Raw genomic sequence first — 55622 nt, 5'->3', positions numbered from 1 at the left:
CACGGCTTCTGAGCAGGGGGATGGCTGTCGTCGGTTGCCGTCATCTGTCGCCGTTGGGCGTCCTCGGACGGCCCAGCCCGCCGGGGGCCAGGGAGCGTGTGGCTTGGCGTGCGGCGCATCTGATCCGTGGGCGGGTGCGCCCTTGTGGCGCCTGCCTCAACCGCCGGGGTGCGCCAATGACAGACCTCTGTCCATTCATGGCACAGGACGTGCCTGGCGACGTGACCCGGGCGCATCAACGGCTGCGGTTTCACGAGTGGCTCGTACCTCAGAGACTCCCGAATACCCCAGGCCTAGTGAGCAGCCCGCCATTGTGTACCGAGGAGTGCCCGCGACGTATGACGACCCCATAAACCATCTGTCGAACGCTCGTGCGGACCCGCGAGGAACCAATCGCCCAGCGGGGCGCGCCACGGTACCCAAACGATTAGGGCGACGCAACTTGGGCACCCTATGGGCCATTCAAATATTGACAAGCAAACTACAGCACCCATGAAATGCGTGTGCACCATTGGGGTGTGATAATGAACTATGGGTCGCTTCAGGTATAAGCGTACTGGCTCTGAGCGCCAGTATCTCGCATTGGCCTCACGCCTCCGCCTGCGAGAGCAGCTTCATCACACTCGATTGGACCTATCCAAGGAGCAGGCGAAGATCGAAAGGGCCAAGTGGGCCAGGATAGGAGCTTGGGCGCAATGGGTAGTTACGCTTGCGACAGCTCTTGCACTGATTTTTACTCTTCGACACGGGTCGGAACAGTTGGCCGCTACGCGCGAGCATCAGGTGACAAATCGGTTTGCAGCAGCGGTCAATCAGGTGGGATCCAAGACAACTGAGGTTCGAGTGGGCGGGGTGTATGCGCTTGGCCGACTAATGAAGGATTCTCCGACAGATCAAGGAACTATCGTAGATGTTCTTGCAGCCTTCGTGAGAGATAGGCAACACCCTCAAATAAACACCTCTCCGCCTCCCGACAGTTATTACGGTGAACTTCGCATCGACATTGAAGGTGCTATCGTCACGCTTCAGCGTTGGTGTCAAAGGAATGGAAGTTGCGTGAGGCTTGAAGGGGATGAGCCCCTTGCGCTAGACCTGAGCGGAGTCAAATTCGGTAGCATTGATTGGGAGTACAACCTCCCCGGCGCCGATTTCTTTGAATCCAACTTTTCGGATGCGTTTATCTTGGGCGCCGACCTTTCCGGCGGGACCTTCATTGGCGCAAATATGAGAGACAGTTTCATAAGTGAGGTTGATTTGCAAGAAGCGTCATTCTTTGACGCCGACCTTTCAGGCGTCGAAATAGAATCTACAGACCTCACCAAGGCGGATCTTGAGCGTGCCGATCTTCAGGATTCCTCACTCCGCGACGCAAATCTCTCAGGCGCGAACCTAGACGATGCGAACCTAAGGGGTGCTGACCTATCCAAAGCCCGGGTGTCTTGCGGTCAACTAGCTAAAGCGGACATGGACGAGACAACCACGGTGCCAGACTCGTGTTCCGGTACCCGGTCTTAAGCGGATATTGCATGGCCTGTCTGTTTGTAGATCGGGCTGCCCTTTCAGGACGGGTAAGGAAGGGTCACGAACGAGCGGTGCCCAATGCTGCGATCACGGTCGCAGGATTACCGTCATACGCGAGGTGCGGTTCGCCCGACTCGGGAGGTACGAAGCGAGTGCGATAGCGCCGAAGGTCACCCATGCCGCTCCCGCCCGCGTTCTCTCCTGCTTCAGCAACTCGGTCGAGCGCTGGCCCACGTGATCGATGGAGTGACTTTGGGTTGGAGCTGCTTTGGGGGGAGTGATCATGGCCCCGTAAGCTTCCGGCGCGTCGGGCAGTCTGTGGACCTGCCCGTTGAAGCACGACGTTGGGGCCATGATCTTCGAGGCCCCCCCCCGAGGCCCGCACGGTCCAACAGAGCCTCAGCCGTCGCGCACCTGCTTTTGGATCAAAGCGTCTGTTGGGTCCGTGGCGGATGATGCGATGCGGGCCTGTGGGCAATGCCGTCTTCCCCCAGGTCGGGCCTGGCGGTGGGGCAAGGCTGGGGAATCAGGCTCGGTCCGGTGCATCGGCCCTCGGCGGGCCAGAGCGTGAAACGTGGATAACCCTGTGGCGACTTGGGCGGCGCGGGGCCGGGGCCGGGGGCCGGCGCCTGCCGAAGGCGTGGGCGCTGGCCCCCGAGCCACGCGCCCGCGCGGGCCCGCTGTGCGGGCCTGTGGGGGCGTCATCCACGTAGCGACGGCCGGGAAGCCATCGGGATGGCGCGACCGGATGCCGAAGGCAAGAGCTCCCGGCCGCGGACTCATGACGCCGTGGGCTGGTGACCGTCGGGGATGGAGACTGTAGCCCTGGGGGACGTGAAGCAAAGGGGAGCTGTCGAGTCCTGTTCTCCCAAGTGCGCGACGGCTGAGGCTCTGTTGGACCGTGCGGGCCTTGGTGGGTGGGATCGCCTCCCCCGCCCGGAAGGGCGGGGCTTGATCGATGCAGAGAAACTTGCAATTACGACGCGCTGAGATCCGCCTGACGGCCCAGGGACGGCCCAGGGCTGGCGAAAGTGAGTGGGGCTGCCGGTCTGTGACCGTCAGCCCCACTCACACAAAGGACAGGTACCGCCCCCTGACCTGCCTTTACAGCGCCGGAAGATTCTTCCGCAGCTCGAACGCCGTCACCTCGGACCGGTACTCCTCCCACTCCTGCCGCTTGTTGCGCAGGAAGAAGTCGAAGACGTGCTCGCCGAGGGTCTCGGCGACCAGGTCGCTGCGTTCCATCAGGGTCAGGGCCTCGCCCAGGTTCTGCGGGAGCGGCTCGATGCCCATGGCGCGGCGCTCCGCGTCGGAGAGGGCCCAGACGTCGTCCTCGGCGCCCGGCGGCAGCTCGTAGCCCTCCTCGATGCCCTTGAGGCCGGCGGCCAGCAGCAGCGCGTAGGCGAGGTACGGGTTGGCGCCGGAGTCGAGGGAGCGGACCTCGACCCGGGCCGAGCCCGTCTTGCCGGGCTTGTACATGGGGACGCGGACCAGCGCCGAGCGGTTGTTGTGGCCCCAGCAGATGTACGAGGGGGCCTCGCCGCCCGCGCCCGCGGTGCGCTCCGCGCCGCCCCAGATGCGCTTGTAGGAGTTGACCCACTGGTTGGTGACCGCGGAGATCTCCGCGGCGTGCCGCAGCAGGCCCGCGATGAAGGAGCGGCCCACCTTGGAGAGCTGGTACTCGGAGCCGGACTCGTAGAAGGCGTTGCGGTCGCCCTCGAAGAGCGACAGGTGCGTGTGCATGCCGCTGCCCGGGTGCTCGGAGAAGGGCTTCGGCATGAACGTGGCGTGCACGCCCTGCTCCAGCGCCACCTGCTTCATGACGAGGCGGAACGTCATGACGTTGTCGGCGGTGGACAGCGCGTCGGCGTAGCGGAGGTCGATCTCCTGCTGGCCCGGCGCGCCCTCGTGGTGGGAGAACTCCACCGAGATGCCCATCGACTCCAGCATGGTGATGGCCTGGCGGCGGAAGTCCATGCCGACGTTGGTCGGGGTGTGGTCGAAGTAGCCGGAGTTGTCGGCCGGGGTGGGGCGTGAGCCGTCCAGCGGGCGGTCCTTCAGCAGGAAGAACTCGATCTCCGGGTGGGTGTAGAAGGTGAAGCCCAGGTCGGAGGTGCGGGCGAGGGCGCGCTTGAGCACGTAGCGCGGGTCGGCGAAGGACGGGGAGCCGTCCGGCATGAGGATGTCGCAGAACATCCGGGCCGTGCCCGGGGCCTCCGCGCGCCACGGCAGGATCTGGAAGGTCGACGGGTCCGGCTTGGCGATCATGTCGGACTCGTAGACCCGGGCGAAGCCCTCGATCGCGGAGCCGTCGAAGCCGATGCCCTCGTCGAAGGCCTGCTCCAGCTCGGCCGGGGCCACGGCGACGGACTTGAGGAAGCCCAGCACGTCCGTGAACCACAGGCGTACGAACCGGATGTCGCGCTCCTCCAACGTCCGGAGCACGAACTCCTGCTGCTTGTCCATCTTCCGCTTCCCCATCCTTGCTGGTCAGGCCGCCTTCTCTTCCGTACCACGGGAGGCGGTCGGGCACCTGAGCATCCCACCACACCACCATTTCGTACGCGTTGCGGACCATGATCGCCCGGCTGATCCGGGGTCGAACGCGTCACGTACGGCAGGTGAACTGCTCTTCCGCCCATAGTGCCTGCTCGCACCCACATCCGTAACGGCCGGTTCCCTTCGTCGCTCCATCCGCTTAATTTGCATCTCATATGCAACTTTAAATAGCGTGCGCTCAGCCGAGCCCTGAGGAGCCCTCATGCTGTCCGAGCAGTCCGCCGCCACCGTCCGTGCCACGCTCCCCGCCGTCGGGACCGCCCTCGGCACGATCACCGAGCGCTTCTACGCCCGGTTGTTCGCGGCCCACCCGGAGCTGCTGCGGGACCTGTTCAACCGGGGCAACCAGGCCGCCGGCACCCAGCGGCAGGCACTCGCCGGGTCCATCGCCGCGTTCGCGGCCCACCTGCTGGACCACCCCGGGCAGCGTCCCGACGCGATGCTGCAGCGCATCGCCCACAAGCACGCCTCGCTCGGTGTCACGCCCGAGCAGTACGACGTCGTCCACGAGCACCTGTTCGCCGCCATCGCCGAGGTGCTCGGCGACGCCGTCACGCCCGAGGTCGCCGCCGCCTGGGACGAGGTCTACTGGCTGATGGCGAACGCTCTGGTCGCCGTGGAGCAGCGGCTGCGCGAGGAGCGCGGCGGACACACCTGGCGGACCTGGGAGGTCGTCGAACGGGTCGCCGAGACCGACGACGTCGCCACGTTCCGGTCGCGGCCGGCCGACGGCGGTCCGGTGCGGGACTTCCTCGCGGGCCAGTACGTCTCCGTCCGCGTCGCCCTCGCGGACGGCGCCCGGCAGATACGGCAGTACAGCCTCTCCGGGGCGCCGGGCCCCGGCCTGCGGCAGATCAGCGTCAAGCGCGTGCGGGAGACCGGCGCCCCCGACGGCGAGGTCTCGAACCACCTGCACGCCCGCGTGCGGGTGGGTGACCTCCTGGAGCTGTCCGAGCCCTACGGCGACCTGGTCCTGGACGGCGGTCCCGACACGCCGCTGCTGCTGGCCTCGGCGGGCATCGGCGTGACCCCGATGGCCGCGATGCTGGCGCACCTCGCCGACTCGGGGCACCGCGCCCCGGTCACCGTCGTGCACGCCGACCGCTCCCCCGCCACGCACGCGCTGCGCACCGACCACGAGGCCTACGCCGCCAAGCTGCCCGACGTGGCCGTCCACCTCTGGTACGAGCAGGACGGCCCTTCGGGCACACACTCCGGGCTGGTCGACCTCACCGGCGTCGCGCTCGCCCCGGGCACGCGCGCGTACCTGTGCGGCCCGCTCCCGTTCATGCGGGCGGTGCGCACCCAGCTGATCGCCAAGGGCGTGGCCCCCGCCCGCATCCACTACGAGGTGTTCGGCCCGGACCTGTGGCTGGCGGGGCAGGACTAGGAGATACAGGGATCGGCGCCTCCCGCGGCCGACGGACCGGGACTAGAGGGCACCGGGACCGGCGCCTCCGCGGCCGACGGACCGGGCCTAGAGGGCACCGGGATCGGCGCCCCGCGAGATCCCCAGCAGCAGCGCCCCGGTCGGCTCCGCCACGATGTCCTCCACCGTCACCGGGTCCAGTGAGGTGAAGAACGCCTCCTGGGCCCGGCGCAGGGCGCCTCGCAGGCGGCAGGCGGAGTTGAGGGGGCAAGGCGTCGGGCCCTCGCAGTCGACCACGTCACCGCCGCCCTCGAAGGCCCGGACCACAACGCCCACCGAGGCCGTGCGGCCCTGCTCGGTGAGGGTGAGGCCGCCGCCCCGGCCACGGCGGGCCTGAAGCAGGCCCATGTGCTGGAGCTCGGCGACGACCTTCGCCAGGTGGGTGTACGGCACGTCCATGCCGTCCGCGACGCCCCGGGTGGTCGGACTCGACCCGCCCGCGACGGCGAGCCGCATCAGCACCCGCAGGGCGAGGTCGGTGGAGCGCAGCAGCCGCATGCTGGCAGCCTAGGTAATGGGAATCTGTGGTTCAAATTATCGGGAATCGGCGAGCAGGCCATGGGGCGGGACACCGGGACACGGACCGGCGAAGCTGTCGGAGGGCTGTCGGTGCCGTATCGATTCGGCCCATTCCCGCGGCTGCCCTACGGGGCGCCCCGCCTCCCGCACTACGATCACTCCACCCGACCGTCACTTTTCCCACGAAGGACACCTCATGGGCTCCGCCAACAAGAGCAGCACGGACCGCAAGGCGCGAATAGAGGAGATGCGGCGCGCCGAGCAGGCCCGGGAGCGCCGCAACCGGGTCCTCACCATCGCGGCCAGTGTGGTGGTCGTGGCCGGGCTCGTGGTCGGCGGCGTCGTGCTGGTGCGCTCCCAGGACGACAAGGGCAGTGACACCGCGGCGACGAGCGACTCCTCGGGCAAGGGCAAGTTCGTGACGGGCAAGGACGGCGTGCGGACGTGGGAGGGCAAGCTGTCCCGCAACCACGTCACCAAGCCCGTGAAGTACGCCTCCGAACCGCCGGTCGGCGGCGATCACAACCCGGTCTGGATGAACTGCAACGGCGACGTCTACACCGAGCCGCTGAAGAACACCAACGCCGTGCACTCCCTGGAGCACGGCGCGGTGTGGGTGACGTACAACGCCGACGCGAAGAAGGCCGACGTCGACGCGCTCGCGGCGAAGGTGAAGAAGACGCCGTACACGCTGATGAGCCCGATGGACGACCAGAAGGACCCGATCATGCTCTCGGCGTGGGGTCACCAGCGCACGGTGACGGGTGCGAAGGACCCGAACGTGGACGCGTTCTTCGAGAAGTTCGTCCAGGGCGAGCAGACCCCCGAGCCGGGCGCCGCCTGCACCAACGGGCTGTCCAAGTGAGGCATGCCGGCCTGATCGCCGGGGCCGCGACGGCGGCGCTCGTCGCCGCCGGTGCGATCACCTACGCCGTCGCCGGGGACGACGGCGGCGGCAGGACGCCGTCCGCCGAGTCCGCGGACGCCGGGTTCGCGCGGGACATGGCGGTGCACCACCAGCAGGCCGTGGAGATGTCGTACATCGTGCGCGACCGCACCAAGGACGAGGAGGTCCGGCGTCTCGCGTACGACATCGCGCAGACGCAGGCCAACCAGCGCGGCATGATGCTCGGCTGGCTGGATCTGTGGGGTCTGCCCAAGGTGTCCTCCGAACCGCCGATGACCTGGATGGACATGGGCGGCATGGCCTCCGGCAAGGACGGCGCGCTGATGCCGGGCATGGCGACCAACTCCGAGATGAAGAAGCTCGGCGAGCTCAGCGGGAAGCAGGCGGAGGTCTTCTACCTCCAGCTCATGACGGACCATCACAAGGGCGGCGTCCACATGGCCGAGGGGTGTGTGGAGCGGTGCGCGGTCGGCGTGGAGAAGCGGCTCGCCCAGGGCATGGTGGACGCGCAGCAGTCGGAGATCGCGCTGATGGCCGACATGCTCAAGGAGCGGGGCGCGGCGCCGCGGCCGTAGGGACACGGGGGGCGTAAGCCTCACATCGCCCTCCCCGGCGGCCTCTTGGGCTCTTCTTGGCCTCCGTAGAGCGGTTCTTGGGCTGCGCCATTCCCTGGCATGAACGGTTCATCGCGAGAGTGGCGAGCGTCGAGTGATCCACTCACGACGAACCGCAGGGGGTTCCATGAGATCCAACCGCGCCACGGTGCGCGCCGGGGTGAGTCTGGCAGCGACACTGCCGATGCTCGCCGGTGCGCTGGCGCTCGGCATACCCACGGCCCAGGCCGCCGACCACCCGCTCCGCGACCTGCTGGCCGGGACCCGGCCCGCGTGGGCCACCGCCAGGGCGGACAAGGGCGCCACCTCCGACGCCACCCGCGTCTCGGCCCGGGTCTACCTCACCGGCAGGGACGCCGCCGGCCTCGCCGCCTACGCCAAGGCCGTCTCCGACCCGCGTTCGGCCTCGTACGGCAAATACCTGACGGCCGAGCAGGCACAGGCACGCTTCGGTGCGACCCCGGCCCAGGTGGCGGCCGTGAAGTCCTGGCTGACGGCCGCCGGCCTGAAGGTCACCGGCGTCACGCGGCACTACGTCTCCGTCAGCGGTGACGTGGCCGCCGCCGAGAAGGCGTTCGGCACCCAGCTGCACAACTTCGCCAAGGGCTCCAGGACCTACCGCGCCCCGGCGAGCACCGCCTCCGTGCCGCAGGGCCTGGCCGGCGCCGTCCTGACCGTGACCGGGCTGGACAACGCGCCGCACATGGCCACGCACGACGATCAGCTGCCGCCGCCGGACACCGTGTTCCGCAACGCCGGGCCGTTCTCCTCGTACTACGGCTCCACCACCGCGAGTACGCTCCCGGACGCCTACGGCAAGAAGATCCCCTACGCCGTCAAGGGCTACACGGGCAAGCAGCTGCGGGCCGCCTACGGCGCGGGCACGCGCACCGGCAAGGGTGTCCGGGTCGCCATCACGGACGCGTACGCCTCCCCGACGATCGCCTACGACGCCGGCACCTACGCCAAGCGCAACGGCGACGCGGCGTGGAAGACGGGCCAGCTGCACCAGGCCCTGCCCAAGAAGTACACGGACACCAAGGACTGCTCGGCCTCCGGCTGGTACGGCGAGGAGACCCTGGACGTCGAGGCCGTGCACGCGGTCGCGCCCGCCGCGGACGTCACGTACGTCGGCGCCGCCTCCTGCAACGACGACGACCTGCTCGACGCGCTCGGCAAGGTCGTCGACAAGCACCTGGCCGACATCGTCTCCAACTCCTGGGGCGAGGTCGAGGCCGCGCAGACCCCCGACCTCGCGGCCGCCTACGACCAGGTCTTCCAGCTGGGCGCGGTCGAGGGCATCGGCTTCTACTTCTCCTCCGGCGACGACGGCGACGAGGTCGCGAGTTCCGGGACGAAGCAGGTCGACTCCCCGGCCAACTCGGCGTGGGTCACCGCCGTCGGCGGCACCTCGCTGGCCGTCGGCAAGGACGACACGTACCTCTGGGAGACCGGCTGGGGCACCGACAAGGCGGCCCTGTCGGACGACGGCAAGAGCTGGACCGACTTCCCCGGCGCGTTCACCTCGGGCGCGGGCGGCGGCACCAGCAAAACCGTCGCCGAGCCCGCCTACCAGCAGGGCGTCGTGCCGGACGCGCTGGCGAAGGCCAACAGCGCGGCCGGCAACCGGGTCGTCCCGGACATCGCGGCGATCGCCGACCCGAACACCGGCTTCCTGGTGGGACAGACGCAGACGCTCCCCGACGGGAAGACGCAGGCCTACAGCGAGTACCGCATCGGCGGCACCTCGCTCGCCGCGCCGACCATCGCGGCCGTCCAGGCCCTCGCCCAGGAGGCCCGCGGCAAGGCGATCGGCTTCGCCAACCCGGTGATCTACGCGAAGTACGGCTCGAAGGTCTACCACGACGTCACCGACAACCCGACGGGCTCCGGCCTCGCCGTGGCCCGGGTCGACTTCGTGAACGGCTACGACGCCACCGGCGGCCTGTCCACGTCCGTGCGCAGCCTCGGCAAGGACAGCTCGCTCGCGGCCGTGAAGGGCTACGACGACGTCACCGGCGTGGGCTCACCCGCGAACGGCTATGTCGAGTCGTACCGGCGCCGCTGACTTCGCCGGCTTCCGCTGACCTCCGCAAGGGGACATGGGGTTTGTGGGGTGACCCACACCACCCCATTGTGTCGCTCTGACGATTACACTGGACGGCGTGCCTCAACTACGTCTCGCCCTGAACCAGATCGACGCCGGCGTGGGCGACCTCGCCGGTAACACCGAGTCGATCGTCCGCTGGACCCGGCACTCCGCCGAACAGGGAGCGCATCTGGTCGCGTTCCCGGAGATGGTGCTGACCGGGTATCCCGTCGAGGACCTGGCGCTCAGGTCGTCCTTCGTCGAGGCCTCCCGCGCGGCGCTGCGCGCTCTCGCCGCGCGCCTGGCCGAGGAGGGCTTCGGAGAGCTGCCGGTGATCGTCGGCTACCTCGACCGCAGCGCGACCGCCCAGCCGAAGTACGGCCAGCCGGCCGGCGCGCCGCAGAACGCCGGGGCGGTGCTCCACCGCGGCGAGGTGGTCCTGAACTTCGCCAAGCACCACCTGCCGAACTACGGCGTCTTCGACGAGTTCCGCTACTTCGTGCCCGGCGACAGCATGCCGGTGCTGCGGGTGCACGGCGTGGACGTCGCCCTGGCCATCTGTGAGGACCTCTGGCAGGACGGCGGCCGCGTCCCCGCCGCCCGTTCGGCGCAGGCGGGCCTGCTGGTGTCCATCAACGCCTCCCCGTACGAGCGCAACAAGGACGACACGCGCCTGGAGCTGGTCCGCAAGCGGGCCCAGGAGGCCGGCTGCACCACGGCGTACCTGGCCATGATCGGCGGCCAGGACGAGCTGGTGTTCGACGGCGACTCGATCGTGGTCGACCGGGACGGCGAGGTCGTGGCGCGTGCCCCGCAGTTCTCCGAGGGCTGCGTGGTCCTGGACCTGGACCTGCCGGCGGCGTCGCCGGACGCGCCCACGGGCGTGGTCGACGACGGTCTGCGCATCGACCGCGTGGTGCTCTCCGAGGAGCCGCTGCCCGCGTACGAGCCCGAGCTCACGGGCGGTTACGCGGACCGCCTGGACGACGACGAGGAGGTCTACTCGGCGCTGGTCGTGGGCCTGCGGGCGTACGTCGCGAAGAACGGCTTCTCCTCGGTCCTGATCGGCCTGTCCGGCGGCATCGACTCGGCGCTGGTCGCGGCGATCGCGTGCGACGCGGTGGGCGCGCAGAACGTGTACGGCGTGTCGATGCCGTCGAAGTACTCCTCGGACCATTCCAAGGACGACGCGGCCGAACTGGCCCGCCGAACGGGCCTGAACTACCGGACCGTGGCCATCGAGCCGATGTTCGACGCGTACATGGGCGCGCTGGGTTTGACGGGCCTGGCGGAGGAGAACCTCCAGTCGCGCCTGCGCGGCACGCTGCTCATGGCGATCTCCAACCAGGAGGGCCACATCGTCCTGGCCCCGGGCAACAAGTCGGAGCTGGCGGTCGGCTATTCGACGCTCTACGGCGACTCCGTCGGGGCGTACGGCCCGATCAAGGACGTGTACAAGACGTCGGTCTTCCGGCTGGCCGAGTGGCGCAACCGGGCCGCCCGGGAGCGCGGCCAGACCCCGCCGATCCCGGAGAACTCCATCACCAAACCCCCGAGCGCGGAACTGCGCCCGGGCCAGGTCGACACGGACTCGCTGCCCGACTACCCGGTGCTGGACGCGCTTTTGGAGCTGTACGTCGACCGGGACCGGGGCGCGGACGAGATCGTGGCGGCCGGCTTCGACGCGGAGCTGGTCGCGAAGACGCTGCGCATGGTCGACACGGCCGAGTACAAGCGGCGCCAGTACCCGCCGGGCACGAAGATCTCCCCGAAGGGCTTCGGCAAGGACCGCCGGCTGCCGATCACGAACGGGTGGCGGGAGTCGCTCTGACGGGCCAGGGTCGGGAGGGACGGCCACCGGCCCGCCCCTCCCGGGCCTGGCGGTCTCCCGCGCCTCACGGTGCGGGAGACCGCCGGGCCCGCCGAGACCCGCGTTCCACGACCCGACCACGGGAGCCCGCCATGAGGATCCATCTGACCAGCGTCTTCGTCGACGACCAGGCCAAGGCCCTCCGCTTCTACACCGACATCCTCGGCTTCGTGAAGAAGTACGACGTCCCGGTCGGCGAGACGGACCGGTGGCTGACCGTCGTCTCCCCCGAGAACCCCGGCGGCACGGAGCTGCTCCTGGAGCCCGCCGGCCACCCGGCCGTCAAGCCCTACCGCGACGCGCTCGCCGCCGACGGCATCCCCGTCGCCCAGTTCGCCGTGGACGACGTCCGCGCGGAGTACGAGCGCCTGAGCCGCCTGGGCGTCCGCTTCACCCAGGAGCCCGTGGACATGGGCCCCGTCACCACGGCCGTCCTCGACGACACCTGCGGCAACCTGATCCAGATCGCGACCCAGCCGCGGGAGTAGGGCGGCGGTGCCGGGCGGTTTCGCCGAACTCGATCAACGCACCGACGTTCTGACAGGCGGTCAGATAACGTCGGGCCCACCGTGAAGTGGGGGTGGGTCATGAGTGAGCGGATTGTTCCGGCGCGGGTTCTGGCCGCCGAACGCATCGCCGTCGAGGCGGGGTTCACCAAGAGCTACATCCGGGAGGTCGGCAGACTTCTGAGGACGGCCGCCGCTGCCAAGCCCGGCGGGGTCGTCGCCGAGAGCGGCACCGGGTCGGGTGTGGGGACGGCCTGGCTGCACAGCGGCCTCGGGGAGGGTGCGCTGCTCGTCACCGTGGAACGGGACGAGGATCTCGCCCGTCGCGCGGCCGGGGTGTTCGCCGACGACAGCCGCGTCAGCGTGCTGACCGGTGACTGGCGACTGCTCGAACGACACGCCCCGTTCGACGTGTTCTTCTGCGACGGCGGCGGCAAGCGGGACGACCCCCGCGGGGTCGTCGAGCTGCTCGCCCCTGGGGGGATGCTCGTCCTGGACGACTTCACTCCCTCGGCCGAGTGGCCGCCCCGGTTCGAGGGCGAGGTGGACGAGCTGCGCCTGTTCTACCTCACCCATCCGGACCTGGACGCGGCCGAGGTCCTCACCACTCCCACCAGTTCGGCGGTCGTCGCGGCGCGGCGGCAGGCGCCCCGGTAGACCGAAAGCGGCAGCCCGTGGGTCTGGTCCCAAGGCCGCCGCCTGACGAAGAACGGCAGGCCGTGGGGAGCCGCTCCACAGCTGCCGTGTGCCGGAATCCGTCAGTGATGCACCGGTTCCGCCTCCTGCGGGACGTGGCTCGCCACGATCCGCTCGCGCCCGGTTGCCGGGGCCCGGCGGCGGTCCACCGCGTAGGCCAGCGACGCCACGGCCAGTCCGAGAACGGCCAGGGCCACACCGGCCAGGGCCGGGGAGGTGACGCCGAAGCCCGCGGCCAGGGTGAGGCCGCCGATCCAGGCGCCGCCGGCGTTGGCCAGGTTGAAGGCGGCCTGGTTGGCCGAGGAGGCCAGGGACGGGGCCGAGGATGCCTTCTCCATGACCATGAGCTGGAGCGGGGAGCCGGTGGCGAAGGCCGTCAGGCCGAGCAGGATCACGGCGACGGCGGCCGTGACCTCCGTGCGCATCAGCAGCGGGAACAGCGACAGGACCACCACCAGCGAGGCGAGGCAGCCGAACAGCGTGCCGCGCAGGGAGTGGTCGGCCAGGCGGCCGCCCAGCAGGTTGCCGGCGGTCGCGCCGACGCCGAACAGCGCCAGCAGCAGGGTGACGCTGGCGTCGGCGTAGCCGGCGGCGTCCGTGAGCATCGGCGTGATGTAGCTGTAGGCCGAGAAGAGGGCACCGAAGCCCGCGACGGTCGTGCCGAGCGACAGCCAGACCGGCAGGGAGCTCAGGGCGGCGAGTTCGCCGCGCAGGCCCTGGGCGCTGACGTGCTCGTGGTCCTGCGGGATGAGGAGGGCGAGCGCGGCGATGGCCGCCAGGCCGATGGCGCTGACGCCGAGGAAGGTCGCCCTCCAGCCGAGGTGCTGACCCATCAAGGTCGCGACCGGCACGCCCGCGACGTTCGCGATCGTCAGGCCGAGGAACATCAGCGAGACCGAGCGCGCCTTGCGTTCCGGGGCGACCATGTTCGTCGCGACGACGGCGCCCACGCCGAAGAAGGCGCCGTGCGGCAGGCCGCTCAGGAAGCGGGCGGCCAGCAGCCAGCCGTTGTCGGGAGCGAGGGCGGACAGGGCGTTGCCCACCACGAACAGTCCCATCAGGCCGGTCAGCACCGTGCGCCGGGACATCTTGGCGGTGACCGCGGCCAGCAGCGGGGCGCCGATGACGACGCCCAGCGCGTACGCCGACACCAGATGGCCGGCGCTGGGTATCGAGATGTTCAGGTCGTCCGCGACATCGGGCAGCAGCCCCATCATCACGAACTCGGTCGTACCGATGCCGAAGGCGCCCACGGCAAGGGCGAGCAGGGCCAGGGGCATGAGTGAGCCTTTCGAGACTTGCTTGGAGATCCGTACGCGTATGTTCAAGTACGGAACAAAGTCTCTCAGGCGCACTATTCCGCGCGTTGACGCCTCAGCTGCGGATTTCTGACGGCACTGCTCTGACCAGCGGCTTTCACGAACCGCTTGTGGTGACACTCACACGCGCCGCGACCGGGAGATGGTCGCTGCCCGTCCGCGGAAGGGTCCACGAGCTCTCCGGCTTCAGACCGCGGACCATGATCTGGTCGATGCGCGCCATGGGGAACGACGCGGGCCAGCTGAAGCCGAAGCCGTTGCCGGCCGCACCCTGCGTGGAACGCATCTGCGAGGTGACGGCGTTGAGCGCGCGGTCGTTCATCGTGCCGTTCAGGTCGCCGAGCAGGACCACGTTCTTCAGCGGTTCGTGGGCGATGGCCTCGCCGAGGTAGTCGGCGCTCCGGTCGCGCTGCCGGGCCGTGAAGCCGGCCTCCATCTTCACGCGCACCGACGGCAGATGGGCGACGTAGACGGCGACCTGTCCGGCCGGGGCGGTCACGGTGGCACGCATCGCACGGGTCCAGCCCATGTCGAGGTCGACGTCCCGGACGCCGGTCAGCGGGTACTTGCTCCACACGCCGACCGTGCCCTGCACCGAGTGGTAGCGGTACGTCGGCGCCAGCGCCTTCTCGTACGTGGGGACCGCGGCCGGCGTCAGCTCCTCCAGGGCCAGCACGTCCGCGCCGGAGGCGGCCACGTCACGGGCGGTGCCGGCCGGGTCCGGGTTCTCGGCGTTGACGTTGTGCGTGACCACCGTGAGGTCGCCGCCGGTGGCGGTCTTGTCGCTGAGCTGGCCGCCGAAGAGGTTCAGCCAGACCACGGACGGCAGCAGCACCGCGATCAGCGCGGTCGCGGACCTGCGCACCAGAGCGAGGACGAGCAGCACCGGGACGAGGAGACCCAGCCAGGGCAGGAACGTCTCGGTGAGGCTGCCCAGGTTGCCGATCATGTTCGGGATGCGCGAGTGCAGCACCATGACCAGGGCCAGCAGCACCGCGGCCGCGGCGACGAACAGTCCGCGCCGCCAGATCCGCGGGTCGCCCCGCCAGGAGCCCGCCAGCCGGTCGAACAGGCGCCGAAGCCGGGTTTCCCGGTGCTCGGGCCCCGAGCCGCCGTTGTCCGTCTCCGTCATGTACGCCTGCTGCGCCATACCGTCGCCTCACTGCCTGCCGTGCACACCATCGCCCCCGTGTCCTTACGACCCTAGGGGATGATCCGTTCCGTTCCCGCCGTCCCTCGACGGCCGTACGGGGGCGATGACGTCCGACTTCCCGCGACGAGTTCCGATCAGACCCGCCGAAAGCGCCCTCTGTGACGAAACGCGCACACTAGGGGCCCTGGGAGGCGGAACTGACAGAGGGTGAGCCGCCGGGCCGCAGCCCCTCGAGCAGCGTGTCGACGACCTGCTCGGCGAGGTCGTCGGGGAGGTCGGCGTCGGTGTGCAGCACGGCGCGCAACAGCATCGGCCCGACGAACAGGTCGTTCAGCAGCTCCAGGTCGAGGTCCGTGCGCAGTTCGCCGTTCTTCTGTCCCCGGCCGAGGACCTCCAGGCCGAGCCGGCGGCGCGGGGCGACGACGGTGGCGTGGTAGGCGGCCCACAGTTTCGGGCTGCTCTTCATCTGGGCCTGGACGCTGTGCATGATCGCCGAGGAGCGGTTGGCCAGGCCGCGCCGGCGCACCTGCTCCAGCAGGACCACGAGGTCGTCGCGCATGGACGTGCCGGGGAGCGGCGGGTCCGGGAGCTCGGCGGCGCGCACGACGTCGACGAAGAGTTCCTCCTTGCCGCTCCAGCGGCGGTAGATGGTGGCCTTGCCGACGCCCGCGGTGCGGGCGATGCGCTCGATGGACAGCTCCGCGAGGGGCACACCCTCCTCCAGGAGCTTCATCACGCCCTCGATGATGGCGCGTTCGACGGCCTCGCTTCTGGGACGTCCCCTCGCGGGACCGTCGTGCGGAGGATGCCGTTCGGCGAGGCTCACGTCGCTGCTTCCTTTCCTGACCCGGCGGCCGTTCCGTGCGGGAGGTGAATTCTCCCCCGCGCCTACGACCTGGTGTGCGACAACTCCTGCTCGTCCTGGGTCCCCTGGGCCGCCGGCGGCTTGCCCGGCAGGAACAGCGCCACGACGACCGCGCCGAGCACGGCGACGCCCGCGCCCCACAGGGCGGTGATGTGCATCGCGTGCAGGAACGCGTCGTGGGCCGGGGTGACCAGGGACTCGCCCCGCGGGCCGAGCTTGTCCGCGATGCCGAGCGTGGCCTCGATGGACTCCCCCGCGGTGTGCCGCAGCGCCGGGGGGAGGGCGCCGAGCTTGTCCTCGATGCCCGTGCGGTACGCCGTGGACAGCACCGAGCCGAGGACGGCGATGCCGAGGGCGCCGCCGAGCTGCCGGAAGGTGTTGCTCAGCGCGGAGGCGGAGCCGGCCTTCTCGCGGGGCAGGGCCTGCATGATGACGACGCTGACCGGCGTCATGATGTGCGCCATGCCGGTGCCCATCAGGAAGAAGATCACTTCCAGGATCCAGATGGGAGTGCCGGCGTCCAGGGCGGCGAAGGCGGCCAGCGTGGCGGCGATGACGAGCAGGCCGGCCGTGGTCGTGGCCTTGTTGCCGATGCGGTCGACCACCAGCCGGGCGCGCGGCGCGAAGATCATCTGGGCGGCGGCCAGCGGCAGCATGAGCAGACCGGTCTGCAGGGGCGAGTAGCCGCGCACGCTCTGGGTGTAGAAGACGGCGAAGAAGGTCACGCCCATCAGGGCGAAGAAGACCAGCGCGATGGCGGCGATGGCGGCCGAGAAGACCTTGTTCCTGAAGTACGTGACGTCTATCGACGGATGGTCGCTGCGCTTCTCGAACACGACGAACGCGACGAGCACGGCGAGACCGGCGCCGATGGTGGACAGCACGGTGGCGTCGGTGAAGTCGGCGAGCTGGCCGCCCTTGATGATGCCGTAGACGAGCAGGACCAGGCCGACGACGGACAGCACCACGCCGACGGGATCGACCCGGCCCGGGTTCGGGTCGCGGGAGTCGGGCACCAGCCAGAGCATCAGCACGAGCGCGAGCAGCACGATCGGCACGTTGATGAGGAAGACCGAGCCCCACCAGAAGTGGTCGAGCAGCACGCCGCCGGTGATCGGGCCGATGGCGATGGCGAGTCCGACGCCGCCCGCCCAGATGCCGATGGCCTTCGGCTGCTCCTCGCGCTCGAAGACGTTCATGAGGACGGCGAGGGTGGCGGGCATGACGAACGCCGCGCCCAGGCCCATGACCGCACGGAAGGTGATCAGCTCGCCCGGCGAGCCGGAGAAGGCGGCGAACGCGGAGCCGAGGCCGAACACGGCGAGGCCGCCGAGGAGCACCTTCTTGCGGCCCAGCCGGTCGCCGAGCAGCCCGGCGGTGAACAGCAGGCCCGCGAAGACGAGGGTGTAGGCGTTGATCGCCCACTCCAGCTCGCTCTGCGTGGCGCCCAGGCCGGTCGGGGCCGGGGTGGAGATCGTCTTGATGGCGACGTTCAGGATCGAGTTGTCCAGCACGACGATCAGCAGGCTCAGCATCAGCACGCCGAGGATCGCCCAGCGGCGCCGGTGCACCGCTTCCGGTACGCGCGGGCCGGTGGGGGCGGCCGGATCGGCAGGTGTAGTCATGGAGGCGAGCCTAGAACCATTTCGATACGAGACCGTCTCGTATCGGAATCTTCTTACCAGGATCTTACGCGGCTTCCCCCGTCCGGGCTCCGGGGGCGGAACTCACAGGGGCTCCCCTAGCCCTCGATGGCACGAGGTGCCACCATGGACGTGGTCCGGGGACGCCGTCAGGGCGCCTCGAGATGACGTGTTAGGAGCCGTGCAATGACGCAGCTTCCGGCTGCCCAGACTGCTCAGAAGAAGCCCTCCGACGGCGGCAGGGCGCTGTACGGGGGCAAGGGCACCCGTCGTATCACCGTGCGCGACATCGCCGCCGCCAAGGAGCGCGGCGAGAAGTGGCCGATGCTCACCGCGTACGACGCGATGACCGCGTCCGTGTTCGACGAGGCCGGGGTCCCGGTGATGCTCGTCGGCGACTCGGCGGGCAACTGCCACCTCGGGTACGAGACGACCGTGCCCGTCACCCTCGACGAGATGACGATGCTGTCGGCGGCGGTCGTACGGGGCACCTCCCGTGCGCTGATCGTCGGCGACCTGCCCTTCGGCTCCTACCAGGAGGGTCCGGTGCAGGCGCTGCGCTCGGCGACCCGGCTGGTGAAGGAGGCGGGCGTGCAGGCCGTGAAGCTGGAGGGGGGCGAGCGGTCGCACGAGCAGATCCGGCTGCTCGTCGAGTCCGGCATCCCGGTCATGGCCCACATCGGCCTGACCCCGCAGTCGGTCAACGCGATGGGCTACCGCGTGCAGGGGCGGGGCGAGGAGGCGGCCCAGCAGCTGCTGCGGGACGCGAAGGCCGTGCAGGACGCGGGTGCGTTCGCCGTGGTGCTGGAGCTGGTTCCCGCGGAGCTTGCCGCCGAGGTGACGCGGGTGCTGCACATCCCGACCGTCGGCATCGGGGCGGGCCCCGAGACCGACGCGCAGGTGCTGGTGTGGACCGACATGCTGGGTCTGACCGGCGGGCGGGTCCCGAAGTTCGTGAAGCAGTACGCCAACCTGCGTGAGGTCATGGGCGACGCGGTGAAGGCGTTCGCCGACGAGGTCGTCGGTGGGACGTTCCCGCAGGAGGAGAACTCGGTTCACTAGAGAGCCACTGCCGCACCACGGACGGCCCGCCGATCGTCCCCCGTCGGCGGGCCGTCCCGCGTCCGTGGTGACCGTCCCCGGGGCTCCGCCCCGGACCCCGCCTGTGCCCACCCACCACCCGAAACGGTCGGACGGAGAAAGTCGGCCGACAGGGCATCGGCAAGCTGTCGGCGGCCTGTCGGTGATTTGTCGGTGAGCCCTGAGAACGTCTGTCTCATGACGCGAATCGACACACAGACCAGCGGCGCCGCTGTCACCGTGCGGGGGCTGGTGAAGCACTACGGGGAGACCAAGGCTCTGGACGGGGTCGACCTGGAGGTGCGGGAGGGCACCGTGATGGGGGTGCTCGGACCGAACGGGGCCGGCAAGACGACCCTCGTGCGGATCCTGTCCACCCTGCTGGCGCCCGACTCCGGACAGGCCACGGTCGCCGGGTACGACGTCGTACGGCAGCCACGGCAGCTACGGCGCGTGATAGGGCTCACGGGCCAGTACGCGTCCGTGGACGAGAAGCTCTCGGGCTGGGAGAACCTGTACATGATCGGGCGGCTGCTCGATCTGCCCCGCAAGGAGGCCCGGGCCCGTGCCGACGGGCTGCTGGAGCGCTTCTCGCTGACCGAGGCGGCCAAGCGGCCGGCGGCGACGTACTCCGGGGGCATGCGGCGCCGGCTGGACCTGGCCGCGTCGATGATCGGCCGGCCGGCCGTGCTCTTCCTCGACGAGCCGACCACCGGGCTCGACCCGCGCACCCGCAACGAGGTGTGGGACGAGGTCAAGCGCATGGTCGGCGACGGTGTCACCGTGCTGCTCACCACCCAGTACATGGAGGAGGCCGAACAGCTCGCCACCGAGCTGACGGTCGTCGACCGCGGCCAGGTCATCGCGGGGGGCGCGATCGAGGCGCTGAAGGCGAAGGTCGGCGGCCGGGCGCTGCGGATCCGCCCGGCCGATCCCACCCAGCTGCGGCCCCTCGCCCGCGCGCTGGACGAGCTGGGGATCACCGGACTGGCCACCACGACCGTCGACACCGACCGGGGTGACGTCCTCGTGCCGATCCTCAGCGACGAACAACTGACGGCCGTGGTCGGCGCGGTCACCGCGCGCGGCATCACGCTCTCCTCCATCACCACCGAACTGCCCAGCCTGGACGAGGTGTTCCTCTCCCTCACCGGCCACCGTGCCAGTGCCCCGCAGGACGCCATGCCCGCCGAAGACCTTCAGGAGGCCGCCGTATGAGCGCCGTCACCGTCAGCGACGCCGCCGCGGACGCCCGTATCCCGCTGCGCGGCCATCTGCGCCACACCGGGGCCCTGATCCGCCGCAACCTGCTGTGGATCCGCAAGGACCCGGAGTCGATGGCCGACGCACTGCTGATGCCGGTCATCTTCACCCTGCTGTTCGTGTTCGTGTTCGGCGGCTCGATCGGGCAGGCGCTGGGCGGCGGACAGGACCGGTACGTGCAGTACGTGATCCCCGGCATGATCGCGATGATGAGCATGACGCTGTCCCAGGGCGTCGGCACCGGCTTCAGCCAGGACTTCAACTCCGGTGTCATGGACCGCTTCCGGTCCCTGCCCATCGGGCGCGGCTCGGTCCTCTTCGCGAAGATCTCCGTGGAGCTGCTGCGGATGCTGTTCGCGACCGCCGTGCTGATGATCGTCTCCGTGGCGGTCGGGTTCGAGATCAGCAACTGGGCCGGGCTGTTCGCGGCCGTGGCCCTGTCCACCGCGTTCGCCTCGTCGATCATGTGGGTGTTCCTCACCCTGGGCGTGATGCTGAAGAACGCGCAGTCCGTCCAGGCGATGGGCTTCCTGGTGCTGTTCCCGCTGCAGTTCGGCTCGTCGATCTTCGCGCCGACGACGTCGATGCCGGGCTGGCTGCAGGCCTTCACCGACTACAACCCGCTGTCCACGCTCGCGGACGCCGCGCGCGGACTGATGGTGGGCGGGCCGGTCGCCCACGACCTGTGGGTGACACTCGGCTGGTCGGTGGCGATCACGGCCGTGATGGCGCCCGTCGCCATCCACAAGTTCCGCACCAAGAGCTGACCGGACGCGCCGGGTGCGCGTCACAGCAGGGCGGCGGCCTCCTCGGGGGAGAGGCCGCCGCCCTGCGCGTACGCGGTCTCGTACGCCGGGTCGCCGAGGACCGCACGCGCCCTTCGTTCCGCACGCTCGCGGACCTCGCGCTCCTGCCGCGGGGCGACGTGGCCGGGTGGCAGCAGGGCGTCTGCGGCGCCGAGGCAGCGGGCCGCGTCCGCGGCGTGGCGCCCGCCCTCGTAGGCGGCCAGGGCTCCGGCCCCGACGGTCAGGTACACGGCGCGCATATAGGGTGCGATGGCCGCCGACAGCGGGTCTGCGGCACGCTCCAGTGCCTGGCGGACCCGGTCAAGGCACTCGTCGTAGCGTTCCTCGGCGGCGTCCAGCCAGGCCTCCGCGCCGAGGATGAACGCGTCGAAGACGATGAAGTGGGCGATCCGGAAATCCCGGCGCAGCCGCGTGAGCTGCTCGCGTGCCTCCGCGGTGCGGCCCGTCATACCGAGCCAGCCCGCGAGGAACAGACGGGCGGCGGGCATGGCCTCGCTGTGCGTGTCCTCGCGCTGGGCGATCACCTCGCGCAGCAGCCGCTCACCGCGCTCGCCCTCGCCCGCCTCCAGCAGGGCGCTGCCCAGCCGGGCGCTGAGCACCGCCGCCTGGGCGCGGGCGCCGAGGTGTTCGGCGTGGGCGATGGCGGCCTCGTAGTCGGCGGCGGCCAGGGCGTAGTGGCCCTTGCGTTCGTGGGCCTCGGCGCGGGCGGAGAGGGCCTCGGCGGTGCCCCAGGCGTCACCGAGGCGCCGGTAGATCTCCAGCGACTCGTCGGCGTCGTGGGCGGCGTCGCCATCCCAGTCGGTGCGGTTGGCGGAGAAGTTGGCCCGCATCTGCAGGCCGGAGGCGAGCTCCCAGTCGAAGCCCGGGGTCTGCCGGCAGGTGCGGATGGACGCGTCGATGATGACGCGGAGCCGGTCCATGTCGCCGGTCAGCATCACGGCGAAGAACCAGAGCAGGCCGGGGAGTCGGCAGTTCTGCGGCAGACCGGGTTCATAGGTCCCGGCGATGGCGCGCAGCTTCCGCTGGGACTCCGGGTTCTGCCAGGCGTCCAGCTCGGTGTCCATGCAGGCGAGGTGGGCGAGGTGCATGCCGCGCCGGGCCTCCCACAGGACCTCGCCGGTCATCGGGGGCGGGGCGTCGGTGCAGCGCTCCCACACCGCGGTGGCGGGGCGTACGGGCTCGGTGAAGGGGTCGGGCCCGAGCGCCATGACCTCACGGCACCAGTTGCGGGCCTCGATGCGCAGGTCGCGCATCTGCCAGTACCAGACGAGGGACAGCGCCAGGCACAGCGCCTCCTGCTCGTCCCGCAGGACCACGGCGTGGCGCAGGGCGATGCGCAGGTTCTCGTACTCCCGCTCCAGCCGGTGGATGGCGGCGAGCTGGCCGGGGCCGCGCAGCAACGGGTCGGTGGTGCGGGCGAGTTCGCGGAAGTACGTCAGGTGGGCGCGCTCGGCGTCGGCGCGCTGCCCCGACTCGTCCAGTCGTTCGGCGGCGTACTCGGCGACGGTCTCCAGGAGCCGGTAGCGCATCTCCCCGTCGGCGAGGTCGCCGGGCGGTGCGGCCACGACGAGGGAGCGGTCGACGAGGGAGCCGAGCGCCTCCAGGGCGGCCGGTCCGCACACGGCCTCGGCGGCGGGCAGGTCGCAGCCGCCGGCGAACACCGACAGCCGCCGCAGGACGTCCCGTTCGTCCTCGTCGAGCAGGTCCCAGGACCAGTCGACGACGGCTCGGAGGGTCTGCTGGCGGGGCAGGACGGTGCGGCTGCCGGAGGTGAGGAGACGGAAGCGGTCGTCCAGCCGGTCGGCGATCTGGCGGGGGGTGAGCATCCGCAGGCGGGCGGCGGCGAGTTCGATGGCCAGGGGCAGGCCGTCGAGGCGCCGACAGATCTCGGCGCACGCCCCGGGGTCGTCCTCGATCCGGAAGCCGGGCCGGGCCGCCGCGCCTCGGTCGGCGAGCAGCCGCAGCGCGACCGGCTCGGGCAGCGGCTCCACCGGGCGCAGCAACTCCCCCGGCACACCGAGCGGTTCACGGCTGGTGGCCAGGACGGTGAGGTCGGGGCAGCGGGCCAGCAGCTCCTCGGTGAGGCGGGCGGCGGCGTCGGCGACATGCTCGCAGTTGTCGAGGATCAGCAGCATGCGGGGCCTGGAGCAGTGCTCGGCGAGCCGCTCGACGGGGTCGTCGAGCCGGTCGCCGACGGCGGCGCGGATGCCCTCGGCGCTCGCGCCGTACAGCACGGTCTCGCGGGCGCCGAGGGCGGTGAGCACGGCCTCGGGGACGGCGTCGGGGTCGTCGACCGGGGCGAGTTCGGCCAGCCACACGCCGCCGGGCAAGGCCTCGCGTACGGTCTCGGCGGCCTCCTGGGACAGGCGGGTCTTCCCGGCGCCACCCGGTCCGAGCAGGGTGACCAGCCGGGCCGCCGCGAGATCCCCGCGGATGGTCTCGATGTCGACTTCCCGGCCGATGAAGGAGGTGAGACGGGCCCGGAGATTCCCGGCGGGCCTGCCCGGCCCCTCGGCTGCGGGCGGAGCGGCGGGGCCGTCACCGAGACGGAGCAACTCCGCGTGCAGGGAACGCAGTTCCGGTCCCGGGTCGGCGCCGAGACGGTCGGCGAGGAGGCGCCGTACGTCCTCGTAGGCGTCCAGCGCCTCCGCCGCACGGCCGGCGTCCCGCAGGGCGCGCAGCCGCAGGGCCTGGAGGGGCTCGTCCAGGGGACGGCCGTCGCACAGGGCGGTCAGCTCCGGCAGCGACTGCTCGGCCTGGCCGAGGGCGAGGGCGGCGGTGTGGCGGGCGCGCAGCGCGTCCAGGCGGCGGGTGTCCCGGCGGGCCGCCTCGGCGGTGCGGTCGGGCAGGTCGGCGAGGGCCGGGCCGCGCCACAGGGCGAGGGCGTCGTCGAGGACCACGGCCGCCTTGGCGGGGTCGCCGTCGGACAGCGCCCGCAGTCCCTCGCCGGCCAGCCGCTCGAACCGGTGCAGGTCGACGTCGTCGGGCGCGGCGTTGAGCCGGTATCCGCCCTCGACGGAGGCGATCGCGCCCGCGCCGAGCGTCCTGCGCAGCCGTCCGACCAGCGCCTGCAGCGCCCCCGGCGCGTCGGCGGGCGGCTGCCCGCCCCACACCTCGTCGACGAGCAGCCCGGCGGGCACGGTCCGGCCGGCCCGCAGTGCGAGCACGGTCAGCAGCGCGCGCAACCGCGCCCCGCCGACCGGAAGGGCCGTACCGTCGTCGCGGAGCGCCTGCGTGGTGCCGAGGATGCGGATATGCACGGGCTCATTGTCTCCGGTGGTACGGGGGCGGGTCACGGCGATCGACGGCACGGCGGGGCGTTCGGCGGCCGGGGCGGGGCGTTCGAGGGCCGGGGCGGGGGCGTCACGCCCGGCGGCACCGGGCACCACCGGCCGGGGCAGCGGGCCCGGCCGGGGAGCCTCAGGCCCCACCGGATGCCCGCAAGCCGGTACGGAAGCGCCACGCCCGGCAGTACCGGGCACCACCACCGGCCGGGGCGACGGGCCCGGCCGCGGAGCCTCAGGCCCCACAGGACGCATGCGAGCGGGTACGGAAGCGCCACTCCCGGCAGCACCAGGCACCACCACCGGCCAGGGCGACAGATCCGCCCGGGGAGCCTCAGGCCTCATGGCGCGCGGTGCCCGGGCGGCTTCGTCTCCCCGGCCTGCTCAGGCTCTCCAGCAGAGCCGTCAGGTCGGGCGCCGGGATGTCGCGGGTCTCCGCACCCGGTTCCGCGTGCCGGGGAATGCCCCGGGCCTCTCGGACAGCGTGGGAGAGACGGGAATCCGTGCCCGGCACCTCCAGGGTCACCACCAGCCCCGATTCGCGCGAGCGGCGTCCCCGCCCGTCGGCGGCCCGCTCCGCCTCGGTCTCCTTGAACCACTTCGGGCACCGGTCCACCCGCCGCAGCCCGCGCTTGCCCGCCACCGGCTCGTAGGAGCGCGATCCGGGCGCGGTCTCGGCCCAGGTCTGGGTCAGCACCTGCACGGCCCGCACCAGCCCTCCGGCCTCGGGCCACTTCGCGCCGTGCCGCTCGACGGACAGCAGCCCGGCCGCCCGGGTCCGGCTTCCCGGTTCCGGGCGCAGGTCCTCGTCGGCGTCGGGATCCGCCCCCAGGGCCACCGGCAGGCCCGGCTCCTCCCGCACCATCCGCACCCCGCTCACGTGCTCCACGCGCCCGGCCACCTCGGTGAGCTGATCGTGCCAGCCGCCGCCCAGCACGGTGTCCGGGTCCACCAGCAGCAGCGGCCAGCTCACCTCGTCGCCCACCGAGAAGGGCGTGCCGCAGCACTCCATCTGCCAGTCCTCGTAGTACACGTGCCACAGCCCCATTCCCCCACCCTCCCCGGAACCGACCGCCCCGCGCGAGACGTTTTTCATCTGCGCCCGGTACCGTCGGGCCGTCCCATCCCGTATCGATGAGTGCAGGGAGCCCCATGACCACCGCCACCACCCGCCACAGCGAGCGGCGGATCAGTCCCGTGTTCGTCGGGATCCTCGCCGTGACGGCGGTCACGGGATGGGCGACCTGGACCGGGTTCGCCGAGCAGCCCGGCGTCGCCGTGTTCCTGTTCGTGACGGCGGCGTGGATCGTCTCCCTGTGCCTGCACGAGTACGCGCACGCGCGCACCGCCCTGCACAGCGGCGACATCTCGGTCGGCTCGAAGGGCTATCTGACCCTGAATCCGCTGAAGTACACGCACGCGCTGCTCAGCATCGTGCTGCCGGTGATCTTCGTGATCATGGGCGGGATCGGGTTGCCCGGCGGTGCCGTGTTCATCGAGCGGGGACGGATCCAGGGGCGCTGGAAGCACAGCCTCATCTCGGCGGCGGGCCCGCTGACGAACGTGCTGTTCGCGGTCGTCTGCACCGCCCCGTTCTGGCTGGACGCGCTGGACGGCGTGCCGAACGACTTCCGGTTCGCGCTGGCCTTCCTCGCGCTGCTCCAGGTGACGGCCGCGCTGCTGAACTTCCTGCCGGTGCCAGGACTGGACGGCTACGGCGTGATCGAGCCCTGGCTGTCGTACAACATCCGCCGCCAGGTGGAGCCGTTCGCGCCGTTCGGCCTGCTGTTCGTGTTCGCGCTGCTGTGGCTGCCCGCGGTGAACGGCGTCTTCTTCGACGTGATCGACACGATCCTGAAGTCCCTCGGCATCAGTGACTTCGAGACGTACTGCGGCCAGGAGCTGTACCGCTTCTGGCAGGGATCCAACGAATTCTGCCAGGCGGCCCCGTGACGAAGGCGGTCAGTGCGTGACCGACTTCTGCGCCCTGGCGCGCTTCAGGTAGTACCAGGCCATGTTCGACGACAGCCCGGCGAGCAGCACCCAGACGATTCCCAGCCAGCTGCCCTCCACGAAGGAGACGACGGCCGCGGTCACGGAGAGGACGCAGACGATCAGGGCATAGAGGGCGAGGCGGGGCATGGGGTCGACTCCTGTCGGGGGACACTGCGGCACTGCTGATGCCGTCCAGTGTCCCCCATGCTCATCACCGGCTCACACGTCGGTGACGCGGAGCCCCGCGTGCGCCTTGTAGCGGCGGTTGACGGAGATCAGGTTGGCCACCAGCGACTCCACCTGGTGGGCGTTGCGCAGCCGCCCGGCGAAGACACCGCGCATCCCGGCGATGCGGCCGGCGAGGGCCTGGACGATCTCCACGTCCGCCCGCACCTCGCCGAGCACCATCACATCGGTGTCGATCTCGTCGATCTCCGGGTCCTGGAGCAGCACGGCCGACAGGTGGTGGAAGGCGGCCGTGACCCGGGAGTCCGGCAGCAGGGCGGCGGCCTGCTCGGCGGCGCTGCCCTCCTCCGGCTTGAGGGCGTAGGCGCCCTTCTTGTCGAAGCCGAGCGGGTTGACGCAGTCGACGACGAGCTTGCCCGCCAGTTCCTCACGCAGGGACTCGAGGGTCTTGCCGTGGCCGTCCCACGGCACGGCGACGATCACGATGTCGCTGCGGCGCGCGGTCTCGGCGTTGTCGGCGCCCTCCACGCCGTGGCCGAGTTCGTCGGCGGCGGCCCGGGCACGGTCGGCCGCCCGTGAGCCGATGATCACCTTCTGGCCGGCCTTGGCGAGCCGGTAGGCCAGGCCCTTGCCCTGCGGTCCGGTCCCGCCGAGCACCCCCACCACGAGTCCGGAGACGTCGGGCAGGTCCCAGGGGTCCTTGGCGGGCGCCTTCTGGGCGTTGTCGGTGGCAGCACTGTCGGTAGAGGTCATGGCCCCGACTCTACGACCGCGCCGTCGTGCCGGGCGGCTCAGGTCGACTCGGTCATCGGCGACCTGGTCCGGTCGTTCGACGGTGGTACAGGTGACCGGTCGGCCTACCCAGCCCGGGCGAATGCGGAACGAACTCGACATCCCGGGTGACCGCTCGGGGCAGGATGCGGCTCCATGGATGCGGTACGGGTCGCGTTGCTGCGGGAAGTGCTCGCCGGGACGGAGTGGCTCGGGGCCACGCGGCGGTTCGCCGGGGCGCTGCGCGGCTCGGTGGTGTCGCACGGGGGCGGGCTGCTGCTCGTCGGAACGCGGGAGTACGAGCCGTGGCATCTGGCCGCGCACCTGGTGGACGAGGCCGCTTGGTCGGGCACGCCGGAGCTGACCCCGACACTGGTGCGGCACGACGCACGCCCCTGCGATCCGACGCATCTGGCGGTCGGTCTGGGCCGGCTGGAGGCGGCCCGGCGGGGCGAGACGCTGCTGGTGGTCGCCCCCGAGGGGCCCGCCGCACCGCTCCTGGAACGGGTGTCCGACGCCCGTCGCGCCGGGGCGACGATCCTGGCCCTGGGCCCCGGCCCGGGCGAGCTCCCGTCCCTGGCGCACGAGACCCTGGCCGTCCCCGACGGCTCGGAGCTGGACCTCGACACGGTGCAGCACCTGGTCAGCGCGGCGGCCGGGGAGAACGCCCTGCCCACCCCGCGGGGGCGGCGCCGGCTGCGGGACCGGGTGGCGCGACTGGCGGAGCACCTGACGGCACCGCCACCGGCCCGCTGGTGACCTCGAGGCGCCCGGCCGCCGGCCTCGCGGGTGCCCCTGACATCACGAACGCCCGGGGCCGCGGCCCCGGGCGTTCGATCGGATCAACTCTCGTCGTCCCGGCTGCCCGCCGGTGCGTCGTGCCACTTGGGGTCGTTCTCCCACTGGAGGTTGCGCTCGCGGGCGGTCGCCATCGCGTGTTCGGCCTCCGTGCGGGAGACGTACGGCCCGAACCGGTCCTTGTTGGGGCACTCCGGCCCCTCCTCGACCTTCTTGTGCTCCAGGCAGTAGTACCACTCACCCGGCTTGCCGACCGTGCGCTTCTTGAACAGGGCCATGACCAGCTCCTCTCGCCATCGTCATGTTCCCCCATGGCCGCTGGTTAGACTCGCTGGCATGTCTGGCCAGTCGCTGCTCGTCCCGGGGGAGCTGTCCCCCATCCGTTCCGTGCCCGGAAACATCCGTCGCCCCGAGTACGTCGGCAAACCCGCGCCGACGCCGTACACCGGACCGGAGGTGCAGACGCCCGAGACGATCGAGGCGATGCGCGTGGCCGGCCGGATCGCGGCCCGGGCGATGGCGGAGGCCGCGAAACTGATCGCCCCCGGGGTGACCACGGACGAGTTGGACAAGGCGGCGCACGAGTACATGTGCGACCACGGCGCCTACCCCTCGACGCTGGGCTACCGCGGCTTCCCCAAGTCGCTGTGCACGAGCGTCAACGAGGTCATCTGCCACGGCATCCCGGACTCGACGGTTTTGCGCGACGGCGACATCGTCAACCTCGATGTGACGGCGTACATCGGCGGTGTGCACGGCGACAACAACGCCACCTACCTGGTGGGCGACGTCGACGAGGAGTCGCGGCTCCTGGTCGAGCGGACCCGGGAGTCCCTGGAGCGGGCGATCAAGGCGGTCAAGCCGGGCCGGCAGATCAACATCATCGGCCGGGTCATCGAGTCGTACGCCAAGCGCTTCGGCTACGGGGTGGTCCGGGACTTCACCGGGCACGGCATCAACTCGTCGTTCCACTCGGGCCTGATCATCCCGCACTACGACAGCCCGCACGCGACGACCGTCATCCAGCCCGGCATGACGTTCACGATCGAGCCGATGCTGACGCTCGGCACGCACGAGTACGACATGTGGGACGACGGCTGGACGGTCGTGACGAAGGACCGGAAGCGAACGGCCCAGTTCGAGCACACGCTGGTGGTGACGGACTCGGGCGCGGAGATCCTCACGCTGCCGTAGCCCCGGACCCGCACACTCCCGCACGGCCCGCTCTCCCGCAGAGGGCGGGCCGTTTTGCACGGGCGTACGGGCGGGGGTTTTTGCCGACACCCCGTCGGGAAAAGTGTGCGCATGGAATCCTTCTCGACGCTCCTTCGGACGGCTTCCCGCCAGCAGCACGAGGAGGTCAGGGGCTCGACCTTCATCGGTGACCTGCTAGGGCGGAAGCTGGGGGTCGACGCGTTCGCGCGCTACACCGAGCAACTGTGGTTCGTGTACGGGGCGCTGGAGTCCGGCGCCCGGCGCCTGTCCGCGGACCCGGTGGCCGGCCCGTTCGTCCGTCCGGAGCTGTTCCGCATGGCGGCACTGGAACGGGATCTGGAGCATCTGCGCGGCCCCGGCTGGCGGACGACGGTCAGCGCGCTGCCGGCCACCCTGGAGTACGCGGAGCGGATCAGCGCCTGCGCCCGCACCTGGCCGGCCGGTTACGTCGCCCACCACTACACCCGCTACATGGGCGACCTCTCCGGCGGGCAGATCATCCGCGACACGGCCGAGAAGACGTGGGGTTTCCCGAAGAGGGGCGACGGAGTGCGCTTCTACGTCTTCGAGGAGATCCCCAACCCGGCCGCTTTCAAGCGGACTTACTGCGGGCTGCTGGACGCGCTGCCCGGTGACGAGCTGGAGCGGCAGCGGGTCGTGGCCGAGTGCAAGCGGGCGTACCGGCTGAACGAAGGGATGTTCGAGGCGCTGGGTGCGGAGTTCCCGCTCACGGCGTGAACGGGCGGGGCTCCTCACGCACGGCAAGAGGCCCCGCCTCCCCCTGCGGACGCGCTCCGTCCGGCTCAGCGTTCGAGGTGGACCCGCCCGCCGACCTCGGTCCATCCGCCCGGCTGGGGCGCGGTGAGGATCTGGGAGCCCGCGCCCTGGGTGATGTTGAGGGCCCGGCCCAGCCGGTCGGTGAGCAGCAGGGCCGCGGCCCCGGTGGCCTCGTCCTCGTCGATGCCGTCGTCCCGGCCGGGGAAGGCCCGGGCCCTGATCCGCCCGGCCGGCTCGTCTTCCCACGCCCAGGCGTACACCCACTCCCCCGGCGGCGGCACGGCCAGGTCGTCGACCTCGGCGGCGCTGCCGTACTGCCGCAGCGTCCGCGGCGGCGCCCATTCCGCCCGGGCCTCGATCCAGCAGAACTCCCCGTCCTGCCGGGCCCCGACCACCCCGGCGGGCGTCACCAGTTCGGGCACGTCGAGCAGCCATGCCGTCCCGACACAGGGGTGCCCGGCGAAGGGCAGCCGCAAGGTGGGTGTGTAGATGTCGATCACCCCGCGCTCGGGGTCGTCGACGAACACGGTCTCGCTGAACCCGACCTTCGCCGCGAACGCCTGCCGCTCGTCCCGCTCCGGCATCACGGAACCCTCGCGCACGACACCGAGCTCGTTGCCGTACCCACCGTTCGGCCCGCAGAAGACGCGGAGCACGTCGTAGTCAGTCACGAGGGAAATTCAAACATCGCCCGAGTGGGCGGGGCGCCCCGGGCAAGGGCGCACGCCGGTGACGTGGTGGTCAGGCGGAGCACAAAGGGTGTTTCCGCGTGGCCCGGTGCGCCAGGCCACGCTCCCGTGCGCCGGACATGTCAGGGCAGGTGCCGGGCCCCCAGGCATCGAAACGCCACCTTTGACCGTCCCTTGACTCAATCATGGGGGCGATTTTGAGCCACTTAGGTAATCCTTATGTGCCGCCCTTAGGTGAGCCTCACCTTCCTCTATCCTGGAGCCCACATGCGACCCGCCCGGCCCGCTTCCGTCGTCATCGCCGCAGCGGCGGCCCTGGCCGCCGTCACCGGCTGCACCGAGAAGAGCGACGCCAAGGACGGCGACCACGTGATCAACGTGACGGCGACCGACGACAAATGCCAGGTGTCGAAGAAGGAGTTCCCGGCCGGGCACGTCGAGCTGGCCGTCGAGAACAAGGGCTCTAAGGTCACCGAGGTCTACGTCCTCTTCCCCGACGACCGCGTGGTCACCGAGCGGGAGAACATAGGCCCCGGCACCAAGCAGCGGGTCACCGCCGAGGTGAAGGCCGGCGACTACCAGATCGCCTGCAAGCCCGGCATGAAGGGCGACGGCATCCGCCAGGCCGTCAAGGCCACCGGCGGCAAGGCCGTCCAGCGCGACCCGCGCCTGGACAAGGCCGTCGCCGCCTACCGCGCCTACGCGCAGGCGCAGGCCGACGAGACGCTGCCGAAGGCCGAGGCGTTCGCCAAGGCGGTCAAGGACGGCGACCTCGAAGCGGCGAAGAAGGCGTACGCCCCCTCCCGCATCGGCTGGGAGCGCACCGAGCCGGTCGCCGAGTCGTTCGGCGACATCGACCCCAAGGTCGACGTCCGCGAGGACGGCCTGGAGGACGGCCAGGACCCGGCCACCGACTGGACCGGCTGGCACCGCCTGGAGAAGGCCCTCTGGCAGGACAAGAAGATCGGCGACCGCGAGAAGGACCTCGCCGACCTGCTGATCAAGGACCTGAAGGACTGGCAGGCCCGGGTCGGCAAGGCCGAGATCACCCCCACCTCCATGGCCAACGGCGCCAAGGAACTCCTCGACGAGGTCGCCACCGGCAAGGTCACCGGCGAGGAGGAGCGCTACTCGCACACCGACCTGGTCGACTTCAAGGCCAACGTCGAGGGCGCGCAGAAGTCCTACGACCTGCTGAAGCCGGTCGCCAAGGAGAACGACGCGGCCCTCGTCACCGAACTCGACCAGCAGTTCGCGGCCCTGGACAAGCTGCTCGACCAGTACCGCCCCGACAGCACGTCGTACGACTTCACCTCCTACGACAAGGTCGGCAAGGCCGACCGCAAGGAGCTCTCGGACGCGGTCAACGCCCTGGCGGAGCCGTTGTCGAAGCTCGCCGCGGCCGTGGTCAAGTAGCGGAGGCCCTCGATGACGGACACCAACTCCCCCTCTCCCAGCCGTCGTTCCCTGCTCGGCTGGGGCGGCGCGGGCCTGGCGCTCGGCGCGGCCGCGGCGGGCGGCGCGGTGGCGATGGCCCGCACCGAGGACGGCACCGAACCGGCCGGCTCGGCGATCGCCTTCCACGGCGCGCACCAGGCGGGCATCGCCACCCCCGTGCAGGACCGCCTGCACTTCGCCGCGTTCGACGTGACGACCGACGACCGTGAGGCCTTCGTCCAGCTGCTGAAGGACTGGACGGCGGCCGCCCGGCGCATGACGGCCGGACACGCCGTCGGCGAGGGCGCGTTCGGCGGACTGGCCGAGGCACCCCCGGACGACACGGGTGAGGCGCTGGGCCTGAAGCCCTCCCGCCTGACCCTCACCATCGGCTTCGGCCCGTCCCTGTTCGAGAAGTTCGACCTCACGGACCGCCGCCCGGAGGCCCTGGTCGACCTGCCGAAGTTCGCGGGCGACAACCTGGACAAGAACCGCAGCGGCGGCGACCTGTGCATCCAGGCCTGCGCCGACGACCCCCAGGTCGCGGTGCACGCCGTCCGCAACCTGGCGCGCATCGGCTTCGGCAAGGTCGTCATCAAGTGGTCGCAGCTCGGCTTCGGAAAGACCTCCTCCACCACGCCCGAGGCGCAGACACCGCGCAACCTCATGGGCTTCAAGGACGGCACCCGCAACATCGCGGGCACGGAGACGGACCGCCTGAAGAAGTTCGTCTGGGTGGACGAGAAGGACGAACCGGCCTGGATGGCGGGCGGCAGCTACCTGGTGGCACGCCGCATCCGCATGCACATCGAGACCTGGGACCGCACCTCGCTGCAGGAGCAGGAGGACATCTTCGGCCGCGACAAGGGCGAGGGCGCCCCGGTCGGCAAGGCCAAGGAGCGCGACGAGCCGTTCCTGAAGGCGATGAAGCCCGACGCGCACGTCCGCCTCGCGCACCCCGACACCAACCACGGGGCGACGATCCTGCGCCGCGGCTACTCCTTCACCGACGGCACGGACGGCCTCGGCCGCCTGGACGCGGGCCTGTTCTTCCTGGCCTACCAGCGCGACGTCCGCGAGGGCTTCATCCCCATCCAGCGCAGCCTGGCCGCGGACGCGCTCAACGAGTACATCCAGCACGTGGGTTCGGCCCTCTTCGCCGTCCCGCCGGGCGTCCGCGACAAGGACGACTGGTGGGGCCGCACACTGTTCTCCAAGGAGGCCTGAACCGGTGTTCTCCAACTACCTGATCGGTCTGCGCGAGGGCCTGGAGGCCAGCCTCGTCGTCTGCATCCTCATCGCCTACCTGGTCAAGACGGACCGCAGGGACGCCCTGAAGCCGATCTGGGCCGGCATAGCCGTCGCGATCGCCCTCGCGTTCGGCTTCGGCTGCGCCCTCGAATTCGGCTCCCAGGAGCTGACGTTCCAGGCCCAGGAGGCCCTGGGAGGGTCCCTCTCCATCCTCGCGGTCGGCCTGGTCACGTGGATGGTGTTCTGGATGCGCCGCACGGCCCGCCACCTCAAGTCGGAACTGCACGGCCGGCTCGACGCCGCCCTCGCGATGGGCACCGGCGCACTGGTCGCCACGGCCTTCCTCGCGGTGGGCCGGGAGGGCCTGGAAACGGCCCTGTTCGTCTGGGCGTCGGTCCACGCGGCGAGCGACGGCACACCCCGCCCGCTGCTCGGCGTCGCCCTGGGCCTCCTCACGGCGGTCCTCCTGGGCTGGCTGTTCTATCGGGGCGCGCTGCGCATCAACCTGGCGAAGTTCTTCACGTGGACCGGCGGCATGCTGGTGGTCGTCGCGGCCGGCGTCCTGGCCTACGGCTTCCACGACCTCCAGGAGGCCGACTTCCTGCCCGGCCTCACCGACAAGGCCTTCGACATCTCCGGCACGATCCCCCCGGACAGCTGGTACGGCACGCTCCTCAAGGGCGTCCTCAACTTCCAGCCCGACCCCACGACGCTCCAAGTCACGGTCTGGCTCCTGTACTTGATCCCGACCCTGGCTCTGTTCCTCATGCCGGCCCGCACGACGACGCCGACGCCGGTACGCGACAAGGTGTGACAGCGCACTGCCGCTGAAGCCGAGGCCGGGTGGGTCCGCAGCCCGGCGTAGCGGGGTGCCTCCCCCAAGCTCTTAGCGGCACGATTGCCCGCAGCTGGGCGAGCCACGACGCGCCCGCGCCCGCGTACGGCGAGAAGGGGCCGTGTCGGGGGGTGTCCGCCCGCAGCGGTTGGCGCGTCGACGGACACTCAGTCGGCGTGCAAGCCCATCGCGCCGTTCCGAGGACGGACACCCCCGGCGCGGCCCCAACCCACCACCGGCGACAGGCGCAGCCACCAGCACCCCCACCCGGCAACAGGCGAAGCACCCGCCCCGGCCCAACCACCGGACGCACCCGGTAGGGTTCGCCTCCGGAAAGGGGAAGGTGAAGGTACCCGATGAGCAGGGATCGCGACCCTCGAACGCTCCGCAGGCCCGCCCGGAGCGCCCTCATAGCAACCTCGGCGACCGCTTTGTCGCTGACGGCCAGTGGATGCGTCGTCGTGCACGGCGAACGGGAGATCCTCCCGTCCACGACCCGCGCCGAAGCCGCCCAGGCCCTCCAGGAGTTCACGACCGCGTACAACGAGGCCGACAAGGCCTACGACGGCACCCTGGACGCCGACCACACCACGGGCGCCCTCGCCGACATCGACTCCGCCCGCCTCAAGGCCGGGAAGGCGAACAACCCGGACGGCAACCCGCGCCACACCCCCCTGAAACTGACGGACGCGAAGTTCACGATCCCGAAGAAGGCCGGCTGGCCCCGCTGGTTCGTCGCCGACGCGGCCGGCAACAAGGGCGGCACCGCCCGCTGGCTGCTGGTCTTCACCCGCAGCAGCCTGGACGACCCCTTCCAGGTGGCGTACCTGACGCTCGTCGCCCCGGACAAGGTCCCGCAGTTCAGGAAGGACGCCGACGGCTGGGCCGAGCCCGTCCCCGTGAACTCCACCGACCTGGCCACCGACCCCGGCGACCTGAGCCGGACGTACGCGACGTACTTGAAGAGCGGCGGAGAGACCTTCGCGGACGGCGCCCACACCAGCCAGTGGCGTGCCCTGCGCGAGAAGAACGGCAAGAAGCCCGGCATGGTCACCCAGTACATCGACGAGCCGCTGACGAACGGCGACTACGCACCGCTCGCGCTGCGCACGACGGACGGCGGGGCACTGGTGTTCTTCACCACCCGCCACTACGAGAAGCAGACCGCCTACGCCGGCACGCCCGTCCCCGCCCCCAACAAGGACGTCCAGGCCCTGACGAAGGGCGAGATCAAGCAATCCCTCACGATGGAGTTCGTCTCCAACGAGGTGGCACTGGACCCCAAGGGCCCGGGCAAGGTGACGATCCTGGGCAGGATCCAGGGACTGACCTCGGCGGAGGGCTCGTAGCCCAGCCCCTGACGCCCCCGTCGCGCCCACGGCCCGGCGGCGCTCACGGCACGGTCGCCGACCGGCGTCAGTGCCGCAGGGGCCAGGTCGCCTCGCCGGCCAGGCCGGTGTCCTCGCCCACGTAGCGCCCACAGACCTCCGTGAGCACCTCCAGCAGGCTCAACGGATCCGGCAGCGCGTGCTCCGGCCCGCGCACCCACCGCACCGCCTGCTCCTCGCCGGGCAGCCGCGCCGGCGGTACCAGGACGTAGGAGCCCCGGCAGTGCCAGCGCAGCCCTGGGTGCTCGTCCGCCGTCTCGGGGTGGCAGTCCAGTTCGCACGGCCACCACTCGTCCTCGTCCTCGGGCGTACCGCGGGTGGCCGTGAAGAACAGGAGGCGGCCGTCGTCGCTCTCGGCGACCGGCCCGACCTCGACACCGGCGGCGAGCAGCCGCTCCAACGCGTCGCGACCGGCGTCGAGGGGCACGTCGAGGACGTCGTGCACCATGCCGGTCGCGGTGATGAAGTTGGCCTGCGGCTGATGGCGGGCCCAGCGCTCGATCTGGGCGCGGTCGGTGGTCGACTGCGTCTGCCAGGCGAAGGACACCGGGTGCCGGGCGGGGGTGGGGCAGCCGACCCGGTCGCAGGAGCAGCGGTAGCCGGCCGGGTGCGCGGCGGGCGCGAGGGGCAGTCCCGCGCCGGCGGCGGCGAGCAGCAGGGCCTCACGGCCGCCGTCCCCGGCGGTCTCCTTCGCCCGGCGCCCGGCGCGCAGCCACTGGCTGAGTTTGCCCTGCAGGCCGGTCCGGCCGCCGAACTCCGCGCTCATCTATCCCCTCGCCTCGCCGTCGTGCCGAACAGCATGCCTCATCGTCCCATCTTCCCGCGCACCGGGGGGCCAGTGCCCACATCCAGGACAGGTGGGACGCACCGCGCACCGGAGGCCAGACGGGACAGGCGGGACGCACCGGGCGCCGCACGCCGGGCCCCGCACAGGGCAGGCGGGACGTACCACGTGGCGGGCGCTGAACGGGAGGAGAACGGCGAGCCCCGCTCTCCACTGTGATCGGGTGTCATTGCCCGCTTTGACCTGACATGGCGTCCTACCGTGGGCGCCATGGTCACAAGGATCGCGTTGTCGGGCCTGGCCTCCGTGGCGTCCGTGGTCTCGCTGGCCCTGTCGGGACCCGGCGGCCGCGCCCCGGCCCCGCTGGAGTGGGGCGCGGGTCCGCTGACCGTGGCGGCCCTGCCCCGGATCACGTACGTCGCGCACCGCGGCGGCGCCCGTGAGGTCCCCGAGAACAGCATGACGGGGCTGGCGACCGCCTACGAGCGGGGGACGGCGCAGGTGCTGGACTTCGACACGCGGCTGCTGCGCGACGGCACGCCGGTGGTGTTCCACGACGAGACCCTGAACCGCACCACCTACCAGGGCGGCGCGGTGCGCGGCCTGGACGCCCGGGAGTGGCGGGGCGTACGGCTGCGCCCGAAGGACAGGCTCCCGGGGAGCTGGCGGTCGGAGCGGCCGCCGACGGTCGCCGAGGTGCTCGATCGTTTCGGCGGGCGGATCGTGCTGATGCTGGAGGCGAAGGACCCGCGCGGCCTCGACCGGCTGGCCGAGCTGATCCGGGCCCGTGGCCTGACCCGCTCGGTGTTCGTGAACTCCAACGACCCCGAGGTGGCCCGGCGCGTCCACCGTCTCGGCCTGCTCTCGCAGTTGTGGCGCTCGGCGCAGCAGCTGCGCACGGACCGCCCGGAGCGCTGGCGGTCGTACGTGGACCTGCTGGACGTCGACCACCGGGCGCGCGACGCGGATCTGGCGCGGGCGGTGAACTCGGGGATCGCGCGGGTGTGGGCGCACACCGTGGTGACGGACGCGCAGCGGGACCGGGTGCTGGCGCTGGGCTGCCGAGGTGTGATCACGGACGCGCCGGGGCGCCTCGCCCGGGCCGCTCAGCGCGGGGCCAGGCCGTGAAGGGCGTAGTCGACGAGGGTGTCGGTGTACTCATGGGAGATCGGGCCCGTGTGCTGGAGCCAGCGCTGGGCGAGCGGGGAGATGAAGAGCTCCAGGGCGATGCGCGGATCGATCTCGGGCCGCACCTGGCCGGCCTCCTGCGCGGCGCGCAGCCGGCCGATGTAGAGGTCGAGTGAGGGCTGCATCAGCTTGGCCACGAGCTCGCGCCCGAGCTGCTCGTTGACGACGCCCTCGGCGGCCAGCGCGCGGGAGGGCACGTCGAACCGGGGGTCGTTCATCTGGTCGACGGTGGCGCGCAGCACGCCCTTGACGTCGGCGGCGAGGTCGCCGGTGTCCGGGAAGGCGTACGGGGCGGGCCCGGCCTCCTCCGTGGACTGCTCGGCCAGGTCGAGGAACGCCTCCATCAGGACGTCCGCCTTGGACGACCACCAGCGGTAGATCGTCTGCTTGCCGACGCCGGCGCGGGCGGCGATGCCCTCGATGGTGGTCTTCGGGTAGCCGACCTCGACGACGAGCGCGAGGGCGGCGTCGTAGATGGCGCGGCGGGACTTCTCGCTGCGCCGGGTGGAGTCGGGGGCGGGCTTGCCGGGAGCGGGCTGGGTGGACTTCTGGACGGCCATGGGCCGAATTTATCAGGTTGACAAGACGGAGCGTCTCGCGGACAGTGGAGGGACGCGTACGAGACGAACCGTCTCGTTCCTCGAAGAGGATGGCCACGGAAGGAGCCCGGGATGACCCGAGGCGGAGCCGGAAACATGCTGGGTGTCGGCGGATCGCGCAGGAACCTCGGCCGCAGGGAACTGCGCGGCGGGGGCCGGGACGGCCGGATCGGCGGCGGTCTCGACCCGCAGGCCCAGAAGCGCGAACTGCTGCGCAAACTGCAGGAGAAACGACAGCAGCAGGACGCGCGGGAAGGGGGCACGGCGGGCGAGGCGTCATGAGCCTCCCCCGTGCGAGGGAGAGCGGACCCTCGCGCGCGGGATCCTCCCGGGCGGTCCGGCGGATGTACTGAGGCGGTCGCGGCCCGCGACCGGCGGACACCCGCCCCACGGACACCCGGGAGGACTCGGCTCATGACCGCATGGACCAGACGACGGCTGCTCAGCACGGCGGCCACGGCCCTACCGGCGGCGGGCCTCGCCACCACGGCGGCGGCTTCCGCGCGGGCGGCGGCCTCGGCCCGTCCCGGGGGCACCGACGTGGCCGACGCGCTGCGGGCCCTGCCCGGACTGCGCCTGGTCGAGGAGCGGCACGACGCCGAACCGGGCTACCGGCACTTCGTCCTGGGGCTGCGCCAGCCGGTCGACCACACGAACCCGGCCGCCGGCACGTTCGAGCAGCGCCTCACCCTGCTGCACACCGCCGCCGACCGCCCCACCGTGCTGTTCAGCACGGGCTACCACGCGGTCCTCAGCCCCCGCCGGAGCGAACCGGCGGTCCTGCTCGGCGCCAACCAGCTCCAGGTCGAGCACCGCTACTTCGGGACCTCACGCCCGGCGGACCCCGGCTACACCCACCTCACCGTCCGGCAGGCCGCCGACGACCACCACCGCGTCGTCCGGCTCTTCCGCCGTCTCTACCCCGGCGCGTGGATCTCCACCGGCAGCAGCAAGGGCGGCATGGCGAGCGTCTACCACCGCCGCTTCCACCCCCACGACGTGAACGGCACGGTGGTCCACTCGGCCCCGAACAACGTCGACGACCGCGACGACTCCGCGTATCTGCGCTTCCTGGAAACGGCCGGCACCCCTGCCGCCCGGGAGGCCCTCGAGGCGGTCCAGCGGTCGATCCTGCTGCGCCGGGCCGAGCTGGTCGCGCGCTACGAGGCCTGGGCGGCCGCCACCGGCGACACCTTCCGGCTCGTCGGCAGCGCCGACAGGGCACTCGAGATCGCCGTCCTGCGCGTGCCGCTCATGTTCTGGCAGCGCGGCACCCCGGCCGACGTCGCCGCGATCCCCGGCCCCGGGGCGACGGCCGACGAGCTGTACACCTGGCTGGACGCCACGACGGGCCTGGAGCTGTACGCCGACACTACGGCCCGGAACTACATCCCGTACTGGTACCAGATCGGCACCCAGCTGGGGTACGGCAGCTTCCCCACCGCCCACCTCGCCGACCTGCTCCGGCATCCGGACGCCGCCGAGCCGCGCAGTTTCGTCCCCCGGGACGTCCCCCTGCGCTTCGACCGGGCCGCCATGCCCGACATCGACCGCTGGGTCCGGCGGCGCGGCAGCCGGCTGCTGTTCGTCAACGGCACCCAGGACCCCGCGGTCGCCGAGCACTTCCGCCCCGGAGGTCCGGACTCACGGCTGTTGTGGGTGCCGGGCGGAAACCACGGCGCCGACCTCGCGGACCTGTCCCCCGCCGACCGGGCGTCGGCGGAGGACATGCTGGTCCGCTGGGCGGGTCAGGAGTACTTCACGCACACGTTGGGCACGTAGCCCACGGTGCCGCGGTAGTTGACCTTGCGCCAGTAGTGGTAGCTGTCTATGCCGCAGGTGTTCTTGTACGAGCCGCCGTCGACGCCCTTGATGTCGCAGCCCTTGGTGCCCTTGTACCAAAGGCGCAGGCTGGTCGACCTGGTGCTGGCGGACTTGCGGACGTGAACGGTCGACAGGGCCGTGAGGCTCTTGCACTGAGCCGTCGCCGCGACGGTGGCCATGTCGCCGCTCCCGGCCGTCGCCGTGCCGGAGGCGCTCGGCGCGAGGCCGGTCAGGGCAGGCCAGGGCCGCCACCGCCAGCGGAGCGATCAGCAGTTTCTTCAAGGGTTCCTCCCGTTTCAGTGGTACGCGTCGTGCACGCCCGGGGGCGCGAGTTGATCTTATGCGTACCTGACAGAAGCTCAGGAGGGCGGCCAGGCGTCTCCCCAGTCGGCGTCCCGGGCGGCCTTGTACAGGTCGCCGTGGCGCTTGGTGACGGTGCTGCGGCGCAGGGACGGTTCGCTCTCGCACAGGTCGAGGAGGACCTGGCCCTTGCGGATCTGGGGGCGCCGGACGACGCGGTTGGCAGCCGGGTCGACGGGGAAACGGGCGGCGGCGACGTACGCGAACTTCTCGTCCTCGTAGGCGAGGGAGCCACCCTTGACCTGGCGGTGCAGAGAGGAGCGGCTGACCCGGGCGGAGAAGTGGCACCAGTCCGTGCCGGGGGTGATGGGGCAGGCGGCGCTGTGCGGGCACGGGGCGGCGATCCGGAAACCCGCGGTGATCAGCCGGTCCCGGGCCTCGATGAGGCGGGCGTAACCGTCGGGGGTGCCGGGTTCGACGATCACGACGGCCCGGGCGGCGGCCGCGGCGGTGTCGACGAGGGCGGTGCGGTCCGCGGCGGTCAGCTCGTTCAGGACGTAGGAGACGGTGACGAGGTCCGTGCTCTCCAGGGTCAGCGCCGCCCCGATCCGGGAGCGCTGCCAGCGGACGTCCTTCAGCTCCGGGTTGGCCGCGGCGATCTCGCGCCCCAGGGCGAGCGCGGGTTCCGCCCAGTCCAGCACGGTCACGGGCCGCTCCCCGCCCCAGACCGCGCTCACGGCCCAGGCGGCGGCACCGGTGCCGCCGCCGAGGTCGGTGTGCCCGCCGGGCACCCACGCGGGCGCGGCATCGGCGAACGCCTCCAGCGCGGAGCGCACGGCCTCGAAGGTCGCGGGCATCCGGTAGGCGGCGTAGGCGGCGACGTCGGCCCGGTCCCGGAGGATGGGGGCGTCGGTCGGGGTGGCCCCCCGGTAGCTGGCGATCAGCCGCTCGACCGCCTGCGAGGCCTGCCGGGGCGGCAGCCCGTCGAGCAGACCGGCAAGAGCGGCACGGAGGTTTTCGGCCGGAGGTACAGGGGCGTTCACCCGGCGATTCTACGAGGCGTCCGGGGGTGAGGGACGCGTGTACCGGGGGGGCGGGCCGGGGGCGGGATGCGGGCGCGCGGCGGGCAGCGGGCCGTACTGGGGCGGGACGCACCGGGCGGGCAGCGGGCCGTACTGGGACGGGACGCACCGTGAGGGCAGCGGGCCGCGCTGGGGCGGGACGCACCGGGCGGGCAGCGGGCCGTACTGGGACGGGACACACCGGGCGGGCAGCGGGCCGTACTGGGACGGGACGCACCGGGCGGGCAGCGGGCGCCGTGGGTGGGCCGCACGCGGGCGAACAGCGCTCGCGCCCGGAGCCTCGTTTCTCACGCGAGCACCACTCGCACGGCAAGGCGGCGCCCCCTCACTCACCGAGGACGCTGCTCACGCCCCCGGGCCCGTCCCCCTGCCCCACCCCTGCGTGAAAATCACCGCACCGCCCGCGCCACCCGCGACGCCGCTGCCGCTCTCGGGGCGTTGTCCGGGCGGCGGCGGCGTGGGTGGACCGCGTTCGTGAGCAGGATCAGGAACGTGTCCGTGGCCGGGTCCAGGACGAGGGACGTGCCCGTGAAACCGGTGTGGCCCGCCGCGCCGCGGCCCGACAGGTCGCCCATGAACCACGGCTGGTCGAGGGAGAAGCCCAGGCCCGGCGGGGTGAAGAGGAGCTCGACGAAGTCGGGGCCGAGGATGCGGGCCGGGCCGTGCGAGCCGCCGGCGAGGAGGGTGCGGCAGAACACCGCGAGGTCCCGGCCGGTGGAGAACAGCCCCGCGTGGCCGGCCACGCCCCCGAGCGCCCAGGCGTTCTCGTCGTGGACCTCGCCGCGCAGCATCCCTCGGTCCGCCTTGGCCCAGGGCCGCCGCTGGTCCTCCGTCGCCGCCGCGCCCGCGCACGGCCCGAAGTCCGTCGCCGTCATGCCCAGCGGCCGGGTGATGCCGTCACGGATCAGGACGTCGAGCGCGCGGCCGGTGATGCGCTCCAGGACGTACTGCAGGAGCAGCATGTTGAGGTCGGAGTAGCTGTACGTGCCCGGCACCCCGACCGGCGGCTCCGCCTGGAGCATCGCCAGCCGCTGCGCTTCGTCGGCGCAGTCGTACAGCGGGAGTTCGGGCCGCAGCCCGGAGGTGTGCGTGAGCAGCTGCCGTACGGTGATGCCGTGCCGGGCGGCCGCCGTGAAGTCGGGCAGGTACGCCCCGACCCTCGCGTCGATGCCGAGCGTGCCCCGCTCGATCTGCTGCACGGCGGCCACGGACGTGAACAGCTTGGTGAGGGACGCCAAGTCGAAGGGCGTGCCCACGGTCATCGGGACCCGTTGCCCGGGCGGCAGCTCCACCCCGGCGTCCGAGTCGGGGTCGTAGGCCGCGTAGCGGACGGCCCAGCCGGCCGCCTCCTCGACCGCGATCACCGGGCCGCGTCCGACGACGAGGACCGCGCCCGGCGCCCAGGGGCGCCGCCCGGTGGTGAGGACGTGAACCTCCCGGACGAGGTGACGCAGTTCCCCCGGGTCGAGTCCGGCCCGCTCCGGCGTGCCGTCGCGCAGTCTGGGTGCGCTCAGCTGACTGCTCCCTCCACGCTCGCGCGGCTGCTCTCCTGCTTCCAGGGTCGGCACATTCCCATGAAGCAGGCCAGTGCCACCAGTGCGGCGGCCAGTTGGACGACGGCCATCGGGACGGCGGTGTCCTCCCCGGCGACGCCGACCAGCGGGGAGGCGACCGCGCCGATGAGGAAGGAGGACGTGCCGAGCAGTGCCGACGCGGAGCCCGCCGCCTGCTTGGTGCGCATCAGGGCGAGGGCCTGGGTGTTGGGCAGCGTGATGCCCATCGCGGACATCAGCACGAACAGCGCGGCGGCGACGGGCACCAGGCCGACCTCGCCGAAGACGCCGAGGGACATCAGCAACAGCGCGGTCGCGGCGGTGATGACGATCGTGAGGCCGATGCCCAGCACCCGGTCGAGGCTGACCCGGCCGACCAGGATCTTGCCGTTGATCTGGCCGACGAGGACCAGCCCGACCGAGTTGACGCCGAACAGCAGGCTGAAGGTCTGCGGGGAGGCGCCGTAGATCTCCTGGATGACGAACGGGGACGCCGAGATGTAGGCGAAGAGGGCGGCGAAGGCGAAGCCGCCGGTGAGCATGTAGCCGGCGAAGGCGCGGTCGGCGAGCAGGCCGCGCATCGCGCACAGGGCCTCGCCGACACCGCCGCTGTGCCGCTCGGCGGGCTCCAGCGTCTCGGGCAGCCGCGTCCAGACCAGGACCCCGATCAGCACGCCGATCGCGGTGAGGACGACGAACACGCCCCGCCAGTCGGTCACGCGCAGGACTTGCCCGCCGATGAGCGGCGCCACGATCGGGGCGACGCCGGAGATCAGCATGAGGGTGGAGAAGAAGCGGGCCATGGCCATGCCGTCGTAGAGGTCGCGGACGACGGCCCGGGCGATGACGATGGCGGCGGCGCCCGCGAGCCCCTGGGCCAACCGGAAGGCGACCAGCGTTTCCACGGTGGGCGCGAGCGCGCACAGGACGGTGGCGACGACGAAGACGGCGAGCCCCGCGAGCAGCGGGCGGCGGCGCCCCCAGCGGTCGCTCATCGGCCCGACCACCAGCTGCCCGAGCGCCATCCCGGCGAGGCAGGCGGTGAGCGTGAGCTGGACCGTCGCGGCGGGCGCGTGCAGGGAGCGGGTGACCTCCGGCAGGGACGGGAGGTACATGTCCATCGCCAGCGGAGGCACGGCGGTCAGGCTTCCGAGGAGGAAGGTGACCAGGAGCCCGGTGCGGCGCTGCGGTGTGCGGTCGGGCCGCTGCGTCCCGGCTGCGGTCTCCTGCGCGGTGTTCGATATGGACGCCCCACCCTCGGGCATGAGCCCCTCCCTCTCCGAGTCGATCGCCACCTATGCTCTCAGCTCGTACGCAGTGCTCGGGGTCACAAGGTGAAGGCGGGGCGGGAATGACGGCGGACACGGTGCGGTGGGGAATCCTGGCGACCGGGGGTATCGCGGGCGCGTTCACCGCGGACCTCATCGACCTGCCGGACGCGGAGGTCGTGGCGGTCGCGTCCCGGTCCGAGGAGTCGGCGAAGGCGTTCGCGGAGCGGTTCGGGATACCCCGGGCCTACGGCGACTGGCACGCGCTCGCCCAGGACGAGGACATCGATGTCGTCTACGTCGCCACACCGCACACGGCCCACCGGGCCGCCGCCGGTCTGTGCCTCGCGGCCGGGCGGAACGTGCTGTGCGAGAAGCCGTTCACGCTGAACGTGCGAGAGGCGGAGGAACTGGTCGCGCTGGCGCGGGAACACGGGCGCTTCCTGATGGAGGCGATGTGGATGTACTGCAACCCGCTGGTACGACGGCTCAAGGCCCTGGTCGACGACGGGGCGATCGGCGAGGTGCGCAGCGTCCAGGCCGACTTCGGGCTGGCCGGGCCCTTCCCGCCCTCGCACCGGCTGCGCAACCCGGAGCTGGGCGGCGGCGCTCTGCTCGATCTCGGCGTGTACCCGGTGTCGTTCGCGCAGCTGCTGCTCGGGGAGCCGTCGGACGTCGTGGCGCGGGCGGTGCTCTCGGAGGAGGGCGTCGACCTCCAGACGGCGGCGGTGCTCTCCTTCGACAGCGGTGCCCTCGGTTCGGTGCACTGCTCCATCGTGGGCGGTACGGCGACCTCCGCCTCGGTCACCGGCTCCCGGGGCCGGATCGACATCCCGCACGGCTTCTTCTTCCCGGACCGTTTCGTCCTGCACCGGGACGGCCGCGACGCCGAGGAGTTCACGGCCGATCCCGCGGACGGGCCCCGCAACAGCCTGCGCCACGAGGCGGCGGAGGTGATGCGGGCCGTGCGTGCCGGGGAGACGGAGTCCCCGCTGGTCCCGCTCGACGGCACGCTCGCCGTGATGCGCACGCTGGACGCGATCCGGGACCGCGTCGGCGTCCGCTACCCCGACGAGGCGGGCGAACCGGAGCTCACATCGGCCTGAGGCCCTGATCGGGCGCGCAGGGGCAGGGGATCGGCTCCCGGTGGCTACGCTGCGGGCCCATGAATGCCAAGGACAATGCAATCGCGGTGGTGACCGGGGCGGGTTCCGGCATCGGCCGGGCGGTCGCCGTGGAACTGCTGCGCACGGGCTGGTCGGTGGCGCTGGCGGGCCGGCGCGAGGAGACGCTGGAGGAGACGGCGGCGCTGGCTCCGGGGGCCGCGTCTCTCGCTGTACGGACGGACGTCTCACGCCCTGAGGACGTGAGCTCCCTGTTCGCCGCCACGGTGGAGCGCTTCGGCCGCGTCGACCTGCTGTTCAACAACGCGGGCACCTTCGGTCCCGGTGGCGTGCCGGTCGAGGAACTGCCCTACGAGGCGTGGCGGCACGTGGTGGACACCAACCTCAACGGGGCGTTCCTGTGCGCGCAGGCGGCGTACCGGCAGATGAAGGAGCAGGACCCGCAGGGCGGCCGGATCATCAACAACGGTTCGATCTCCGCGCACACGCCCCGACCGATGTCGGTGGCCTACACGGCGACGAAGCACGCGCTGACCGGCCTGACCAAGTCCCTCTCCCTGGACGGACGGCCGTACGGGATCGCGGTGGGGCAGATCGACATCGGCAACGCGGCCACCGACATGACGTCCCGTATGCAGACGGGAGCGATGCAGGCGAACGGGGAAGTAGCCCCGGAACCGGTCATGGACGTCGCGGACGTGGCCCGCACGGTGCGGCACATGGCCGAACTGCCGCTGGAGGCGAACGTGCAGTTCGCGACCGTGTTGGCGACGGCGATGCCGTACGTCGGACGCGGCTGAGCGCGCGGCAGAATTCGTCAACTCGTCAACCTGCACAAACGGAATAGGAACCTCCGCCCCATTGCGGCCGGTAGGGAGCATATGCTCAACTCTCCTACACGAAAGCTTCACAGTTGGAGTAGAGCGCTTCCGTTGGCCAATTCCAGGGGGGATGCGGCAGTCGTTCCACGGCACCGGGTGGGGGTGGATTCCGCGAGGACCGCGGAGTACGCACCGGTGCGCGTGGAACGACTGCCGCTCGGTTCGAGGCCCCGGGGCCGGCCTGCCGGTGACCGTCACTCCCGGTGCCGTCCCCCTGGCCGCCCGGGTGCCAGGCGCCGGCGCAGCGCCCAGGCCCCGCCCGCCAGCAGCGCCACCGCCGTGCCGGCCCCTTCCACCAGCCGCCCGGTCGAGGGCCCGGCCGCGACCGCGGGAGAAGCGGCGGGTCCACTCCTCGGTGAAGGCTCCGCCCCCTGCCCCTCGCTGACCGGTTCGACCAGCACACCCACCGGCCGTGCCGAAGCACCGTGCGCGAAGCCCCAGTCGAGCAGTGCGGCGGCCTCCTCGTAGACGGCGTCGGCACGGTCGGCGGGGTGCATGACGGTGACGAGCAGAGTGCGCCCGGCGCGCGTGGCGGCACCGGTGAAGGTGTTGCCGGCGTCGCTGGTGTAGCCGTTCTTGACGCCGATCAGCCCCGGGTACGCCCGCAGGCCCCAGGTTCCGCTCAGCAGCCGGTCGGTGTTCTGGATCTGGAACGACTTTCCTCCCCCGGCCGGGAAGTCCGCCGTCCGCGTCCGGCAGTAGGCGCGGAAGCCGGGGTCGCGCAGCCCGTGCCGCGCGAAGAGCGTCAGGTCGTACGCCGAGGACAGCTGCCCGGGGTGGTCGAAGCCATCCGGGCTGACCACGTGCGTGTCCAGCGCCTGCAGTTCCCGCGCCGTGGCCTGCATGTCGGCCACGGTCTTCGCCACACCGCCGTTCATGTGGGCGAGGACGTGCACGGCGTCGTTGCCCGAGCGCAGGAAGACGCCCTGCCAGAGCTGGTCGACGGTGTAGGTGGTCCCGGCCCGGACACCGACGAGGCTGGAGCCCGCCGGGATGCCGGCGAGGTCGGCGGCGGTGACGGTGTGCCGGCCGCCGCGCGGGAACCGGTCGAGCACCGTGTCGGCGAACAGCATCTTCAGCGTGGAGGCGGGCGGCAGCCGCCGGTGCGCCCGGCAGGCGGCCAGCACCTCGCCACTGTCGTGATCGGCGAGCAGCCAGGAACGGGCGGTGAGCCCACCGGGCAGTCCGGTGGCGCTGCCGACCTGCACGGTGTCGCGGCCGAGGCGGTCGCCGCCGAGTACGGGGGCGGCGGCGGAAGCGGGTGCGGCGGCGGCGACCGGGAGGGTCGCGCCGAGGGCGAGCAGAGAGCGTCTGGACAGCCGGGCTGAGTCACACATCCCGCGACGGTACGAAGCGGAATCACGGGGGCATGCACGGAACGTTCAAAAACTGAGCCAAGGTCCCGCAAGGTCACCGACCGGGCAGCCGGTCGGCGATCAGAGCCGGAGGGGCCATCCGGTGCTCAGCGCCGGACAGCCCGGCCGAAGCTCAGCGCCAGACGGGCCTGCCGGGCTCAGCGCCGGACAGCCCGGCCGATGCTCAGCGACCGAGGAGCCGGTCGACCTCGGTCAGCTGGGCGTCGGTCAGGGCGCCCTTCCCCAGCGCTCCCGCGTTCTCCTCCGCCTGGGCGACCGACCGGAAGCCGGGGATGGGCACCGTGCGCGGGCTGCGCGCCCACAGCCAGGCCAGGGCGCCCTGGGCGGGCGTACGGCCCTCGCTGGTGAGGACGTCCCGGAGGGCGTCGACGCGGGCGAGCCACTCCGGGTCGGCGCCGGACCCGTCACCGAACCCGCGGAGCCAGGCCGGGGGCCTGCTGCGGATGTCCCCGGCCTCCAACGGCTGCCGGTCCCGGCGCTTCCCGCTGAGCAGCCCCATGGCGAGCGGACTGCGGTTGATGCTCGCGAGGCCGGCCTCCTCGCACAGCGCGAGCATCGCGGGCGCGTCGGTCAGGACGTTGAGAGCGTGCTGGACGGCGGCGCAGTGCGGCCCCTCGGCGAAAACGGCGGCGCGTGCGGGGTCGTCGGTGCTCCACGCGTAGGCCCGTATCAGCCCCTCGCTGACCAGTTCCTCGCACGCGTCCCGGAGCAGGGCGGCCTGCGCGGGGTCGGCGTCGGAGAGATGGAACTGGTAGAGGTCGACGTAGTCGGTGCCGAGCCGGCGCAGGGAGGCGGTCAGGGCGCGACGCAGGTGGGCCGGGGAGTCGTCGCCACCGGTGAGAGTCCGCGTCTCCTCGTCGAACACGTTGCCCCACTTGGTGGCGACGACGACGTCGGCCCTGCGCTTGCCGAGGGCCCGGCCCAGCACGCGTTCGCTGTGCCCGGCGCCGTAGGTGTCGGCGGTGTCGAAGAAGGTGACGCCCAGGTCGAGGGCGCGCCGCACCGCCCGTACCGACTCCTCGTCGTCGACCTTGCCCCAGCCGAGCGGCTGCCCGTCGGCCGCCTGCCACTCTCCGCCGATCGCCCAGCAGCCGAAGCCGAGGGCGCTCACCTCGATGCCGCTGCGTCCCAGCGGCCGTGTGGTCTCCATGCCGGGAGGCTAGGAGTTGGAGTGCGGGCGAGGACAACCCCTCACGGGTAAAGGCCTCCAGGTAAAAGCTCAGGCCTGCCCGGTGTCGAACCGCGTGATCCTGCCGTCGTCGTCCACGGTGAAGCTCCACCGGGTACGCATCTCGCCCCAGGTGTCGTTGCTGTAGCGGGCGAGGAGGGCACGGCCGCCGTTGGACTCGTTGTCGACCTCCATGTGGCCGTGGGAGGAGAAGATCTCCCGGTCTACCCAGTCGGCGAGGTCGCGGTCGGAGCCGTCGTCGGTCATGGTCGCGCCCGGTGCGAGGAGCTCCATGAAGCTCTCGCGGTCGTGATTGTTCACGGCGGTCACGAAGGCCCGGACGGCCGGATCGCTGAGGCGCGTGGTCTGAATCGTCATGCGAGCAGCCTCGTACCGGCCACGGCCCCACGCCACCGGTGCCACCCGAACGGCGTCCGGGGACGGGCCCGCCGGGTGTCGTGGGCGGTGAGGGGTGCGACGGTGAAAACGCGAAGAGGGACGGGAGCGTTCCCCCGTTCCTGCTATCTGCTGCCTGCTACCTGCTACCTGCTACCTGCTACGGGAGACGACGTGAGGCGTAACGACCGACGTGATCTGGGTCTGCTGCTGCTCCGGCTGGGGGCGGGCGGTGTGCTGGTGGCGCACGGTACGCAGAAGCTGTTCGGCTGGTTCGGCGGGCACGGCATCGAGGGCACCGGCCAGTTCATGGAGTCCGTCGGCTACTCCCCCGGCAAGCAGAGCGCGACGGCGGCGGGCCTCGCGGAGACGGGCGGCGGCACACTGCTGGCCCTGGGCCTGGCGACCCCGGCCGCGGGCGCGGCGGCGGCCGGCGCGATGGCCGGAGCGGCGGCGGTGCACGCCCCGAACGGCTTCTTCAACCAGGGCGGCGGCTACGAGTACGCGGCGACGCTGGGCCTCACGGCAGCGGGCCTGGCCATCACGGGCCCGGGCCGCCTCTCCGTGGACCACCTGCTCGGCCACGCGGTGAACCGCGGCTGGATGATCCCAGCGGCCTTCGCGGCGACGGCGGCGGGCACGGCGGTGGTGGTGGGGGCCCGGGCGAGGCGGCTTCGGAAGGCGAAGGAGGGGGAGCAGGAGGCGTTGTTCGAGGAGGAGTACATGGAGTAGGGGTCTAGGGCCCGGAGGTGGGGCATTGTCAGTCCCGCATGGCAGGCTGCGCCCCCATGAACGAACAGTCCCCCGGCCCTGAACTCTGGTCCACCATCGACGCCTTGTACGAGTGGCTCGACACCAACCGCCCGGTCGAGGGCCGCGAGGGCCTCCTCCTTCGCATCCTGAAGCTCTCCGAGGAGGTCGGCGAGGTCGCGGAGGCGGTGATCGGAGCGACGGGGCAGAACCCGCGCAAGGGGGTCACACACACGTGGGAGGACGTGGAGGCGGAGTTGTGTGATGTCGTCATCACGGCGTTGTTGGCGTTGCGGACGCTTACGCCGGAAGCGCGAGAGGTTCTGGCACGGCACCTGGAGCGGGTGGCACGACGGTCCACGGCGCACTCGGCACAGGCGGACGTTCCGCGTCAGTCGCTCTGATCACCGGGTATCCCGGACCTGCCCTCACAGCGCGTCCACCGCGCTCACCTTCCACCCCTCACCCGTACGGTCCATCGTCATCCGCACCCGGTTCTGGTCCACGCGGGACCCCGACACCTGAGTGCTCTCGGTGACCTGGTTGACGAAGAGCAGGACGACGACCTTGTCGGGGGAGGCCGAGACGACGGAGGCGGCCGGGGCGCCGCCGGAGCCGGGGGCGGCGACCCTTGCCTTCACGACACCGTGGTACTTCTCGGCCGTCGGGGCGACCACGGTCTTCGTGGTCTTGCCGTACTCGTCGCGGAAGTCACCGGTCAGGTGGGCGCGGGCCCTCGAGAAGTCCTTCTCCAGGTGGCGGTAGTCGTACGACAGGATGATCGGTGCCGCTGTGCGGGCGGCCGTGAGCGCCTCGGTCCGGGCGGTCTCCGTCAGGCGGCCGTCGCGGTACTGCCGTCCCAGGGCGGCCAGCGCGACCAGGCTGGCGACGAGCAGGACGGCCAGGAGCAAGATGAGCGGCTTCCGTCGGCCGCCGGAGCCGGGCTCGCTGCGCTCCTGCGGCCCGTCGTCCCCGAACGACTCCGGCGACGGCTCCGGCGGGTCGTCCCAGCCGTGCTTCGGGGCCTCGATGAGAACGGTGCGTCCGGTGGGTGGCCGCTCGGCCCGGCGCGGGGACTCCTCGTGGGCGGCCGTCACCGTGCCCGCTTCGCGGTGGCCGCGCTCCGCGCGCTTCGCCGCCGCGCGGGCGGCCGCCGTCATGGTGCGGCGCGTGCCGGGACCGGCGGCACGGCCGGTGGTCGTCTTCGGCATGGTGGTACTCCTCGTCGGTGCTTGTCGGTCGGCGAATCGGCCCGTGAATCAGCCGACGAACTCGACGTCGGACGTCAGCCAGCGGCCGTCCTTGTGTACGAGGTCGAGCTGGAGCCGGTACGTGCGCGCCTCTCCCCCGGGCACGGCGGTGTTGGTCACCTTGCTGTCGGCGACCACCAGCACACGGGCCGAGTCCTCGTCGGAGCGGACGATGCCTGCCTCCAGAACCTGGCCTTCTGACACGGACTTGTTCCGGGCGACCAGCTTCGTCAACTGCTCCGTCTGGGCGGTGAACTGCTTCTTGAAGTCACCCGTCGCGCCCGCCAGGACATTCGCGCTGTCGCGGTCGTAGTGCCGGTAGTCGAGGGAGGTGAAGTTCAGTGCCGACTGGCGGGCCGCGGCCAGGATGCCCTGGCGTCGATGGTCCGCCTCGTTCTGTGCGTGGATTCCGAAGGCCAGCCAGAGCGCCAGTGCTGTGGTGACGACGGTCGCCGCGACGAGTCCCGCCGTCCTCACTCGGGGTCGTATCTGCCTCATGCCATGGGGCCGACGAGCAGCCATTGCCACGACTCCTTTCCGAACACGGCCTGCTGGCCGCCTGTCGAGCCGATCTCGACGTTGTTTCCGTCCGGGCCGGTGGTGGTGCCGGTCTCCGGGTCGTACGGGGTGACGTACGCCGCCTGGTTCGCTCCCCCGCCGGCGGTCGACGCGCCCGGGGCGTTCTGCGCGCCCCGTACCGACGACTGGCTGCCGCGCGGGAGAGTGCAGCGGGCGCCGGTGTTCGCCTCGCGTGTGCTGGTGTCCGCCGGGTCGCGGCGTGCCGTGCCGTACCCCTGGGTGCAGGCCGGCGGGTCGTCGGCGTTCAGCACCAGGCCGAAGTGGGTGGTGCCGTCGCCCGGGACGACCGTGTAGCTGCCCGCGACCATCAGCGGGAAGGTGACCAAGGCCTGCTCCACACCGGGGAGGCGGGCCAGCGTGACCTGGCCGCCGCTGATCAGGTTGGCCAGCAGGACCGACAGCTGCGGCCCGGCCGACTTCAGCAGCGAGTTCAGCTCCTGCGCCGCCGGCCGCGCGTTGCCGATCAGCTTGCGCAGGTCCCCGTCACTGGACTTCAACTGGGCTGACAGCGACGCCAGATCGCGCGCGAACGACTTGATCGAAGAGCCCTGGTCGGCCTGCGTCTTGAGGACCTTCCGTGAGTCCTCGATCAGGTCGATCGTCTCCGGCAGCGCCTCGGACGCCGACTCGACCAGGGTGTTGCCCGAGTCCACCAGGCGCCCCAGGTTCGGGCCGGTGCCGGCGAACGCCTTGCCCAGTTCGTCGACCGTGACCCCCAGGTCGTCCTTGCCGACCGAGTTCACCAGGCGGTCCAGGCTGAGGACCATGTCCGTCGTCGACAGCGGCACCCGCGTGCTCTCGCGCGGGATCGTGCTGCCGTTCAGCAGGTACGGGCCGCGGGAGGTGCGGGGCTGGAGGTCGACATACTGCTCGCCCACCGCCGAGCGGTTCGCCACCACCGCCAGCGTGTCCGCCGGGATGCGCGGCGCACCGTCCTCGATGTCGAGCGCGACCGAGACCCCGTCCGAGCCGGCCAGGCGCAGGGCGCCGACCTTGCCCACCGGCACCCCGCGGTAAGTGACCTCGGCGCCGGGGAAGACGCCCCCGGAGTCGGCGAAGTCGGCCCGCACGGTGTAGCCGCGGTCCAGGACCTCGTCCACCAGGCCCGTGTACTCGGCGCCGACGTACGACACCCCCACGGCGGTGAGGGCGGCGAAGGCGATCAGTTGCGTCTTGACCGTACGGGTGATCACGGCTGGACCCCCTTCAGCATCAGCTCGGCGAGTTCGAGGTCGATCCCCTCGGGCCAGTCGTCCCCGGTGCGGTGGCGGCCGGAGCCGTAGCCGGCGGTGCACACCGGCGGGCACAGCGGGTCGTCACCGCCCGAAGGTGCAGACGGGGCCGATGGCACGCCTGGACCGCTCGGCAGCGCGGTGGGCTTCGGCACGTCCGGCAGATCCGGTGCCTCCGGGAGATCCGGTACGTCCGGCAGGTCCGGGGCCCCGGGAAGCTCCGGTGTCCGCGTGTCCCCGCCGTTCCGGCCGCCCGGCTCGTCCGTCAGGTTGCCGTAGATCCCGGGCAGGTCGAGGTCCGCCGTGATGTGCAGGTTGACGTAGTCGCCCTTGATGGCGTCCACCACGTTGCGCGGGAACGGGTACGTCGTCAGCAGTTCCAGGGAGTTGGGCAGGTCGCTGCCCGCCTTGTCGAGCTGTCGCAGAATCGGCCGGAGCTGCTTGAGGTTGGCGACCGCGTCGTCGTGCGAGGCGTCGACCACCTTGGTGCCGGTCTTGCCCAGCTTGGACAGGGCGGTGAGCATCCTCGTCAGATCGCGGCGCTGGTCGGCCAGGACCTTCAGGGCGGGCGGCATCGCGTCGACGGCCTCGGCGATCGTCGTCTTCTCCTTGCCCAGCCGTTTGGCCAGCCGGTCCACGGCCTTCAGCGCGCGGACGATGTCCTGGCGCTGGTCGTCCAGGCCGCCGATGAAGGTGTCGAGCTCCTTGAGCAGGGACTTGATCCGGTTCTCCCGGCCTTCCAGGGCCTTGTTCAGCTCCGTGGTGATCGTCTTGAGCTGGGCCACGCCGCCGCCGTTGAGCAGGGCGGACAGCGCGGACAGCACCTCCTCGACCTCCGGGTTGCGGCCGCTGCGGGACAGGGGGATCACGTCGCCGTCGCGCAGCCGGCCGACCGGCGTGCCTTCCGGCGGCGCGGCCAGCGCCACGTACTTCTCACCGAGCATGCTGGTCTGCCGCAGCCCGGCCACGGCGTTGGCGGGCAGCTTCACCGAGTCGGCGACCCGGAGGCGGACCCTCGCGTGCCAGCCCTCCAGCTCCACCTTCTCCACCGCGCCCACGGTGACGTTGTCGACCTTGACCGCCGACTGCGGCACCAGGTCGAGGACGTCGCGGAACTCGACGGTGACGTGGTAGGCACGGCCGTCGGCGGCGGCTCCACCCGGGAGCGGGACGTCGTACCAGCCGTTGAACTCGCAGCCGGACAGCAGCAGTGTCCCGACGGCCGCCCACGCGACGGCCCCGCCCTTGCGCAGGGGCCTCATGCGCGTGCCCCCAGGATTCCGCCGAGGGTGCGGTCGACCGTGCCGGTGGCCGCAGTGCCGTCGGGTACTTCGGGCACTTCGGGCAGGGAGTCGAAGAGGTCCCTCAGCTCCCGGCAGTCGGTCTTCTCCCCCGTCGTCTTCAGGATCGAGCACAGCAGGGAGGCGGGGTCCTGCGGGTGGTCGGGGTTGTTGCGGGTGTCGAGGGTGCCGTCGGCGGGGTTGTAGGCGTTGTTCAAGTTCGACATGCCCGTCGGCGCGACCTCCAGCAATTCCTCCAGCGCCGCTCGTTGGGTGACGAGCACCTTGGTCACCTTGCTCAGGCCCTCCACGTTCGACGTCAGCGACTTCTTGTTCTTCTTCACAAAGGCGGACACGTCACCGAGGGCCGTGCCGAGGTGTTTCAGCGCGGCCGCCAGGTCCTTGCGCTCGCCCGCGAGCTGCCCGGCGACCTTGGCGAGGCTGCTGTTGAACGACCGCACGCTCTTGTCGTCCGCCGCCAGCGCCGCCGTGAACACCTGAAGGTTGCGGACCGTGCCGAACAGGTCCGTGCGGCCGTCGGACAGGGTCGTGACCGCCTCCGAAAGGTCCTCCACGGTCCGGTGCAGGTTCTCGCCCTGGCCGTCGAGGTTGTCGGCGCTGACGCCGAGCAACCGTGACAGGGCGCCGTCCTTGTTGGCGCCCTCGGGTCCCAGGGCCTCGGCCGTGGTGTGCAGGCTGTCGAAGACGCGGTCCAGTTCGACCGGCACGGCCGTGCGCGACTCGGGGATCTCGTCCCCGTCCCGCAGGACCGGGCCGCTCCGGTACACCGGCAGCAGCTGCACATAACGGTCGCTCACCACCGAGGAGTTGATGATCGCGGCCTGTGCGTCCGCCGGGACCTTGCGGTCCGCGTCGTACTCCAGCTCCACCCGCACCCGGCCGCCCTCCGGCGTGATCTTCCTGACCTGGCCGATCCGCACGCCCAGCACGCGGACGTCCGAGCCGGGGTAGATGCCGACGGTGCGGGGGAAGTACGCCGTCACGCGGGCCGGCTCGGTCCGCGGCCACAGGACGTAGGTGAGCGCGCCGACCAGGGCCAGGACGGTCAGCAGGGCCACGGGCTTCTTCCAGCGGTTGCTCACCGCGCACCTCCCGTTCGCGTCCGCGGCACCACCGGGGCGGCGACCAGGTTCTGGACGTAGGAGTCGAACCAGCGGCCGTTGCCGAGCGTGTTGGTGAAGACCCGTACGTAGGGAGCCAGGAGCTTGATGCTCCGCTCCAGGCCGGCTTGGTTGCGTTCGAGCATCTTCACCACGGTGTCGAGGCCCTTGAGCGCGGGCCCGATCTCCTTCTCGTTGTCCTGGACCAGGCCGGAGAGCTGGATGCCGAGCGCGGCGGAGGTCTTCAGCAGCTTGTGGATCGCCGCACGCCTCTTGCTGATCTCCTTGAACAGCTTGTCGCCGTCCTTGACCAGCGCGGAGAAGTCGCCCGACCGGTCGGCGAGTACACCCGTCACGCCGTTCGCGTGGTCGAGGAGTTCCCCGAGTGCCTTGTCGCGCGAG

The 55622-nt window shown here is 71.4% G+C and carries 53 protein-coding genes (1 of these 53 only partly in view); 26 read left to right on the top strand and 27 right to left on the bottom strand.

The window, feature by feature from the left end; translation table 11 throughout:
• The first annotated feature begins 627 nt into the window (after positions 1-627).
• Entirely contained in the window at positions 628-1515 is an 888-nt protein-coding gene (locus tag ABTX60_RS32390) for a pentapeptide repeat-containing protein (RefSeq protein WP_352100568.1), read from the top strand.
• 1110 nt (positions 1516-2625) lie between these two features.
• Here the strand turns inward: ABTX60_RS32390 and glnA2 are convergent.
• The gene (glnA2, locus tag ABTX60_RS32385) at positions 2626-3987 is read right to left on the bottom strand and encodes a gamma-glutamylpolyamine synthetase GlnA2 (protein WP_033312643.1); all 1362 of its coding nucleotides are present in this window, start codon (positions 3985-3987) and stop codon (positions 2626-2628) included.
• 295 nt (positions 3988-4282) lie between these two features.
• On the opposite strand from glnA2, the gene ABTX60_RS32380 reads away from it, so the two are divergent.
• Positions 4283-5470 carry a globin domain-containing protein gene (locus ABTX60_RS32380; RefSeq protein ID WP_352100567.1) on the top strand — a complete coding sequence of 396 codons (1188 nt, stop codon included), beginning with the start codon at positions 4283-4285 and terminating at the stop codon, positions 5468-5470.
• Positions 5471-5557: 87 nt separating this feature from the next.
• Here the strand turns inward: ABTX60_RS32380 and ABTX60_RS32375 are convergent, their stop codons facing one another.
• Positions 5558-6007 (bottom strand): RrF2 family transcriptional regulator, encoded by a 450-nt coding sequence (locus ABTX60_RS32375; protein ID WP_352100566.1) that lies wholly within the window; start codon positions 6005-6007, stop codon positions 5558-5560.
• Between the two features lie 217 nt (positions 6008-6224).
• Between ABTX60_RS32375 and ABTX60_RS32370 the strand changes: the two genes are divergently transcribed.
• The 6 genes from ABTX60_RS32370 (at position 6225) to ABTX60_RS32345 (ending at position 12671) form a co-directional block, all read left to right on the top strand.
• Complete coding sequence (locus tag ABTX60_RS32370; protein WP_352100565.1) at positions 6225-6893, top strand: thioredoxin-like domain-containing protein; 669 nt, start codon at positions 6225-6227, stop codon at positions 6891-6893.
• Positions 6890-7510: a DUF305 domain-containing protein gene (locus ABTX60_RS32365; protein ID WP_352100564.1), complete on the top strand. Its 621-nt coding sequence runs from the start codon at positions 6890-6892 to the stop codon at positions 7508-7510. The genes ABTX60_RS32370 and ABTX60_RS32365 overlap by 4 nt, the downstream gene beginning before the upstream one ends.
• 166 nt (positions 7511-7676) lie before the next feature.
• Positions 7677-9617 carry a S53 family peptidase gene (locus tag ABTX60_RS32360; RefSeq protein WP_352100563.1) on the top strand — a complete coding sequence of 647 codons (1941 nt, stop codon included), beginning with the start codon at positions 7677-7679 and terminating at the stop codon, positions 9615-9617.
• 97 nt (positions 9618-9714) lie between these two features.
• The gene (locus ABTX60_RS32355; RefSeq protein ID WP_352100562.1) at positions 9715-11469 is read left to right on the top strand and encodes an NAD+ synthase; all 1755 of its coding nucleotides are present in this window, start codon (positions 9715-9717) and stop codon (positions 11467-11469) included.
• 131 nt (positions 11470-11600) lie between these two features.
• Positions 11601-11996 carry a VOC family protein gene (locus tag ABTX60_RS32350; RefSeq protein WP_352100561.1) on the top strand — a complete coding sequence of 132 codons (396 nt, stop codon included), beginning with the start codon at positions 11601-11603 and terminating at the stop codon, positions 11994-11996.
• A gap of 99 nt (positions 11997-12095) precedes the next feature.
• The gene (locus ABTX60_RS32345) at positions 12096-12671 is read left to right on the top strand and encodes an O-methyltransferase (protein WP_352100560.1); all 576 of its coding nucleotides are present in this window, start codon (positions 12096-12098) and stop codon (positions 12669-12671) included.
• Positions 12672-12772: 101 nt separating this feature from the next.
• Here ABTX60_RS32345 and ABTX60_RS32340 read toward each other — a convergent pair whose 3' ends face one another.
• From ABTX60_RS32340 to ABTX60_RS32325, 4 genes are all read right to left on the bottom strand, one after another.
• Positions 12773-13990, bottom strand: a complete 1218-nt coding sequence (locus tag ABTX60_RS32340) for an MFS transporter (RefSeq protein WP_352100559.1) — start codon at positions 13988-13990, stop codon at positions 12773-12775.
• A 136-nt stretch (positions 13991-14126) separates the two neighbouring features.
• On the bottom strand, positions 14127-15179 hold the full coding sequence (locus ABTX60_RS32335) for an endonuclease/exonuclease/phosphatase family protein (protein WP_352100558.1): 1053 nt from the start codon (positions 15177-15179) through the stop codon (positions 14127-14129).
• Positions 15180-15357: 178 nt separating this feature from the next.
• Positions 15358-16008 (bottom strand): TetR/AcrR family transcriptional regulator, encoded by a 651-nt coding sequence (locus tag ABTX60_RS32330; protein ID WP_352100557.1) that lies wholly within the window; start codon positions 16006-16008, stop codon positions 15358-15360.
• A 62-nt stretch (positions 16009-16070) separates the two neighbouring features.
• Positions 16071-17672: an MFS transporter gene (locus ABTX60_RS32325; RefSeq protein WP_352100556.1), complete on the bottom strand. Its 1602-nt coding sequence runs from the start codon at positions 17670-17672 to the stop codon at positions 16071-16073.
• Positions 17673-17876: 204 nt separating this feature from the next.
• Between ABTX60_RS32325 and panB the strand changes: the two genes are divergently transcribed.
• The 3 genes from panB to ABTX60_RS32310 all read left to right on the top strand — a co-directional run bounded on the left by panB (position 17877) and on the right by ABTX60_RS32310 (position 20800).
• Positions 17877-18752, top strand: a complete 876-nt coding sequence (panB, locus tag ABTX60_RS32320; protein WP_352100555.1) for a 3-methyl-2-oxobutanoate hydroxymethyltransferase — start codon at positions 17877-17879, stop codon at positions 18750-18752.
• A 216-nt stretch (positions 18753-18968) separates the two neighbouring features.
• Positions 18969-19988, top strand: coding sequence for an ATP-binding cassette domain-containing protein (locus ABTX60_RS32315; RefSeq protein ID WP_352100554.1), 1020 nt, complete (start codon positions 18969-18971; stop codon positions 19986-19988).
• Positions 19985-20800 carry an ABC transporter permease gene (locus ABTX60_RS32310; RefSeq protein WP_352100553.1) on the top strand — a complete coding sequence of 272 codons (816 nt, stop codon included), beginning with the start codon at positions 19985-19987 and terminating at the stop codon, positions 20798-20800. Before ABTX60_RS32315 ends, ABTX60_RS32310 begins: the two co-directional genes overlap by 4 nt.
• Before the next feature lie 20 nt (positions 20801-20820).
• Here ABTX60_RS32310 and ABTX60_RS32305 read toward each other — a convergent pair whose 3' ends face one another.
• Entirely contained in the window at positions 20821-24099 is a 3279-nt protein-coding gene (locus ABTX60_RS32305) for an ATP-binding protein (protein ID WP_352100552.1), read from the bottom strand.
• Positions 24100-24457: 358 nt separating this feature from the next.
• Entirely contained in the window at positions 24458-25171 is a 714-nt protein-coding gene (locus tag ABTX60_RS32300; protein ID WP_352100551.1) for a DUF6578 domain-containing protein, read from the bottom strand.
• 104 nt (positions 25172-25275) lie between these two features.
• Here ABTX60_RS32300 and ABTX60_RS32295 point away from each other — a divergent pair, with 104 nt between their 5' ends.
• Positions 25276-26076, top strand: coding sequence for a site-2 protease family protein (locus ABTX60_RS32295; RefSeq protein WP_352100550.1), 801 nt, complete (start codon positions 25276-25278; stop codon positions 26074-26076).
• A gap of 9 nt (positions 26077-26085) precedes the next feature.
• Here ABTX60_RS32295 and ABTX60_RS32290 read toward each other — a convergent pair whose 3' ends face one another.
• Both ABTX60_RS32290 and npdG read right to left on the bottom strand, forming a co-directional pair.
• Positions 26086-26265 carry a hypothetical protein gene (locus ABTX60_RS32290; RefSeq protein ID WP_352100549.1) on the bottom strand — a complete coding sequence of 60 codons (180 nt, stop codon included), beginning with the start codon at positions 26263-26265 and terminating at the stop codon, positions 26086-26088.
• Between the two features lie 72 nt (positions 26266-26337).
• Positions 26338-27057: an NADPH-dependent F420 reductase gene (npdG, locus tag ABTX60_RS32285; protein WP_352100548.1), complete on the bottom strand. Its 720-nt coding sequence runs from the start codon at positions 27055-27057 to the stop codon at positions 26338-26340.
• A gap of 174 nt (positions 27058-27231) precedes the next feature.
• Between npdG and ABTX60_RS32280 the strand changes: the two genes are divergently transcribed.
• Entirely contained in the window at positions 27232-27834 is a 603-nt protein-coding gene (locus ABTX60_RS32280; RefSeq protein WP_352100547.1) for a hypothetical protein, read from the top strand.
• A gap of 83 nt (positions 27835-27917) precedes the next feature.
• Here the strand turns inward: ABTX60_RS32280 and ABTX60_RS32275 are convergent, their stop codons facing one another.
• A complete protein-coding gene (locus ABTX60_RS32275; RefSeq protein WP_352100546.1) occupies positions 27918-28151 on the bottom strand; it encodes a hypothetical protein in 234 nt (77 codons plus the stop codon).
• A 58-nt stretch (positions 28152-28209) separates the two neighbouring features.
• Here ABTX60_RS32275 and map point away from each other — a divergent pair, with 58 nt between their 5' ends.
• Together map and ABTX60_RS32265 are read left to right on the top strand one after the other, a co-directional pair.
• On the top strand, positions 28210-29067 hold the full coding sequence (map, locus tag ABTX60_RS32270; protein WP_352100545.1) for a type I methionyl aminopeptidase: 858 nt from the start codon (positions 28210-28212) through the stop codon (positions 29065-29067).
• Between the two features lie 111 nt (positions 29068-29178).
• A complete protein-coding gene (locus ABTX60_RS32265) occupies positions 29179-29826 on the top strand; it encodes a biliverdin-producing heme oxygenase (RefSeq protein WP_352100544.1) in 648 nt (215 codons plus the stop codon).
• 65 nt (positions 29827-29891) lie between these two features.
• Here the strand turns inward: ABTX60_RS32265 and ABTX60_RS32260 are convergent, their stop codons facing one another.
• Complete coding sequence (locus ABTX60_RS32260; RefSeq protein WP_352100543.1) at positions 29892-30536, bottom strand: PhzF family phenazine biosynthesis protein; 645 nt, start codon at positions 30534-30536, stop codon at positions 29892-29894.
• 285 nt (positions 30537-30821) lie between these two features.
• Here ABTX60_RS32260 and efeO point away from each other — a divergent pair, with 285 nt between their 5' ends.
• From efeO to ABTX60_RS32240, 4 genes are all read left to right on the top strand, one after another.
• Positions 30822-31970, top strand: a complete 1149-nt coding sequence (gene efeO, locus ABTX60_RS32255; protein WP_352100542.1) for an iron uptake system protein EfeO — start codon at positions 30822-30824, stop codon at positions 31968-31970.
• Positions 31971-31982: 12 nt separating this feature from the next.
• Complete coding sequence (gene efeB / locus ABTX60_RS32250) at positions 31983-33218, top strand: iron uptake transporter deferrochelatase/peroxidase subunit (RefSeq protein WP_352100541.1); 1236 nt, start codon at positions 31983-31985, stop codon at positions 33216-33218.
• Between the two features lie 4 nt (positions 33219-33222).
• Complete coding sequence (gene efeU, locus ABTX60_RS32245) at positions 33223-34056, top strand: iron uptake transporter permease EfeU (protein WP_352100540.1); 834 nt, start codon at positions 33223-33225, stop codon at positions 34054-34056.
• Positions 34057-34433: 377 nt separating this feature from the next.
• Positions 34434-35426 (top strand): SCO2278 family lipoprotein, encoded by a 993-nt coding sequence (locus tag ABTX60_RS32240; RefSeq protein WP_352100539.1) that lies wholly within the window; start codon positions 34434-34436, stop codon positions 35424-35426.
• Between the two features lie 67 nt (positions 35427-35493).
• On the opposite strand, the gene ABTX60_RS32235 is transcribed toward ABTX60_RS32240, so the two are convergent.
• Entirely contained in the window at positions 35494-36231 is a 738-nt protein-coding gene (locus ABTX60_RS32235) for a bifunctional DNA primase/polymerase (RefSeq protein ID WP_352100538.1), read from the bottom strand.
• Positions 36232-36519: 288 nt separating this feature from the next.
• On the opposite strand from ABTX60_RS32235, the gene ABTX60_RS32230 reads away from it, so the two are divergent.
• Positions 36520-37377 carry a glycerophosphodiester phosphodiesterase gene (locus ABTX60_RS32230; RefSeq protein ID WP_352100537.1) on the top strand — a complete coding sequence of 286 codons (858 nt, stop codon included), beginning with the start codon at positions 36520-36522 and terminating at the stop codon, positions 37375-37377.
• On the opposite strand, the gene ABTX60_RS32225 is transcribed toward ABTX60_RS32230, so the two are convergent.
• On the bottom strand, positions 37356-37997 hold the full coding sequence (locus ABTX60_RS32225; protein ID WP_352100536.1) for a TetR/AcrR family transcriptional regulator: 642 nt from the start codon (positions 37995-37997) through the stop codon (positions 37356-37358). The two genes, ABTX60_RS32230 and ABTX60_RS32225, sit on opposite strands and share 22 nt — an antisense overlap.
• 111 nt (positions 37998-38108) lie before the next feature.
• Here ABTX60_RS32225 and ABTX60_RS32220 point away from each other — a divergent pair, with 111 nt between their 5' ends.
• Together ABTX60_RS32220 and ABTX60_RS32215 are read left to right on the top strand one after the other, a co-directional pair.
• Positions 38109-38318, top strand: a complete 210-nt coding sequence (locus ABTX60_RS32220) for a DUF6243 family protein (RefSeq protein ID WP_352100535.1) — start codon at positions 38109-38111, stop codon at positions 38316-38318.
• Between the two features lie 132 nt (positions 38319-38450).
• Positions 38451-39818 carry a S28 family serine protease gene (locus ABTX60_RS32215; protein WP_352100534.1) on the top strand — a complete coding sequence of 456 codons (1368 nt, stop codon included), beginning with the start codon at positions 38451-38453 and terminating at the stop codon, positions 39816-39818.
• On the opposite strand, the gene ABTX60_RS32210 is transcribed toward ABTX60_RS32215, so the two are convergent.
• From ABTX60_RS32210 to ABTX60_RS32195, 4 genes are all read right to left on the bottom strand, one after another.
• Positions 39785-40039 (bottom strand): hypothetical protein, encoded by a 255-nt coding sequence (locus ABTX60_RS32210; protein WP_352100533.1) that lies wholly within the window; start codon positions 40037-40039, stop codon positions 39785-39787. The genes ABTX60_RS32215 and ABTX60_RS32210 overlap by 34 nt on opposite strands.
• Positions 40040-40219: 180 nt before the next feature.
• Complete coding sequence (locus tag ABTX60_RS32205; RefSeq protein ID WP_352100532.1) at positions 40220-41203, bottom strand: small ribosomal subunit Rsm22 family protein; 984 nt, start codon at positions 41201-41203, stop codon at positions 40220-40222.
• A 428-nt stretch (positions 41204-41631) separates the two neighbouring features.
• Complete coding sequence (locus tag ABTX60_RS32200) at positions 41632-42810, bottom strand: serine hydrolase domain-containing protein (RefSeq protein WP_352100531.1); 1179 nt, start codon at positions 42808-42810, stop codon at positions 41632-41634.
• A complete protein-coding gene (locus ABTX60_RS32195; RefSeq protein WP_352100530.1) occupies positions 42753-44060 on the bottom strand; it encodes a multidrug effflux MFS transporter in 1308 nt (435 codons plus the stop codon). The genes ABTX60_RS32200 and ABTX60_RS32195 overlap by 58 nt, the downstream gene beginning before the upstream one ends.
• A gap of 86 nt (positions 44061-44146) precedes the next feature.
• Between ABTX60_RS32195 and ABTX60_RS32190 the strand changes: the two genes are divergently transcribed.
• Positions 44147-45169 (top strand): Gfo/Idh/MocA family protein, encoded by a 1023-nt coding sequence (locus ABTX60_RS32190; protein WP_352100529.1) that lies wholly within the window; start codon positions 44147-44149, stop codon positions 45167-45169.
• A gap of 59 nt (positions 45170-45228) precedes the next feature.
• The gene (locus tag ABTX60_RS32185; protein WP_352100528.1) at positions 45229-45987 is read left to right on the top strand and encodes an SDR family oxidoreductase; all 759 of its coding nucleotides are present in this window, start codon (positions 45229-45231) and stop codon (positions 45985-45987) included.
• A gap of 275 nt (positions 45988-46262) precedes the next feature.
• Here ABTX60_RS32185 and ABTX60_RS32180 read toward each other — a convergent pair whose 3' ends face one another.
• From ABTX60_RS32180 to ABTX60_RS32170, 3 genes are all read right to left on the bottom strand, one after another.
• Positions 46263-47405, bottom strand: a complete 1143-nt coding sequence (locus ABTX60_RS32180; protein ID WP_352100527.1) for a D-alanyl-D-alanine carboxypeptidase family protein — start codon at positions 47403-47405, stop codon at positions 46263-46265.
• Between the two features lie 202 nt (positions 47406-47607).
• The gene (locus ABTX60_RS32175; protein ID WP_352100526.1) at positions 47608-48594 is read right to left on the bottom strand and encodes an aldo/keto reductase; all 987 of its coding nucleotides are present in this window, start codon (positions 48592-48594) and stop codon (positions 47608-47610) included.
• Positions 48595-48663: 69 nt separating this feature from the next.
• A complete protein-coding gene (locus tag ABTX60_RS32170; protein WP_352100525.1) occupies positions 48664-48990 on the bottom strand; it encodes a nuclear transport factor 2 family protein in 327 nt (108 codons plus the stop codon).
• 192 nt (positions 48991-49182) lie between these two features.
• Between ABTX60_RS32170 and ABTX60_RS32165 the strand changes: the two genes are divergently transcribed.
• Together ABTX60_RS32165 and ABTX60_RS32160 are read left to right on the top strand one after the other, a co-directional pair.
• Complete coding sequence (locus ABTX60_RS32165; protein ID WP_352100524.1) at positions 49183-49740, top strand: DoxX family protein; 558 nt, start codon at positions 49183-49185, stop codon at positions 49738-49740.
• A gap of 56 nt (positions 49741-49796) precedes the next feature.
• Positions 49797-50162 (top strand): MazG-like family protein, encoded by a 366-nt coding sequence (locus ABTX60_RS32160; protein WP_352100523.1) that lies wholly within the window; start codon positions 49797-49799, stop codon positions 50160-50162.
• A gap of 24 nt (positions 50163-50186) precedes the next feature.
• On the opposite strand, the gene ABTX60_RS32155 is transcribed toward ABTX60_RS32160, so the two are convergent.
• The 6 genes in view from ABTX60_RS32155 to ABTX60_RS32130 are tightly spaced (at most 48 nt apart) and all read right to left on the bottom strand, a layout consistent with a single transcriptional unit that may run on beyond the window.
• Positions 50187-50969 (bottom strand): hypothetical protein, encoded by a 783-nt coding sequence (locus tag ABTX60_RS32155; RefSeq protein ID WP_352100522.1) that lies wholly within the window; start codon positions 50967-50969, stop codon positions 50187-50189.
• A gap of 48 nt (positions 50970-51017) precedes the next feature.
• Complete coding sequence (locus tag ABTX60_RS32150; protein ID WP_502992439.1) at positions 51018-51530, bottom strand: Rv1363c family protein; 513 nt, start codon at positions 51528-51530, stop codon at positions 51018-51020.
• Positions 51503-52780: an MCE family protein gene (locus ABTX60_RS32145; protein WP_352100520.1), complete on the bottom strand. Its 1278-nt coding sequence runs from the start codon at positions 52778-52780 to the stop codon at positions 51503-51505. The genes ABTX60_RS32150 and ABTX60_RS32145 overlap by 28 nt, the downstream gene beginning before the upstream one ends.
• On the bottom strand, positions 52777-54081 hold the full coding sequence (locus tag ABTX60_RS32140; RefSeq protein WP_352100519.1) for an MCE family protein: 1305 nt from the start codon (positions 54079-54081) through the stop codon (positions 52777-52779). The genes ABTX60_RS32145 and ABTX60_RS32140 overlap by 4 nt, the downstream gene beginning before the upstream one ends.
• Complete coding sequence (locus ABTX60_RS32135; RefSeq protein WP_352100518.1) at positions 54078-55202, bottom strand: MCE family protein; 1125 nt, start codon at positions 55200-55202, stop codon at positions 54078-54080. Before ABTX60_RS32135 ends, ABTX60_RS32140 begins: the two co-directional genes overlap by 4 nt.
• Positions 55199-55622: the 3' portion of an MCE family protein gene (locus tag ABTX60_RS32130; protein WP_352100517.1), read on the bottom strand. 743 nt of this gene lie beyond the right edge of the window; 424 of the gene's 1167 nt are visible here — the last part of the coding sequence; the start codon falls outside the window, past its right edge; it ends in the stop codon at positions 55199-55201. The genes ABTX60_RS32135 and ABTX60_RS32130 overlap by 4 nt, the downstream gene beginning before the upstream one ends.

This window comes from Streptomyces sp. NPDC126510, from assembly GCF_040302345.1.
Taxonomy (GTDB): Bacteria; Actinomycetota; Actinomycetes; order Streptomycetales; family Streptomycetaceae; genus Streptomyces.
This window is presented reverse-complemented; position numbering and strand designations above follow the sequence as displayed.

What these genes read in the sequence shown, in the direction of transcription:
- efeO (WP_352100542.1), top strand. Translation starts at nt 30,822, where the DNA reads ATGCGACCCGCCCGGCCCGCTTCCGTCGTCATCGCCGCAGCGGCGGCC.
- ABTX60_RS32370 (WP_352100565.1), top strand. Translation starts at nt 6,225, where the DNA reads ATGGGCTCCGCCAACAAGAGCAGCACGGACCGCAAGGCGCGAATAGAG.
- ABTX60_RS32140 (WP_352100519.1), bottom strand. Translation starts at nt 54,081, where the DNA reads ATGAGGCCCCTGCGCAAGGGCGGGGCCGTCGCGTGGGCGGCCGTCGGG.
- efeB (WP_352100541.1), top strand. Translation starts at nt 31,983, where the DNA reads ATGACGGACACCAACTCCCCCTCTCCCAGCCGTCGTTCCCTGCTCGGC.
- ABTX60_RS32335 (WP_352100558.1), bottom strand. Translation starts at nt 15,179, where the DNA reads ATGGCGCAGCAGGCGTACATGACGGAGACGGACAACGGCGGCTCGGGG.
- ABTX60_RS32375 (WP_352100566.1), bottom strand. Translation starts at nt 6,007, where the DNA reads ATGCGGCTGCTGCGCTCCACCGACCTCGCCCTGCGGGTGCTGATGCGG.
- ABTX60_RS32210 (WP_352100533.1), bottom strand. Translation starts at nt 40,039, where the DNA reads ATGGCCACCGTCGCGGCGACGGCTCAGTGCAAGAGCCTCACGGCCCTG.
- ABTX60_RS32220 (WP_352100535.1), top strand. Translation starts at nt 38,109, where the DNA reads ATGACCCGAGGCGGAGCCGGAAACATGCTGGGTGTCGGCGGATCGCGC.
- ABTX60_RS32315 (WP_352100554.1), top strand. Translation starts at nt 18,969, where the DNA reads ATGACGCGAATCGACACACAGACCAGCGGCGCCGCTGTCACCGTGCGG.
- ABTX60_RS32175 (WP_352100526.1), bottom strand. Translation starts at nt 48,594, where the DNA reads ATGGAGACCACACGGCCGCTGGGACGCAGCGGCATCGAGGTGAGCGCC.
- ABTX60_RS32160 (WP_352100523.1), top strand. Translation starts at nt 49,797, where the DNA reads ATGAACGAACAGTCCCCCGGCCCTGAACTCTGGTCCACCATCGACGCC.
- ABTX60_RS32340 (WP_352100559.1), bottom strand. Translation starts at nt 13,990, where the DNA reads ATGCCCCTGGCCCTGCTCGCCCTTGCCGTGGGCGCCTTCGGCATCGGT.
- ABTX60_RS32265 (WP_352100544.1), top strand. Translation starts at nt 29,179, where the DNA reads ATGGAATCCTTCTCGACGCTCCTTCGGACGGCTTCCCGCCAGCAGCAC.
- ABTX60_RS32300 (WP_352100551.1), bottom strand. Translation starts at nt 25,171, where the DNA reads ATGGGGCTGTGGCACGTGTACTACGAGGACTGGCAGATGGAGTGCTGC.
- ABTX60_RS32150 (WP_502992439.1), bottom strand. Translation starts at nt 51,530, where the DNA reads ATGGCTGCTCGTCGGCCCCATGGCATGAGGCAGATACGACCCCGAGTG.
- ABTX60_RS32360 (WP_352100563.1), top strand. Translation starts at nt 7,677, where the DNA reads ATGAGATCCAACCGCGCCACGGTGCGCGCCGGGGTGAGTCTGGCAGCG.
- ABTX60_RS32180 (WP_352100527.1), bottom strand. Translation starts at nt 47,405, where the DNA reads ATGTGTGACTCAGCCCGGCTGTCCAGACGCTCTCTGCTCGCCCTCGGC.
- ABTX60_RS32295 (WP_352100550.1), top strand. Translation starts at nt 25,276, where the DNA reads ATGACCACCGCCACCACCCGCCACAGCGAGCGGCGGATCAGTCCCGTG.
- ABTX60_RS32325 (WP_352100556.1), bottom strand. Translation starts at nt 17,672, where the DNA reads ATGACTACACCTGCCGATCCGGCCGCCCCCACCGGCCCGCGCGTACCG.
- ABTX60_RS32380 (WP_352100567.1), top strand. Translation starts at nt 4,283, where the DNA reads ATGCTGTCCGAGCAGTCCGCCGCCACCGTCCGTGCCACGCTCCCCGCC.
- ABTX60_RS32155 (WP_352100522.1), bottom strand. Translation starts at nt 50,969, where the DNA reads ATGCCGAAGACGACCACCGGCCGTGCCGCCGGTCCCGGCACGCGCCGC.
- ABTX60_RS32280 (WP_352100547.1), top strand. Translation starts at nt 27,232, where the DNA reads ATGGATGCGGTACGGGTCGCGTTGCTGCGGGAAGTGCTCGCCGGGACG.
- npdG (WP_352100548.1), bottom strand. Translation starts at nt 27,057, where the DNA reads ATGACCTCTACCGACAGTGCTGCCACCGACAACGCCCAGAAGGCGCCC.
- ABTX60_RS32345 (WP_352100560.1), top strand. Translation starts at nt 12,096, where the DNA reads ATGAGTGAGCGGATTGTTCCGGCGCGGGTTCTGGCCGCCGAACGCATC.
- glnA2 (WP_033312643.1), bottom strand. Translation starts at nt 3,987, where the DNA reads ATGGACAAGCAGCAGGAGTTCGTGCTCCGGACGTTGGAGGAGCGCGAC.
- ABTX60_RS32170 (WP_352100525.1), bottom strand. Translation starts at nt 48,990, where the DNA reads ATGACGATTCAGACCACGCGCCTCAGCGATCCGGCCGTCCGGGCCTTC.
- ABTX60_RS32230 (WP_352100537.1), top strand. Translation starts at nt 36,520, where the DNA reads ATGGTCACAAGGATCGCGTTGTCGGGCCTGGCCTCCGTGGCGTCCGTG.
- ABTX60_RS32350 (WP_352100561.1), top strand. Translation starts at nt 11,601, where the DNA reads ATGAGGATCCATCTGACCAGCGTCTTCGTCGACGACCAGGCCAAGGCC.
- ABTX60_RS32290 (WP_352100549.1), bottom strand. Translation starts at nt 26,265, where the DNA reads ATGCCCCGCCTCGCCCTCTATGCCCTGATCGTCTGCGTCCTCTCCGTG.
- panB (WP_352100555.1), top strand. Translation starts at nt 17,877, where the DNA reads ATGACGCAGCTTCCGGCTGCCCAGACTGCTCAGAAGAAGCCCTCCGAC.
- ABTX60_RS32185 (WP_352100528.1), top strand. Translation starts at nt 45,229, where the DNA reads ATGAATGCCAAGGACAATGCAATCGCGGTGGTGACCGGGGCGGGTTCC.
- ABTX60_RS32195 (WP_352100530.1), bottom strand. Translation starts at nt 44,060, where the DNA reads ATGCCCGAGGGTGGGGCGTCCATATCGAACACCGCGCAGGAGACCGCA.
- ABTX60_RS32190 (WP_352100529.1), top strand. Translation starts at nt 44,147, where the DNA reads ATGACGGCGGACACGGTGCGGTGGGGAATCCTGGCGACCGGGGGTATC.
- ABTX60_RS32275 (WP_352100546.1), bottom strand. Translation starts at nt 28,151, where the DNA reads ATGGCCCTGTTCAAGAAGCGCACGGTCGGCAAGCCGGGTGAGTGGTAC.
- ABTX60_RS32215 (WP_352100534.1), top strand. Translation starts at nt 38,451, where the DNA reads ATGACCGCATGGACCAGACGACGGCTGCTCAGCACGGCGGCCACGGCC.
- ABTX60_RS32310 (WP_352100553.1), top strand. Translation starts at nt 19,985, where the DNA reads ATGAGCGCCGTCACCGTCAGCGACGCCGCCGCGGACGCCCGTATCCCG.
- ABTX60_RS32235 (WP_352100538.1), bottom strand. Translation starts at nt 36,231, where the DNA reads ATGAGCGCGGAGTTCGGCGGCCGGACCGGCCTGCAGGGCAAACTCAGC.
- map (WP_352100545.1), top strand. Translation starts at nt 28,210, where the DNA reads ATGTCTGGCCAGTCGCTGCTCGTCCCGGGGGAGCTGTCCCCCATCCGT.
- ABTX60_RS32225 (WP_352100536.1), bottom strand. Translation starts at nt 37,997, where the DNA reads ATGGCCGTCCAGAAGTCCACCCAGCCCGCTCCCGGCAAGCCCGCCCCC.
- ABTX60_RS32240 (WP_352100539.1), top strand. Translation starts at nt 34,434, where the DNA reads ATGAGCAGGGATCGCGACCCTCGAACGCTCCGCAGGCCCGCCCGGAGC.